Here is a 57,671-nt window from a genome sequence, read left to right on the forward strand (position 1 = left end):
GCGGTGTGTACAAGGCCCGGGAACGTATTCACCGTGACATTCTGATTCACGATTACTAGCGATTCCGACTTCATGGAGTCGAGTTGCAGACTCCAATCCGGACTACGACGCACTTTTTGGGATTCGCTCACCATCGCTGGTTGGCCGCCCTCTGTATGCGCCATTGTAGCACGTGTGTAGCCCTACTCGTAAGGGCCATGATGACTTGACGTCGTCCCCACCTTCCTCCGGTTTATCACCGGCAGTCTCCCTGGAGTTCCCACCATTACGTGCTGGCAAACAAGGATAAGGGTTGCGCTCGTTGCGGGACTTAACCCAACATTTCACAACACGAGCTGACGACAGCCATGCAGCACCTGTCTCAGAGTTCCCGAAGGCACCAATTCATCTCTGAAAAGTTCTCTGGATGTCAAGAGTAGGTAAGGTTCTTCGCGTTGCATCGAATTAAACCACATGCTCCACCGCTTGTGCGGGCCCCCGTCAATTCATTTGAGTTTTAATCTTGCGACCGTACTCCCCAGGCGGTCTACTTAACGCGTTAGCTCCGAAAGCCACGGCTCAAGGCCACAACCTCCAAGTAGACATCGTTTACGGCGTGGACTACCAGGGTATCTAATCCTGTTTGCTCCCCACGCTTTCGCATCTGAGTGTCAGTATCTGTCCAGGGGGCCGCCTTCGCCACTGGTATTCCTTCAGATCTCTACGCATTTCACCGCTACACCTGAAATTCTACCCCCCTCTACAGTACTCTAGCCTGCCAGTTTCAAATGCGGTTCCGAGGTTGAGCCCCGGGCTTTCACATCTGACTTAACAAACCACCTGCATGCGCTTTACGCCCAGTAATTCCGATTAACGCTCGCACCCTCCGTATTACCGCGGCTGCTGGCACGGAGTTAGCCGGTGCTTCTTCTGTCGCTAACGTCAAACACATAAGCTATTAACTTATATGCCTTCCTCACGACTGAAAGTACTTTACAACCCGAAGGCCTTCTTCATACACGCGGCATGGCTGCATCAGGCTTGCGCCCATTGTGCAATATTCCCCACTGCTGCCTCCCGTAGGAGTCTGGACCGTGTCTCAGTTCCAGTGTGGCTGATCATCCTCTCAGACCAGCTAGGGATCGTCGCCTTGGTGAGCCATTACCTCACCAACTAGCTAATCCCACCTGGGCATATCCTGAAGCGAGAGGCCCGAAGGTCCCCCTCTTTGGTCCGTAGACGTTATGCGGTATTAGCTATCGTTTCCAATAGTTATCCCCCACATCAGGGCAATTTCCCAGGCATTACTCACCCGTCCGCCGCTCGACGCCCAACAAATCACCCGAAGGGTCAATGTTGTCGTTTCCGCTCGACTTGCATGTGTTAGGCCTGCCGCCAGCGTTCAATCTGAGCCATGATCAAACTCTTCAATTAAAGTTTTTGTGTTCCGAAGAACGGCTCAATGAATACTGACTTCAAAACTCTTTCTTTATAAATAAAGAAGTAATTCTAAAGCTATTATCGTTCCAACAGAACGATAATGAATTGACTGTGCCAATGATTAAAAATCATTGTATTGGTCACTCAGTTCATTGATAAATCTTTTCGATTATCATCAACGAGTGCCCACACAGATTGATAGGTTTAAATTGTTAAAGAGCGTGCTTTTGATGCCTTAGCACCTAAGCAGGTCGCATATAATACGCGACTGACCGTTAAAGTCAACATAAAACTCTAAATAAATTAGAGCTTTATGGTGACTCACCTCTTACGAGATAAGTCGAAATTAAAGCCTGGCGATGTCCTACTCTCACATGGGGAAGCCCCACACTACCATCGGCGCTATTGTGTTTCACTTCTGAGTTCGGCATGGAATCAGGTGGGTCCACAATGCTATGGTCGCCAAGCAAATTTTGTAATACCCGCATAACGCAGATATTAATAATTCGGAAAACTGCTATTTAAAAGTCTATATACACATTCAATCTGTTCTTTCTTTGAGTCCATCAAAACCCCTTGGGTGTTGTATGGTTAAGCCTCACGGGCAATTAGTACAGGTTAGCTCAATGCCTCGCAGCACTTACACACCCTGCCTATCAACGTTCTAGTCTCGAACAACCCTTTAGGACACTTAAAGTGCCAGGGAAGACTCATCTCAGGGCTCGCTTCGCGCTTAGATGCTTTCAGCGCTTATCGATTCCGAACTTAGCTACCGGGCAATGCCATTGGCATGACAACCCGAACACCAGAGGTTCGTCCACTCCGGTCCTCTCGTACTAGGAGCAGCCCCCTTCAATCTTCCAACGCCCACGGCAGATAGGGACCGAACTGTCTCACGACGTTCTAAACCCAGCTCGCGTACCACTTTAAATGGCGAACAGCCATACCCTTGGGACCGACTTCAGCCCCAGGATGTGATGAGCCGACATCGAGGTGCCAAACACCGCCGTCGATATGAACTCTTGGGCGGTATCAGCCTGTTATCCCCGGAGTACCTTTTATCCGTTGAGCGATGGCCCTTCCATTCAGAACCACCGGATCACTATGACCTGCTTTCGCACCTGCTCGAATTGTCATTCTCGCAGTCAAGCGGGCTTATGCCATTGCACTAACCACACGATGTCCAACCGTGTTTAGCCCACCTTCGTGCTCCTCCGTTACTCTTTGGGAGGAGACCGCCCCAGTCAAACTACCCACCAGGCACTGTCCTCAACCCCGATTAGGGGTCTAAGTTAGAACATCAACACTACAAGGGTGGTATTTCAAGATTGCCTCCACCCCATCTAGCGACGAGGTTTCAAAGGCTCCCACCTATCCTACACATGTAGGGTCAATGTTCAGTGCCAAGCTGTAGTAAAGGTTCACGGGGTCTTTCCGTCTAGCCGCGGGTACACTGCATCTTCACAGCGATTTCAATTTCACTGAGTCTCGGGTGGAGACAGCGTGGCCATCATTACGCCATTCGTGCAGGTCGGAACTTACCCGACAAGGAATTTCGCTACCTTAGGACCGTTATAGTTACGGCCGCCGTTTACCGGGGCTTCGATCAAGAGCTTCGACCTAAGTCTAACCCCATCAATTAACCTTCCGGCACCGGGCAGGCGTCACACCGTATACGTCATCTTACGATTTTGCACAGTGCTGTGTTTTTAATAAACAGTTGCAGCCACCTGGTATCTGCGACTCCTAGTAGCTCCATCCGCAAGGGACTTCACCGCCAAGAGCGTACCTTCTCCCGAAGTTACGGTACCATTTTGCCTAGTTCCTTCACCCGAGTTCTCTCAAGCGCCTTGGTATTCTCTACCCGACCACCTGTGTCGGTTTGGAGTACGATTCCTTATAATCTGAAGCTTAGAGGCTTTTCCTGGAAGTATGGCATCAATGACTTCATCGCACGTAGCGACTCGACATCGTATCTCAGCGTTAACAGTGGTCCGGATTTACCTAAACCACCCGCCTACTTACTTGAACCTGGACAACCATCGCCAGGCCCACCTAGCCTTCTCCGTCCCCCCATCGCAATTATAAGAAGTACGGGAATATTAACCCGTTTCCCATCGACTACGCCTTTCGGCCTCGCCTTAGGGGTCGACTTACCCTGCCCCGATTAACGTTGGACAGGAACCCTTGGTCTTCCGGCGAGGGAGTTTTTCACTCCCTTTATCGTTACTCATGTCAGCATTCGCACTTCTGATACGTCCAGCAGCCCTTACAGACCACCTTCAACCGCTTACAGAACGCTCCCCTACCCCGCATACAAAGTATGCAGCCGCAGCTTCGGTGTATAGCTTAGCCCCGTTACATCTTCCGCGCAGGCCGACTCGACCAGTGAGCTATTACGCTTTCTTTAAATGATGGCTGCTTCTAAGCCAACATCCTGGCTGTCTAAGCCTTCCCACATCGTTTCCCACTTAGCTATACTTTGGGACCTTAGCTGGCGGTCTGGGTTGTTTCCCTCTCCACGACGGACGTTAGCACCCGCCGTGTGTCTCCCGGATAGTACTCAATGGTATTCGGAGTTTGCAAAGGGTTGGTAAGTCGGGATGACCCCCTAGCCTTAACAGTGCTCTACCCCCATTGGTATTCGTCCGAGGCGCTACCTAAATAGCTTTCGGGGAGAACCAGCTATCTCCAGGTTTGATTGGCCTTTCACCCCTAGCCACAAGTCATCCGCTAATTTTTCAACATTAGTCGGTTCGGTCCTCCAGTTGATGTTACTCAACCTTCAACCTGCCCATGGCTAGATCACCTGGTTTCGGGTCTAATCCTAGCAACTCGACGCCCAGTTAAGACTCGGTTTCCCTACGGCTCCCCTATTCGGTTAACCTTGCTACTAAAATTAAGTCGCTGACCCATTATACAAAAGGTACGCAGTCACGCTTCGAGGCGCTCCTACTGCTTGTACGTACACGGTTTCAGGTTCTATTTCACTCCCCTCACAGGGGTTCTTTTCGCCTTTCCCTCACGGTACTGGTTCACTATCGGTCAGTCAGTAGTATTTAGCCTTGGAGGATGGTCCCCCCATGTTCAAACAGGATATCACGTGTCCCGCCTTACTCGATTTCACTTTAAACAACATGTCGACTACGGGGCTATCACCCTTTATTGCGGCACTTTCCAGAGCCTTCGTCTGTGTCATTAAAAGCTTAAGGGCTAATCCAATTTCGCTCGCCGCTACTTTCGGAATCTCGGTTGATTTCTCTTCCTCCGGGTACTTAGATGTTTCAGTTCCCCGGGTTTGCCTCATTAACCTATGTATTCAGTTAATGATACCTGCTTATGCAGGTGGGTTTCCCCATTCAGAAATCCCAGACTCAAATGGTTATTACTACCTAATCTGGGCTTATCGCAAGTTATTACGTCTTTCATCGCCTCTGACTGCCAAGGCATCCACCGTGTACGCTTAGTCACTTAACCATACAACCCCAAAGGGTCTTGCTAACGCAATACGCTTGCTACAGCGTAGTATGACGTTTCCAAGGTGCGTTATCTCTTTATTATGAGCGAGATAACATTCGATTTTGCCGGACTCAAATTACACACCTACTTAAAGTAGATGTCCTTTTTTGTTCTACTTTTTTAAAAAAAGTGGAAATAAAAAGGCAAGAACACTTGAATGTGTGTTGGTACCTACATCTACAAGAGACATAGGATTTGAGAACTTTTAAATTTGAATATTGTTAATCAAACAATATTCGTCAGCTTTCCAAATTGTTAAAGAGCATAAAGCAAAAAGCTTTAATCAATAACCGAAGTCATTAATTAAAGCTCTAATACTTTAACTAAATTAAACCATCAATCTGTGTGGACACTCATCGTGAGTAATCATCGTATAAGGAGGTGATCCAGCCCCAGGTTCCCCTAGGGCTACCTTGTTACGACTTCACCCCAGTCATGAACCACAAAGTGGTGAGCGTCCTCCCCGAAAGGTTAAACTACCCACTTCTTTTGCAGCCCACTCCCATGGTGTGACGGGCGGTGTGTACAAGGCCCGGGAACGTATTCACCGTGACATTCTGATTCACGATTACTAGCGATTCCGACTTCATGGAGTCGAGTTGCAGACTCCAATCCGGACTACGACGCACTTTTTGGGATTCGCTCACCATCGCTGGTTGGCCGCCCTCTGTATGCGCCATTGTAGCACGTGTGTAGCCCTACTCGTAAGGGCCATGATGACTTGACGTCGTCCCCACCTTCCTCCGGTTTATCACCGGCAGTCTCCCTGGAGTTCCCACCATTACGTGCTGGCAAACAAGGATAAGGGTTGCGCTCGTTGCGGGACTTAACCCAACATTTCACAACACGAGCTGACGACAGCCATGCAGCACCTGTCTCAGAGTTCCCGAAGGCACCAATTCATCTCTGAAAAGTTCTCTGGATGTCAAGAGTAGGTAAGGTTCTTCGCGTTGCATCGAATTAAACCACATGCTCCACCGCTTGTGCGGGCCCCCGTCAATTCATTTGAGTTTTAATCTTGCGACCGTACTCCCCAGGCGGTCTACTTAACGCGTTAGCTCCGAAAGCCACGGCTCAAGGCCACAACCTCCAAGTAGACATCGTTTACGGCGTGGACTACCAGGGTATCTAATCCTGTTTGCTCCCCACGCTTTCGCATCTGAGTGTCAGTATCTGTCCAGGGGGCCGCCTTCGCCACTGGTATTCCTTCAGATCTCTACGCATTTCACCGCTACACCTGAAATTCTACCCCCCTCTACAGTACTCTAGCCTGCCAGTTTCAAATGCGGTTCCGAGGTTGAGCCCCGGGCTTTCACATCTGACTTAACAAACCACCTGCATGCGCTTTACGCCCAGTAATTCCGATTAACGCTCGCACCCTCCGTATTACCGCGGCTGCTGGCACGGAGTTAGCCGGTGCTTCTTCTGTCGCTAACGTCAAACACATAAGCTATTAACTTATATGCCTTCCTCACGACTGAAAGTACTTTACAACCCGAAGGCCTTCTTCATACACGCGGCATGGCTGCATCAGGCTTGCGCCCATTGTGCAATATTCCCCACTGCTGCCTCCCGTAGGAGTCTGGACCGTGTCTCAGTTCCAGTGTGGCTGATCATCCTCTCAGACCAGCTAGGGATCGTCGCCTTGGTGAGCCATTACCTCACCAACTAGCTAATCCCACCTGGGCATATCCTGAAGCGAGAGGCCTAAAAGGTCCCCCTCTTTGGTTCCCATTTCGAAAAACAGGGACATTATGCGGTATTAGCTATCGTTTCCAATAGTTATCCCCCACATCAGGGCAATTTCCCAGGCATTACTCACCCGTCCGCCGCTCGACGCCCAACAAATCACCCGAAGGGTCAATGTTGTCGTTTCCGCTCGACTTGCATGTGTTAGGCCTGCCGCCAGCGTTCAATCTGAGCCATGATCAAACTCTTCAATTAAAGTTTTTTTGGTCTTGCGACCGGCTCAATGAATACTGACTTCAAAACTGTTCCTTACTCGAAAGTAAGAAGTAATTTTAAAGCTATTATCGTTCCAACAGAACGATAATGAATTGACTGTGCTCTTATTGGTTTTCACTTTCCCTCTCTATTTAAAGAAAGTAGTAAAACAAACCAGCTCAAGGCTGATTTCCAATTTGATTTTGGTCACTCAGTTCATTGATAAATCTTTTCGATTATCATCAACGAGTGCCCACACAGATTGATAGGTTTAAATTGTTAAAGAGCGTGCTTTTGATGATTCCTTTTGTGAGGAGCCTCTCAAGCGGACGGCCATTCTAGCGATTTGAACCTCAGTGTCAAACACTTTTTGAATTTAATTTTCTAAGTGAAGTTAAATTCAAATGGTTCGGCTAGTTCGCCTACTGAAACACTGCAGAGTATTGTGTGCTATGCCGTGTCAGTGAGGCGCATTATAGAGACCTGCGTCACATTGGCAAGAGCTTTTTTAAACTTTTATTTCAAGTGTTGAGAAAACAACCAATAATCTACCATATAGCTATTTTCGCCTGAACACATGATAAAATTGGAAAAATTATTGTGCCACGCGTAATATCTATGTGTCTGTTTTGTTAATGAATTTCACACCCTTCAATTCACCAATATAGTGATAAACCAATTATGAACTCAAACAAGTCTCTGTTAATTGTCATCATCCTTGCAGTAGCTGGCTCAGCACTTGTATCTAGTATAGAAATCAATCCAGGTATCGCATTCTGCATCGGTGTAGTGGTTACTGCACTCATTCTATGGCAGAAACCAACGGCTAAAACCACCGCCAAACCTAAAACTACTTACTCACAACAAACACCCCCTACTAATAGTGACCATTCTACTTTGTATGTCGGTAATCTTTCTTATAAAGCAAGTGAATCCCATATTAAGGAATTATTCGAAGAATATGGCGTGGTTTACAGTGTGCGTTTAATGAAAGATAAACGCACGGGCAAACGTCGAGGGTTTGGATTTGTAGAAGTAGATAATAAAGACGTTGATTCTATGGTTGCTGAACTCAACGAATTTGAATATATGCAAAGAACCATTAAAGTTCGCATTGCCAACGAGCCTAAGCATCCTACAGTGGCTGAATCTTAATTTTTGAAAAGCCCAGCTCGGTAAATGATATTTGTAGTGCTGATTTCGCATAGGGCTCAGCACTACAGTAAGCATCATAATTTACAGGTGCAGTGGTATCTTTAGTATTTTGCTGAAGAAGGTATGCCACTCTTCTTGAGATTGCTTCACCAGAATCCACCAACTCAACCTCTCGGCCAAGCACTTGGCCAATCTCACGTCTTAATAATGGAAAATGGGTGCAACCTAGTACCGCCACATCCACACAGCCTTGCAATGGTTGTAACACTTTCTGCAAAGCCACTAGATCTACCTTAACTCCGCGTAGTTTTTGCTCTGCCATATCAACCAGTTCTGTCGTGCCGATCATTTTTATCTCTTTATCACTGGCAAAATGCTTTATCAGATCACGAGTATATTCTCTGGTGACCGTCGCGGGCGTAGCGATAATGCCCACTCCCTGGTGAGATATTTTGGATGCGGGCTTAATCGCAGGTACAACCCCTACAATTGGTACAGAAAATTTTGCGCGGAGTTTTGGTAAAACAACAGTACTAGCCGTATTACAAGCAATCACAACTAAAGCGATGTTTTGCGTTTCGATAAAGTAGCTCACATACTTTTCTACTCGTTCAAGTAATTTATCTTGTTCAAGTTCTCCATAGGGGTATGCTTCGTTATCAAACGCATAAGTACAACTGACCCATGGTAATCGGGCTTTAATGTCTTTAAAGACTGAAATGCCACCCACTCCAGAGTCAAACATCAAGATTCTAGTTTCAGGCATGGGTGCTCTTTGTCGGATAGATAGGTTAATAAGGGCTACTTTATCAAAATTAACGGTATTGTTAATCCATCAAATCTTAGATCTAAATAAAATAGTCGTGAAATTAAGTTGTTATTGTCTCGCTAGATAACAAAATATCTTATGCACGTAATCTATACTCTGAGAGCTGATACGTATAGAATCTGCGCTCCTTATTTCAAGTTAGGTAAAGTGAATGGTCGACCAAAATGTAAACACTGACTCTTATCAATTACAGTTGAATGAGAAAACCGCACGTCTGCAAGATATGTTCAGCGAATATACAATGCCACCATTAGAGGTATTTACTTCTGATGAGCAGCATTACCGAATGCGTGCGGAATTTCGTGTTTGGCATGAAGGGGAAGACCTTTACTACGTCATGTTTAATCAGGAAACTCGCGAAAAGTACCGTGTTGATACCTTTCCTGTCGCCAGTCGCCTAATCAATGACTTAATGCCATTGCTTGTTGAGGCGCTCAAAGAACATAACGTATTGCGCCATAAGCTTTTCCAAGTCGACTTTCTTTCTACATTAAGCGGCGAAATTTTAGTTTCTCTACTGTATCACAAGCAACTTGACGATGAATGGCAGCAAAAAGCCAAAGCGCTGAAACAGCAGCTAAACGATGAAGGGTTTAATTTGCACCTCATCGGTCGAGCAAGAAAAATGAAAGTAGTATTAGATAGAGACTATGTTATCGAGAAGCTTAACGTTTTCGGTAATACTTATACCTACCAACAAGTTGAAAATAGCTTTACTCAACCTAATGGTCATGTTGCTGAGAAAATGTTGGAATGGGCAGTTGATTGCACCAAAGAATCTACAGGTGACTTATTAGAGTTATATTGTGGTAATGGTAATTTCTCTCTTGCCCTTGCTCAGAACTTTAATCGCGTACTTGCAACTGAGCTAGCAAAGCCTTCTGTCGATTCTGCTCAATTCAATATTCAAGCGAATAACATCGACAATGTGCAAATTATTCGTATGTCTGCAGAAGACTTTACCGACGCAATGGAAGGTAAGCGCGAGTTCCGTCGTCTTAAACAAGCTAATGTAGATTTGAGCAGTTATGACTGCAATACCATATTTGTTGATCCACCACGCTCTGGGATGGATGAAGGTACCTGCAAAATGGTACAAGGGTATGAGCGAATTTTATATATCTCATGTAACCCTGAGACACTAAAAGACAACTTAGCGATTTTAGGTAAGACACATAACATCACTCGCTATGCTTTGTTTGACCAATTCCCTTATACCCACCACATGGAAATGGGAATACTCCTTGAGCGAAAAGCTTAATTTAGAAAAGAGCGGCTAGCCGCTCTTTTTTTATCGCCCTAGATAACCCAATTTTTTACCTACCCACAACAAAAGAACTAAAGTAAATATGATTGAGAAAAAATTGGTGCCTGCATCTGGATATTGTGCCTTGATAAAAGCCGTATGACCGAAGAAACCAATAAAGAAACTGCCTAAACCCAACAATGGAAAATCTTCATTTACCGGCTTACTCAAATAATTTTGATAAATGGCCTGCACTGCTAAAATTAGACAGATGACGGGAAAAATCGAAAATGAGTAGCTAGCAATCGCTAGTGATGAAAACAGTGCACTACCACTCATTCCACACACTACGGCTAATAAGAGTGATGCTTTTCCCGAAACGGCTTCTTTTTTGTCTGTCATAGGTTCCCCCTTAATTATTGCTCTTAAATTTATTCATCGCTTCTCCACCTAAAGAGATCATCCTCACCTGATCAACCAAACGTTGTCTGTGAGCGGCCCGTTGACTCGGCTCTATATCCAAAAACTCGGCTCCAGAGCTGAACACTAACGCGACAATCGCATCCGCTTGTAGTGATGCAAGGTCTCTAGGTAACTTTTGAGTACTAAGGTAATCAGCAAGCTCGGCGCTAAAGAACTGAATTTCTCTGGCTACGGCCAAGCGAAACTCCTCTGATGTTCCAGAGCGCTCCCGTAACAATAGCCTAAATATATCAGGGTTCGTCTCTATAAACTCGACGAAGGTCTCAATGGAGGTTTGTATAACACTGCGATTTTCTTGAATTCTTTCTCTCGCTCGACGCATTAATTGACGCAATAGCAATCCAGCTTCATCAACCATTACCAACCCTAGTTGATCCATGTCGTCAAAATGGCGATAAAAAGACGTAGGGGCAATACCAGCTTCCCTTGCTACTTCTCTAAGACTCATACTTGAAAAGCTTCGACCTGCAGATAATTGCCCCAATGCTGATGCGATAATTGCTCTTCGTGTTTTTTGTTTTTGTTCTGCCCTAACGCCCATAATTCTTTCATAACCTTGAAACCTGCCTCAATAAAGCATAACTCGTTCTCTATTTGCAAACCCTCCTTAGCCACAAAGTGATCTTTATTGTGAGACTGCCCACTTAGTCACGACTAATTAATTTACCCTCGGCAACAAAAGTATAAAATACCGTTAACAAAACAAGGAGGTTTCAGTGAGTTCTTCATCACATTTTGATGTCATCGTGATCGGCAGTGGCCCTGGAGGCGAAGGGGCAGCTATGGGGTTAACCAAAGCTGGCTTTAATGTTGCTATCATAGAAAAAGAAAAAAGTGTCGGAGGTGGATGCACGCACTGGGGTACGATTCCATCCAAAGCACTCAGACATGCTGTTAGCCGCTTTATTGAATTTAATAACAACCCGCTTTTCTGTAAAAATAACCGTAGTTTAGATGCCAGCTTTGATGACATTTTAAACCACGCAAAAATCGTTGTTGATAAACAGACCACCCTCAGACAAGGATTCTACGACCGAAACCATTGCACATTAATCTTTGGTGATGCTCAATTCTGTGATGGGAATACCGTGCATGTAACGGGCGAAGATGGTCGCATTGAGCAATATTCCGCAGATAGATTTGTCATTGCGACAGGCTCGCGTCCATACCATCCAGAGACTGTCGACTTTGCCCACCAGCGTATTTATGACAGTGATTCAATACTTTCCCTACGCCACCAGCCAAGGCATATCATTATTTATGGCGCGGGGGTTATTGGTTGTGAATATGCCTCTATTTTTCGCGGCTTAGGTGTAAAGACCGACCTGATAAACACTCGCGACCAATTACTTTCTTTTCTGGATAAAGAAATCTCTGATGCCCTGTCTTATCACTTTGGGAATAGCGGTATTGTCATTCGCAACGGTGAATCATTTGAAAAAGTAGAGGGTACCCAAGATGGCGTTATTGTACACCTAGAGTCTGGCAAGAAAATGCGCGCTGATTGCTTGCTTTATGCTAATGGTCGAACTGGCAATACCGATAAGCTCAACCTGTCGGTAACAGGGTTAGTCGCCGACTCTCGTGGTCAGCTGAAAATTAACAGTAACTACCAAACAGATGTAGAGCATATTTATGCGGTCGGGGATGTGATTGGTTACCCTAGCTTGGCAAGTGCTGCTTACGATCAGGGGCGATTTGTTGCCAAGGCCATTGCGGAGGGAGAAGCCACACAGCGACTGATTGAAGATATCCCCACAGGTATCTATACCATTCCAGAAATTAGCTCCGTTGGTAAAACAGAACAAGAACTCACGGCAGCAAAAGTACCTTATGAGGTTGGCAGAGCCTCCTTTAAACACCTTGCTCGAGCACAAATTTCAGGAAAGGATATTGGCAGTTTAAAGATCCTCTTTCATAGAGAGAGTAAACAAATATTAGGCATCCACTGCTTTGGCGAAAGGGCTGCGGAAATAATTCACATTGGACAGGCCATTATGGAGCAACCAGGCCCGGCCAATAGCATCGACTACTTCGTCAATACTACCTTTAACTATCCGACTATGGCGGAAGCGTATCGAGTTGCGGCTCTAAACGGCCTCAATCGCTTATTTTAACTTTCTAACTGTGGGCGGTATCTAAAAATCGCCCACTTTTCGATAACCTGATAAACACCCAGCCTAGAGTCCCCCCTCTCATTGCCATAAAACCCAACATGGCGATCCATAAACTGTGGTTTTGTAGGCTTGAAAAACTAAAGTAGAGGGCAAAAAATACTAGCGCAGCAAAAAACATACTGTTTCGCATCTCTTTACCACGTGTTGCGCCAATAAAGATACCGTCAAATAAATAACACCACATAGAAATAAGAGGCATAACGGCCAACCAAGGAAGATACTCGCCCGCGGTCACTCGGACACTTTCAATGTCACTAATTAGGCTTACTATCCAACGGCCTCCAGCACCAAACAACAGTGCAAAGCCACAACAAACAATTAAACCCCAGAAAAAGGAGCCTAATATGGAAAGAGAAAGTTCAGCTTTATCTTTTGCTCCAATGGCCTTACCCACCATAGCTTCGATTGCATAAGCAAAGCCATCCATCGCATAAGACACCATCAAAACTAAACTCATTAAGACTGCATTTGCCGCTACAACATCATCCCCAAAATTAGCGCCTTGGAATGTCATAAAAGCTAATACGGCCTGAAGGCACAATGAACGTAAGAAGATGTCTCTATTGAGGCGTACAAACCGTGACACTCCAGTTAATAACTTAGCGCCCCCTAACGACATCACTTGTTGCAAGCTAAGTCCTACTGAACTAGACCAAGCTTTATAGCAGAAATAGAGCCCCACAACAGTACCGCTATAATCGGCAATAACAGATGCATAAGCAGCCCCTGCTACGCCAAAGTGCCACACCACCACAAACAGTACATCTAATACAATGTTGGTAACGTTAGTCGCAATCACCATCCACATAGGCGCTTTTGCATTTTGGTTACCCAGCAACCAGCCAAGTAACACAAAGTTCACCATTGCTGCTGGAGCACTCCAAGCCCTTATGGCGAAATACTCTAAGGCATAAAACTGTACTTTAGCACTAGCCTCACTAAAGCTAAGAGCCAATGAAATGATGCTTCTATGTAAAATAAGGAAAATAATGGCAAAAGAGAGCGCCATTAAAATTCCTTGAATAAGAACTAGCGCCAACTTTCTCGGATCTGCGGCACCTTTTGCCTGAGCGGATAACCCTGTCGTAGACATTCTCAAGAAGCCAAACAACCAAAACACCATGCTGATCATTGTGCTGCCTAATGCAACCCCGCCTAAATACCAAGAGTGCTGTAAATGCCCCACCACTGCTGCATCGACTAAACCTAGTAGCGGTACCGTAATGTTGGATAGCACCATAGGTATCGCTAACACCAATATCCTTTTATGTAAACTTAGGTCCATTAGAGAGCGTAAAAGCTGGGATTGCATGATGATCCTTGAAATATTTAAAACAAAAAAAAGCAGCGCCTATGGGCGCTGCTTATAGTGAATCACAGTTTCTAGCAGATTGAAATTACATCCAAGTACTGTTACGAATAATACCGACCGCAATGCCTTCGATTGCCAGGTGCTGTTGTGTCAAATCTACCTTGATTGGAGACAACGCTTCATTTTCTGGGTGCAATAGTACAGTAGAGCCTTTGCGTTCCAGTCTTTTCACTGTTACGTCTTCGTCAACTCTCGCTACAACCACTTGCCCATCACGAACATCTTGGGTTTTGTGTACGGCTAGTAAGTCGCCATCCATAATACCGATATCTTTCATACTCTCTCCGTGTACACGAAGAAGAAAGTCCGCTTTAGGTTTGAACATTTGAGGATCAACCTGATAGTGAGACTCAATATGCTCTTGCGCTAAGATAGGCTCTCCGGCAGCAACATTACCGATAAGCGGCAAGCCACTATCATTGGCACTATCTTGAAGTAAAATACGAATACCCCTAGAAGCCCCAGGAATAATTTCAATGGCTTGTTTTTTAGCCAATGCTTTAAGATGCTCTTCGGCCGCATTAGCGGAACGAAAACCCAGCTCGCGGGCGATTTCCGCTCTTGTTGGTGGCATACCGGTATCTTCAATTTTCGATTTTATTAAATCAAATACCTGTTGCTGTCTTTGGGTTAAGGGTCTCATACGGCACCTGTTCTTTTATACAGTTAACTGTGAGTATATACAGCATGGTTAAATAATCAACCAATTAACCCTAATAACCTGAAATTTAAGTTAAAAGAACAGAGCTTCTACCCAGATGTACAAAACCAAAGCCAAAGCCACAAATACCGCAGCGGAACCGATATCTTTGGCGCGACCGGCTAATTCATGGATTTCAGAACCAATACGGTCCACTACAGCCTCTACCGCTGAATTGATTAACTCGGCAATAAGAACAATAAACAAAGACATGATCATCAGCATGCGTTGTGTTTGACTCACGTCCAAAATACATGCGATAGGAATAAGCATCACGGCTAATAATAACTCCTGACGAAATGCAGCTTCATGTTTGAAAGCTGCTTTAAGTCCCTGAATAGAGTATCCCGTTGCTTTAACGATGCGTTTGAATCCTGTATTACCTTTCATTAATCACCTATTCTGTTTATCTTGCTGTCTTTTGCATTTATATGACCTAACATTAGAACAATTATGTTAAAAGGTTCGACCAGTTCTGCTATTCTTGCGACGCTGATTTTACAACCTAGTCTTGAAGAGTCTTGGACGCCAAATATAAATTGGGACAATCAATAATATGTCTTCTGGTCATACACTGACACAATCTGTCTTGCGCTTTCCATTAAAAGCGCTGGTTAAGGGGAACGTAGTACCCCCTTCCCCTATAAGAGATCTCAACATAGATATAGAAAAACCTATCGTCTATGTGCTGCCATTCGAATCCAACGTCGATCTTCTTTCTGTACGTCGTCGTGCCATTCAACTTGGCTTACCCGATCCACTGCAGCCTCTAGAGTTGAATGGAAACAGCTTCCGACGCTATGTATTTACCTCTAATGGTAAATGCGATATCGACCAAGATACCTCCGACTCACTAGGATCTCAAAGCCTGTTTCTGCAACTATTAAAATTGCATAGAGAAGAATCCTCTCTCGATGTACAACTGATTCCTACCACAGTCATGTGGGGGCGCAAACCCGGTAAAGAGGGTCATGATAAGCCCTACTTAGAAAACCTACCTTCATGGAAGAAAGGGTTAGCGGTGTTATTTGCTGGACGTGACTGTATGATCCGTTTTAGCCCGCTGGTTTCCATGCGTTATATGGCAGACTCTCATGGTTCAGATGAAGCCATAGCTCAAAAGCTTGCTCGCGTTGCCCGCATACACTTCTCTCGACAAAAACTCGCCGCTTCCGGTCCTAGTTTACCAAGGAGAGATGTCTTATTTAAGCGCTTAATCAAATCCGAAGCGATTAACAAAGCCATTGCCAATGAAGCGGCAGAAAAAAACATAAGCCTCGAAAAAGCGGAGCAACATGCGCTTAAAATCATGGATGAGATTGCTGCTAAGTTTTCTTATTCGTTGATTAAGCAAGGTAACTTCGTGCTGAGTTGGTTGTGGAACCGTCTCTATCAAGGCATTAATGTCAATAACGCCTCAGCGGTGCGTAAACTAGCACAAGATGGGCATGAAATTGTCTATGTGCCTTGTCATCGTAGCCATATGGATTACCTACTGCTCTCCTATATTCTCTATCACGAAGGAATGGTACCGCCACATATTGCTGCTGGAGTTAACCTTAACTTCTTTCCTGCTGGCCCTATCTTTAGAAGAGGTGGTGCTTTCTTTATTCGTCGTAGCTTCAAAGGTAACAAGCTCTATTCCACCATTTTTAGAGAATACTTAGCAGAGCTATTCGTCAAGGGCTACTCCGTTGAATACTTCAGTGAAGGCGGGCGCTCTCGTACAGGCCGCCTACTTCAGGCTAAAACCGGTATGTTAGCCATGACGGTACAAGCGATGCTAAGAGGGCTAAATCGTCCCGTTACTTTAGTACCCGTTTATATTGGTTACGAACATGTCATGGAAGTCAGTACTTACGCTAAAGAGCTTCGTGGTAAGCGTAAAGAGAAAGAGAACGCCGGTCAGGTACTGCGTACCATTAGAAAGTTACGCAACTTTGGCCAAGGTTATGTGAATTTTGGTGAGCCCATACACCTCAATCAATACTTAAATGAAAGTGTTCCTGAATGGCGTGACAGTATCGGTTTAGCCGACGCTGGCAAACCCGCTTGGATGACGCCTACCGTTAATGCGATTGCACAAAAAATGATGACGCATATTAACGATGCGGCGGCGGCAAACGCCCTCACCTTAACTGCAACGGCACTGCTTGCATCAAGGCAAAGAGCGCTGACCAAAGAGAGTTTGGTGAAACAAATCGATTGTTACCTAAGTATACTGCGTAACGTGCCATACACTCATTTTTCAACCACGCCAGAAAGCACGGCAGAAGAGTTAGTCGCGCATGCGATCTCTTTAGATAAGTTTGTCGTGGATTCAGATAGCATGGGAGATATTGTCTCTTTAGATCGTCAGCAATCGGTGTTGATGACCTACTATCGTAACAACATCATACACATGCTTGCGTTACCGTCATTAATCGCCCAACTTATTATCCAAGTTCCTGATTGCACGCTCAGCAGATTAAAAAGCACTATTGCAGTTTTATACCCTTTCCTACAGAAAGAGTTGTTCCTTTCTTATGATGATGCGCAATTAGAGCAAAAAGTAGAGCAGATCATTGAAGAGTTTTTACAACAAAAACTGATCGAAATGGATAATGATTTGGTTAATCTTAATCAATCCAACATCCATACCCTGCAATTGCTATCGCGCACCATTTCAGAAACACTGCAACGCTACTGTATTGCGCTGAACCTTTTGGCCTCTCAGCCAGAACTCGCACCAACGGATTTAGAAGTGCGATGCCAAGATATTGCGCAGCGTTTAGGACGCTTGCATGGTATTAATGCCCCCGAGTTTTTTGATAAAGGTGTTTTTGCTGCATTGTTTAATACCTTAAAAGAACAGAGTTACATCAATACCGATGGCAAATGTGATACTGAACGAACTGAAATATTAGCCAACGATTTGCTTGAGATCCTCTCCCCTGAGGTAAAACTAACGATAAAACAAGGTATAGCTCAAGCAGTATAAAAACGATGATGCACATCATCGTCAGTCAATAACATTAGAAATAAAAAATCCCGGAATCTATTCGATATCCGGGATTTTTTTATAAATAAGTAATAAATAAACCTAAGGTAATCGCTATACCTACATAGTTATTATTGAGAAAAGCTTGAAAACATTGTGGTCTATCTCGAGTTTTTATCAGCCATTGCTGATACACAAACAAGCTAGCAGCCACTAATATCCCCCAGTAGAAAGCTCCACCAAGCCCTGCTATCACCCCTGTAATCAACAGCAATATAATGGTGATAGCTTGTAGTAGCCCCACCATTAACTTGTCAAAACGGCCAAATAAAATCGCCGTTGATTTGATACCAATTTTCAGATCATCATCTCGGTCAACCATCGCATATTGAGTGTCATAGGCAATAGTCCACAATAAATTAATAATGAACAGTAACCATGCCAATGGCGCGATATGACCGGACTCTGCTGCCCAAGCCATGGGGATAGCCCAGCTGAAAGCCATCCCCAACACTAACTGAGGTAAGTGAGTAAAACGCTTCATAAATGGATAGAGAGCGGCTAATGCCACCCCAACAAAAGACAACTGAATGGTCAGCGTATTCATGGTCATAACCAATGAAAATGAAATTAGGCTTAGTACCCCAAACAAAAGTAGCGCCTCCTTTGCTGAAACTAAGCCACTAGGGATAGGACGAAACTGAGTGCGCTCTACATGCCCATCAAAATCACGGTCAGCAAAATCATTAATCACGCAACCGGCAGAGCGCATCAAAAACACCCCCAAGCAAAACACGATTAACACGGGCCATTGAGGTCGCCCTTCCGAAGCCATAACTAATGCCCATAACGTAGGCCACAATAGCAATAGACTCCCTATCGGCCGATCCATTCTCATCAACAGATAGTAGGCTCTCATTTTAGAGACCATTAATTATATTCCTCCTTTGAATATACTGGCGACTGGGGTAAAAATAACTCCGCCACTAACATCGGTGTCTCATTCATCCACAACCGTGAGCGTCTTGCGAGTAATACCTGCCCATCCACTGTTATCGCACCAACTTGCAATGCATCGCGATAAGCGCCTTGTGAACTAAATACCGTGATTCCCAGAGGCAACTCTCCTTGATTCTCAAAATCATGAGCATGAGACTGCAACGAACTTTCAGGAATTAAGGTGCGACCATAAACCCAATCTAAGCGGTCTCCACGTAAAATAACCTCTCTAAGAAGGCAGGCTTCTCGGCTCAGTATCTGTGCCTCTGTATCAGAAAGTCGATCTGGTTGAACCTTGCTACTGGTGAACAGTTCAACACTCAATTCAGAGCAAGATAGGGAAAGGCGTTGAGAAAGGGACTCTTTCTCTAATAGCCAATGTTTGGCGTTTGTATCGGGGAAATGAAAATCACTTGGGCTTTGCCAATTCATGTCCTGCAAAGCCTGTTGAAATATCCTAATCGGGCTTGTCATACTAACTTCGTAACTCTTTGCCAACCAATGGCGTATTCATCAAATATTGGGCTAATTGTACCAATCACAGTAACAATAAGGTAACGGTGACCACTCATTACGAATGTTTAGCACGATTAATACTATCTAACCAACCCAACAAACAGCCTGCTATTAAGCCAACCAAGTGCGCGGCGTTAGCAATTGCCATAAAGGGCTGAACAAAACCAAGCACTAACCAGACCAGCATAAAGCCGAGCACAGGCCTAGGTATATCTAAGCCTAGCTGTGGGGAACGTATTGATACTATCCAAATGTAACCCACCAAGGCATACACTACCCCACTTAGCCCACCAAAGTTTTCGCCCTCGATCCAATATTGAGCACAGCCTGATAATAAAGCGGAAAATAAAAATATTTTAGTAAGACGAGCTCGACCTAATCTCTGCTCTATGTCTCCCCCCAACTGCCACCACCAAAGAAGGTTGAAGGTGATATGGAGGACAGAAAAGTGCAGTAAAGCATGCGAGAAGTAACGCCACACTTGCCATTGCTGATCGGCCATAGCCGGAAAGTGCAGTAAAGAAAAGACTTGAGCCTGCATCCCCAATACACGCAAAGCATAAATCACCATACAAATCAGCATCACTACCAATGTCATGGGTCCTGCTTTGGCTTTTATCATTTGCAGAAAACTCGGCGTGGAGTAACGAAATGTTTGTGTGCGGGTTTCCGCCATATCCCAAGACGCCGCTTGGTATTTTTTATGATTGGGATCTTTTAGAAACAGCTCTAGTTGCTGTTGAACGTAAGAAAGCTGTTCATCATCATGCAACCACAATACAAACTGCCCTTCTCCTTCTGGCATCTGAGAAAGGGTGACCTTTTGCGCTGCCATGTAATCAATAAATGCTTGGGCTATTCGTGGGTTGTTCAACTGTATCAGACGAATCATTCATGTACCTCTATTGGTAATTGCTGGCGTTGCCAAGCTTCGAAGCCCCCATCAACGCTATAGACCTGTTCAAAACCTTGATTTATCAAATATTGAGCGGCACCAACACTGCTTATTCCGTGATAACACATAACTAAAACAGGCTCGTCAAATTCTGCCAAATTCATAAACTCAACAATGCTTTCATTGGTCAAGTGAAACGCATCAACAGGATGCGCTAAAGTGAACGCTTGTATATCTCGAATATCCACTAATTTAGCCTGTTGTGCACTTTGCATCTGATGTGCTTCTTTGACGCTGATTCGTTGTACTTCTTCCATTTTTTTCTTGTCCTTAAAAATATCCTATCCAAAGCCTGTGAAAAAAATTATCCTCCGCCTTTGGATAACAGTGATCAAATAGCCATCAGTTGTGGGTAACCCTGTGGATTACGTTGATAAAGTGCTTTTGCCAATTATGATCCACTATATCTAGTATTGATCCTTAATAATGTGTTGATTTCAAATTATCTATCCCCACCGGTGATATGGATGATAACCCTTGCTTTTATTGAGTTAAAGACATGCTACTGAAATTTATCCCACAGAGTTATCCACAGAAAAACACTCGACTAAACAGCAGTAAATGGATCCTAATAAAAAAGGCCAAGATCTCTCGATCTTGGCCTTTGTCATTCTTTATAAACTTATAAGTCGCCGACAGCTAATTTAAGCTTCTTCATCGCATTCTTTTCTAATTGGCGAATGCGCTCGGCAGAAACACTGTAAGTGTTCGCTAAATCTTGCAAGGTAACCTTTTGGTCATCTAACCAACGTGCACGTACAATATGCTGGCTACGCTCATCCAATGTCGCCAGAGCATTTGCTAGACGTACGTTAGTATGGTTTTTCCAGTTATCCGCTTCCACGTTGTCAGCGATATCAGAATCTTGATCTTCAAGATAGAGCGCCGGAGCAACAGGGTTAAAGTTGGCACTGTCATCATCGTCAGCAGAAAATTCAAATGTCGCATCTTGCGCGGCTAAACGAGATTCCATCTCGCGAACTTCGGAAGGTGAAACACCCAGTTCGCTGGCTACGGTTTCTACTTCACCGTTATTAAACCAACCTAAACGCTTTTTGTTTTTCCGTAGGTTGAAGAATAATTTACGCTGAGCTTTCGTGGTCGCTATTTTAACAATACGCCAGTTACGTAGTACATATTCATGGATCTCGGCTTTAATCCAATGCACAGCAAATGAAACCAATCGAACACCTACCTCAGGGTTAAATCGTTTCACTGCTTTCATTAATCCGATATTACCTTCCTGAACCAAGTCAGCTAAAGGAAGACCGTAACCGGAGTAACCACGAGCAACATGAACAACAAAACGTAAATGGGACAAGATCAGCTCTTTCGCTGCATCGATCTCACCTTTGTAATGTAAACGCTCGGCCAGTTCTCTTTCTCTTTCTGCGGTTAACATAGGGTAACCGTTTGCAGATCTAATATAGCTATCTAAGCTATCTTGAGATACCAACGCCATTGAAAACGCTTTATTCGCCATTCAATTCCTCACTCATCGAACTTTACTACTTAACGCTATTAAATTAGAGAATCCTAAAAGAATAACGGATTGAACATTATGCACAGAAATCAAGCTAGGGCAAGCCTAACCCTTCGAGTTGCGACATACATCGACTCTCTTCTCTATACTCTGACCATTAAACTCTACACTGGTTCAATTTCAGATAAATGACGGCGTGCGGAAGCTTGAGCGGCAAATAGTCCTAAAAAGCCACCCGTAAACAAAAGGATAACTGATTCATCGACGCCTAAAGGGCTCAGAATAAAGCTGCTATCATAAAGCACAGCAACCGATTGAACGGTACTGCCTAAAAATAATGACAAAGCTAAAGTAATAAACCAAGCCAGTAGCGCACCTAATAAGCCAAACCACATTCCTGTATATAAATACGGGCGCAGAATAAAACTATTGGTCGCACCTAAAAACTTCATTACCTGGATTTCATCTTTACGCGCCAATACATTAAAGCGCATGGTATTGCCGATGATTAAGACCACAGCCACCAGCATCATACAGGCCAAGGCTATCGCTAAAGAACTGCTTAATTCTTGTACCGCATCAAAGCGTTTGAGCCAATCTCGATCCACACGCACATCAGTGAATACATCGATAGAATTCGCTAACGCCAACACTTGCTGTTGAGCAACATTCGATGTCTGAGCTGGGTGTATTACCAATAACGCCGGCAAAGCATAGTTATCCAATAAGCTAATAGCGTCATTGAAGCCTGAATGAGCACTCAAGTCTTGTAAGCCTTGTTGAGACGAGATGTATTCCACACTGGATACAGATGCATCACTTTCAAGCTGATCTTTGATGAGCATAATTCTCGCTTCTGGAGTACCTTCAGCTAAGTAAGCACTCACTGCTGCAGGTTGGTTTACTTGATCTGCCGCCGTTACTATATTCTTTGCCACCACATATAAGCTGGCGGGTAATGCTAAAACAATGGCAATCACCGCCAAAGTAAATAGATTACCAAGGGGGCGAGCCGCTATATCTTGTAATGAGCCTTTAGCTACTAAGTAGTGTGAACGGAAATACCCAACCTTCTGTACGGAACCCTTATTGGCCATAACCTGCCGCCTCACTTAAAAAACCTTGGTTCAATTCAAAACGACGATACTGTTTTCTGATTTCCATCATACCCACATCATGGGTCGCAATGAGAATAGACACACCAGCGCGATTGAACTCTTCAAACAATCTAAAAATACGATTAGACAGTTCGGGATCTAAATTCCCTGTAGGCTCATCCGCTAATAGTAATGTAGGTCGATTCACTACAGCGCGAGCAATACCGACTCGCTGTTGCTCACCACCTGACAGTTGAGTAGGAAGGCAGCGCGCCTTTTCTAATAAACCAGTCTTATCTAAAGCGGCGTTCACCCTACGTTTAATTTCATTTTCAGCGATAGATTCTATGCGCATAGGTAAAGCCACATTATCGTAGATGGTTCTATCCATTAATAAGCGGTGATCCTGAAAAACAATCCCGATATTACGCCTTAATAAAGGAATTTCTTTATCGCCAATACGGGTGATGTCATGGCCATTAAATGCAATTTTGCCATCTGTTGGACGCTCCATGGCACAGATAAGCTTTAATAGCGTACTTTTACCGGCTCCTGAATGACCACCTAAGAACGCAAGCTCGCCTTTTCTTAAATGAAAATCGACCTTTTGCAACGCCTGATGGCCACCACGATAAGCTTTACTAACTTGTTGAAAATGAATCACAAACTCATCCTTGCTCTAAGGGTTAATCTTCTTTGCTAAATAATGCGTCGATAAAATCCTGCGTTTCAAATGGGCGCAAGTCATCAATGCCTTCACCCACACCGATAAAACGAATAGGGATATTAAATTTATCAGCAATAGCAAAGATGACGCCCCCTTTGGCAGTACCATCTAGCTTCGTCAAAGTGATGCCTGTTACCGGAGCCACATCGCTAAATAATTTCGCTTGGCTCATCGCATTTTGACCTGTACCTGCATCCAACGTCAGCATGATTTCATGTGGGGCGCTGTCATCGATTTTCTTCATCACACGTACAATCTTACGCAACTCTTCCATAAGATTGCTCTTGTTTTGTAAACGGCCTGCAGTATCTGCAATCACCACATCGTATCCACGAGCTTTAGCCGCTTCGATAGCATCATAAATCACCGATGCGCTATCCGCACCAGTGTGCTGAGCAATAACAGGAACGTCATTACGCTGACCCCATACTTGCAATTGCTCAACAGCCGCCGCTCGGAAAGTATCTCCTGCCGCCAACATGACTTTTTTACCTTGAGATTGGAATTGTTTGGCCAATTTACCAATCGTTGTAGTTTTACCCACACCATTAACACCGACCATTAAAATGACATAAGGTGTTTTTTGTTCGTCAACTTGAAGTGGTTGCTCTACCTTAGCCAAGATGTCAGCCAGTTCTTGTTTTAGTAAGTCATATAAAGCCTCACCATCCTTCAGCTGCTGCTTAGATGCTTTTTCGGTTAGGTTATCAATGATTTTCATCGTTGTTTCCATACCCACATCAGCAATAAGAAGTTGCTCTTCTAACTCTTCAAATAAATCGTCATCAATTTGCTTACCCTTAAACAAACCAAAGAAGCCAGCACCAATATTGGCTTTAGTGCGAGCAAGGCTACGCTTTAAGCGCACAAAGAAACTCTCTGTTGGTTTCTCTTGTACTTCAGGTTGAATCGCCTCTACAGCAACGGGCTCTTGCTCAATATCAGCTGGCGCTTCTACTTCCGCTATAGGCTGCTCGGCTTGCTCAAGTACCTCTTGCTCTTGCGCTAGTTCTTCAGCATTGTCTACTGGTTGTTCTACAGCTTCAGCATTCAGTTCCTGCTGATCACTTGCTTCTGTTTCTTTCGACTCTGGTTGTGCTTGTGCTTGTTCTTCTTCGCCAAAACCAAGCCAAGACAATAAGCCACGTTTTTTCTTATCCGTCATCGGAGACTTTCCCAATTACTCAATGATTCGTGCGTATGTACAATGCCTGACAGCACTGTACGTTCAATTAGCTATGATTAATCTCGTATTTACGAGTACAATTTTAAAATAATCAATAGAGTATGATACCACTTATTCCATGGCCAGAAATAGCATGAGAAAACATCAAACCACCTCTTCTGCAAAAAATAGCAAGAGTACAGGTTCAATCCGCATCATTAGTGGTCTTTGGCGAGGCCGAAAACTGCCCGTTCATGATGCTGAGGGTTTACGTCCAACCACCGATAGAGTAAAAGAAACATTATTCAACTGGATTGCCAGTGATATCCCCAATGCGCGCTGTCTTGACCTTTTTGCCGGCTCTGGCGGATTAGGGTTTGAATCTGCATCAAGACAAGCTGCAGAAGTCACTTTAATTGAGCTCAATGCAACGGCCTTTCAACAGCTACAAAAAAATGCCTCAACAGTTAAAGCGACCAACATCAACGTATTGAATCAAAATTCACTAAATTTCTTGAAACAACCCGCTAAGCCATACGATATTGTGTTTATCGACCCTCCTTTCAGACAAGGTCTACTCGCAGAAAGTATAGAACTGCTAGAAAGTAATGGTTGGCTCAATAGCCAAGCGTTGATTTATATTGAGACCGAGAAAGAATTGCAAATGCCAACGTTACCAAACAACTGGCAACTGCATAGAGAGAAAGTGGCGGGTCAGGTTAGATTCCAACTATTTATAAGAGAATAATAATGAAATACCTTTTGATTTTAGCCAAGGCTGCTATTGCGTTCGTGTGGTTTGTATTGCTGTTCAATATTGTACACCCCTTTCCTGGCAAGGCCGCTATTGCGCTCTATATCATGACGGCTTTCTTACTGATGATGCATGGTCTGCAATCGGCGATTTTTTTAGGGGCTTTTGGCGATAAGGTCAAGCTCACCTCTTGGGAGAAGTGGTCCATATTAATCTTTGGCATCTTTGCTTTATTAGATATACGTCGAAAACATATGATGGACTAAAGCGAAACACCACAACGCACTTTCGAGTGCGTTTTTTTATGCTGTTGCCAAAATTTCACATTGTGAAAATGCAAAAAAGCCTCACTCTTTCGAGTGAGGCTTTATGTAGTGGTCGGTGAAGAGGGATTCGAACCCCCGACCCTCTGGTCCCAAACCAGATGCGCTACCAAGCTGCGCTATTCACCGACAAAGTTTCGCTTTAATTAAAATCAAAGCAGGGAACCGAAGTTACCTAAATGATGGGGTGGCTAACGAGATTCGAACTCGCGACCACCGGAATCACAATCCAGGGCTCTACCAACTGAGCTATAGCCACCATCAATTTTATCATCACCGCATTTATGCCATGATATTTTGTAGTGGTCGGTGAAGAGGGATTCGAACCCCCGACCCTCTGGTCCCAAACCAGATGCGCTACCAAGCTGCGCTATTCACCGACGAATGTTTCGTTTCGATTAAAATCAAAACAGGGAACCGAAGTTACCTAAATAATGGGGTGGCTAACGAGATTCGAACTCGCGACCACCGGAATCACAATCCAGGGCTCTACCAACTGAGCTATAGCCACCACTATTTTTTGCCAATATGCTGTTTATCAAAACAAGCTTCCGGATGGTACGCCCGAAAGGATTCGAACCTTCGACCTTTGGCTCCGGAGGCCAACGCTCTATCCAGCTGAGCTACGGGCGCATGCCCTATCGGCGGAGTGGAATAATACGGATATCACACTTAGCCGTCTAGTACTTTTTGCTATTTTTTTTGTGTTTGTGCTTTTTTTCAACGAAAAGCATCACTCTCTGCCTTTTTCTAGATGTGATTTAAGCCTCGCCCCCGAAAAGATAGGGTTTAATGCAACAAACATAAGATATATAATCACGCTACATTTACAACACTTTAACAGTTAGTTGTTCCACTGTGTGCGATCTATGTGCAAACGCCCATCGAATTAGCGCTTACTTAGGAATTAAAAGAGAGTTAATGGATATGCCTCGTAACCTTATTACCTTAATTACCGTCGCGCTTGTGTTTTCCAGTGCTAGCTTTGCTTCTTCCAGTCAACAGGACGACGATGCGATTGCTCAGCGTATTCAACCCGTAGGTAGTGTCTACCTTGCGGGATCTGAACCGGAACAAACCGTGGCCTCTGCTGGCCCTAGAGATGGTGCCACTGTCTATGGCACCTTCTGCCTGGCCTGTCATAGCTCTGGTGTTGGTGGAGCACCAAAGATCAATGATGCTAGCGATTGGGAAAGTCGTATTGCACAAGGCAAAGAAACCATGGTTAACCACGCCTTAAACGGCTTCAACGCCATGCCCGCTCGTGGTGCGTGTATGGATTGTAGCGATGATGAAATTATTGCCGCTATTGACCATATGATTGCCGAACTTTAAATTTTTACTAAAAATAAAAAGATGGCCTAGGCCATCTTTTTCAAGGTTAAGCATTACTTTTTAAACATGGCCCTTAGGTTGGCAATATGCGCCTGACCTTTTTCCATTCGTTCTTCTTTAGTTTGTTGTTTTTTCTTTGCTTCCCATTCCAAGTCATCAAACGGTAGTTCATCTAAGAATCGGCTTTGTGTCGGTTTTATTAGCTCGCCATACTGGCGTCGCTCCTTACATACAGTGAAGTTGAGTTCTTTTTGAGCACGAGTAATACCGACATACATTAGGCGACGCTCTTCCTCTACGTTGTCTTCATCTATACTCGTTTGGTGAGGCAGGATGCCTTCTTCTGCCCCCATGAGGTATACATATGGGAACTCTAGCCCTTTTGATGCATGTAGCGTCATAAGTTGTACTTGGTCGGCCTCTGCATCGTCTTCTCCTCGCTCCATCATGTCGCGTAGGGTTAAACGCTGCACCACCTCTTTTAAGGTTTTTTCTTCTTTATCGTAGTTGTCGCCTTCAAGATCAGCCACTATCCAAGTGTACAAATCCGAGACGTTCTTCATGCGCATTTCTGCTGCTTTGGGACTTGCTGATGTTTCGTAAAGCCAATCTTCATAATGAATATCACGCACTAAACTGCGGACCGCTTCTACCGTATTACCACGCTCTGCATTGTCTCCGACACGCACCAACCATTCGGTGAAGCGCCTTAAACTCTCTAACCCTTTTCCCGACAATGTTTGCTCTAGACCCAGCTCAAAAGATGACTCAAATAAACTTTTGCCCCGCATGTTGGCATAACTGCCGAGTTTTTCTAGAGTAACTGGCCCTATCTCTCTGCGCGGTGTATTCACTATACGCAAAAACGCATTATCATCATCCGGGTTCACTAACACTCTCAAGTAAGCCATTACATCTTTTATTTCCGCACGGGAGAAAAAAGAGGTACCACCAGAAATACGATAGGGAATACGGTTTTGCATTAACGATTTTTCGATTAAACGAGACTGGTGATTGCCTCGGTAGAGAATGGCATAGTCTTTATAATGCGTTCTGTTGACAAATTTATGAGCAATGATCTCGCCCGTTATACGCTCCGCTTCATGATCTTCATTTTTGGCCATCAGCACTTTGAGTTTTTCACCGTCAGCAATTTCAGAGAACAGTTTTTTCTCATACACATGGGGGTTATTAGCGATCAAAATATTCGCCGAGCGCAAAATTCGGCTGGTCGAGCGGTAGTTTTGCTCAAGTTTAATCAACTTTAGCCTAGGGTAATCCTCCCCTAATAACACCAAGTTTTGCGGTTTAGCTCCACGCCAAGAGTAAATCGACTGATCATCGTCCCCTACTACGGTTAAGCGACCACGTTCACCCACCAGCAGTTTCACTAATTCATATTGGCTGGTATTTGTATCTTGATATTCATCCACTAATAAATAGCGAATACGAGCCTGCCACCGCTCTCTCACTTCTTGGTTCTTTTTCAGTAGCAATACCGGCATTAAAATCAGATCATCAAAATCCAACGCATTGTATGCCACCATTTGTCTCTGATACATTTCAAAACAATCGGCAAACAAGGTCGGTAACTCACCTTGCGCTGAAGCTCTCGCTTGAGCGGGAGTTAACATGTCATTTTTCCAGTTTGAAATGGTGCTCACTAGTTGACGAAGTAAGTCTTTATCTCCATCCAAAAGATCTTCTGTCAATTCTTTCAACATGGACAATTGGTCTTGGTCATCAAAAAGAGAAAAACCCGCTTTTAACCCAAGAGCTTTATATTCACGACGAATGATATTTAGACCCAAAGTATGGAAGGTCGACACCATTAAGCCTTTAGACTCATTTTTACCTAACGTTTGTCCAACCCGTTCTTTCATTTCTCGGGCCGCTTTATTGGTAAAAGTCACCGCCGCAATGTTACGAGCTTTATAGCCACACCGTTGTACTAAGTACGCAATTTTATTGGTGATTACACGAGTCTTACCTGAGCCCGCCCCCGCCAACACAAGACAAGGTCCAGATACAAATTTTACCGCTTCATCCTGCTGTGGATTCAGTCTCATAACGCTACCGAGATAAAAAAAAGGGCTACAATCATACTGCTCACCTCATTAATTTCCAATGGAATTCTATTTTTAGCAGTGCTTACCCAAACTTACAAATACTTGCATTTACGTGGCGATGAAATAAAATGAATGAATGTTCATTCATTTTATTGGAATTGTGATTACATGGCACCTAATAACAAACGCCAAGATATCTTACAGGCAGCAGTCACTATATTAGGCAGGGATGGCTTCAAAGGTCTTTCCATTCAAAAGTTAGCCACAGAAGCGAATGTCGCTACTGGCACTGTTTATCTCTATTTTAAAGATAAAGATAAAGTCATTGTCGAAGTGAGACTTTGGCTGGCAAAGCAGTTTTCAGACATCATTCAAGCTGGAGTGTCTTCTGAGCAACCCCTTTATGAGCGATACCACACCATGTGTGAAAACATATGGAACATGGGCCAATGTCACTTAACTTTACTGCAAACTCAAATTCAATATGAATCCCTTCCTACTCCTTTGAGCGTCGAAGTACATAACATGGAAAAGAAAATGTTTGATCAACTCATCGGCCTTTTTAATGAAGGAAGAGAAAGTGGGGAAATAAAAAACTTATCTGACATTGTCTTATACTGTCTTAGTTTAGATAGTTGCTTTGCGCTTACGCGTAAACACTGCCAAAACATTGAACCTATTGACTATGCCACCTACCAATTAGCAATCCAAGCAAGCTGGGACGCTATTACCGTAAAATAACTGGAGAACCGTTCCATGAAGAAATGGACACTCATCATGCTCATCATTGCCTTAGTCCTATTTGGCAGTGTTATTGGCTTTAATATGTTCAAACAACAAAAGATTGCTGAGTATTTAGCAAATCGTCCCGAACCTGAATATCCCGTGACCATTATGACGGCAACAGCGGAAGAATGGACACCGAGCATTAGTGCTATTGGTTTTATTGAACCTCTACAGGGGGTAACTTTAACTGCGGAAGCAAGTGGTATCGTCACTAAAATCAACTTTGTATCTGGACAAAAAGTGTCTAAGGGCGATTCTCTAGTAGAGTTAGACTCTGACGTTGAAAAGGCTAACTTACAAAGTGCTCAAGCTCGCTACCCAGCCGCTGAGGCAAAATATAAACGCTATAGAGGTTTGTATAAAAAGGGGGCTATCTCTAAAGAAGGTTTTGATGAAGCAGAAGCGGCTTACCTTTCTTTAAAAGCCGACATTACCGGCTTAAAGGCAACCATTAACCGCCGTGATGTGGATGCTCCTTTCTCTGGTGTTGTAGGTATTCGCGGGGTTAACCTTGGTGAATATATGCAAGCCGGTAGCCGAATCGCCCGTCTCGAAGACATCAGTGTTATGCGTATGCGCTTTACCGTCTCGCAAAATGACATCTCACGCATCAGTATTGGTCAATCAGTGCATGTAGCGGTTGACTCTTACCCTGGTACTCATTTTAACGCCACTATATCAGCCATAGAGCCGGCGATTAATTATCAAAGCGGTCTATTACAGGTACAGGCCGATATTCCTAATGCACAAGGTAAGTTACGTTCAGGTATGTTTGCCCGCGCTCAGATTGTCCTACCAACGCTCACCAATCAAGTGGTCTTACCGCAAATCGCTATCACTTACACTTTATACGGTGACAGTGTGTACGTGTTAGACAAAGACACTCATCGCGTGACTCAACAAGTCATCACTGCTGGCGAAAGAAATAAAGACCGTGTTCGCATTCTAGATGGTATTAAACCTGGTGATACAGTTGTGACTTCAGGCCAAGTCCGCTTAAGCAATGATTCTAAAGTCAAGGTTGTTGAGAGTGATGCCACTACGCCACCAACTGAAACTCCAATGCTGTAAGGGATAGACCATGCGATTTACAGACATTTTTATAAAGCGCCCTGTGCTGGCCATTTCAATTAGCTTTTTAATTGCGCTACTTGGACTGCAAGCCATCTTTAAGATGCAAGTGCGTGAATACCCCGAAATGACCAATACCGTCGTCACAGTGACTACGGGTTACTATGGTGCCAGTGCCGACTTAATCCAAGGCTTTATTACTCAGCCTCTTGAACAAGCTATTGCACAGGCAGACAACATTGATTTTATGACTTCACAGTCAGTACTTGGTAGCTCAACCATTACTGTCACCATGAAGCTGAATACCAATCCCAACGCTGCCTTAGCGGATATTTTGGCGAAAACTAACGCCGTGCGATCTCAGTTACCTAAAGAGTCAGAAGATCCCACAGTAACCATGTCTACCGGTTCCACCACTGCCGTTATGTACATTGGTTTTACCAGTGATGAACTCGCCTCTAGCCAGATCACTGATTACCTTGAGCGCGTTATCAATCCGCAACTCTTTACCGTCAATGGCGTCTCTAAAATTGATCTCTATGGTGGTGCAAAATACGCGCTACGCGTGTGGCTAGACCCGGCTAAAATGGGCGGGCTACAACTGACTGCTACCGATGTTATGGGCGTACTCGATGCCAATAACTTCCAGTCAGCCACCGGGCAGGCCACAGGAACCTTTGTTTTATACAATGGTAGCGCAAACACTCAGGTTTCTAGTGTTCAAGAGCTCAAAAACCTAGTGGTGAAACAAGATAATGGACAGGTTGTTCGCCTGAGTGATATTGCCAAGGTCACCCGTGAGAAAAGTCACGATGTCTATCGCGCCAGTGCCAATGGCCAAGAGGCTGTGGTGGTTGCGGTAAATGGAGCACCTAGTGCTAACCCTATTAACATAGCTGAAGATGTCTTAAAACTCTTACCGCAACTCAAGAAAAACTTACCTAGCAATATCAAGATGAATGTCATGTATGACTCTACTGTTGCTATCAATGAGTCCATTCATGAGGTGGCGAAAACCATCATTGAAGCGGCGCTTATTGTATTAATTGTTATTACGTTATTCTTAGGTTCATACCGTGCCGTGCTTATTCCTATTGTTACTATTCCTCTGTCTCTCATTGGTGTAGCAATGTTTATGCAGGCCCTTGGCTTTTCTTGGAACTTAATGACCCTGCTGGCTATGGTATTAGCCATCGGACTGGTGGTGGATGACGCCATCGTTGTGTTAGAGAACGTAGACCGGCATATAAAACTAGGGGAAACACCTTTTAGAGCGGCTATTATCGGTACTCGAGAAATTGCCGTTCCCGTTATTGCCATGACACTGACGCTGGGTGCGGTTTATGCGCCTATCGCTCTTATGGGAGGGATTACCGGTTCCTTATTTAAAGAGTTTGCATTAACCCTTGCCGGCGCTGTATTTGTGTCGGGGATTATCGCATTAACCCTCAGCCCAATGATGTGCTCCACTATCTTAAAGCAAAATGAAACCCCTAATCGCTTTGAGCTGTTTGTGCATAAAAAATTGGATGCGTTAAGTGAAGCGTATGCTTCGGCATTGGGCTCTGTAATGCAACATAGAGGGGTAGTCATTGCCTTCGCCTTGATTGTATTTGGTAGCCTACCCTTACTGTTTAAATTTATTCCAAGTGAACTGGCACCATCAGAAGATAAAGGTGTGGTAATGATGATGGGTACAGGCCCATCCAGTGCCAATTTAGATTACTTGCAAAACTCGATGAATGAAGTCAACAAAATGCTTGATGCGCAACCAGAGGTAGCTTATGCCCAGATTTTTACTGGCGTACCTAGCTCTAACCAAGCATTTGGTATTGCGTCATTGAAGCCCTGGAGTCAACGTGAAGCAAGCCAAGCAGATATCACTAATAGAGTATCAGGTTTAGTTGCAGACATCCCTGGAATGGCCGTTACGGCATTCCAAATGCCAGAATTACCTGGGGCAGGTTCTGGGTTACCTCTGCAATTTGTTATTACGACACCAAGTAGCTTTGAGAGCCTATTTCAAATCGCAACCAATGCATTAGCAGAAGTCACAGCCAACCCACAATTTGTCTACTCTAATTTGGATCTGAACTACGATTCAGCCACGATGAAAATTACCATAGATAAAGACAAGGCAGGGGCTTACGGCGTTACCATGCAGGACATAGGTATTACTTTAAGTACTATGATGGCCGATGGTTACGTTAACCGAATTGATCTATATGGACGCTCCTATGAAGTCATTCCTCAGGTAGAACGTAAATATCGTCTTAACCCGGAATCAATGAATAACTACTATGTTCGCTCGTCCAATGGCGAATCGATTCCTCTAGGCAGTTTAATCAACATTGATGTTGTCCCTCAGCCTAGAACGTTGCCACACTTTAACCAGTTAAACTCGGCCACTATTGGCGCTGTACCCGCACCTGGTGTAACCATGGGCGATGCTATCGCTTGGTTTGAATCTACGGCAGTGGAGAAATTACCAAGTGGCTACAACCATGACTACATGGGAGAGGCACGTCAATTTGTAACAGAAGGAAGTGCACTCTATACCACTTTCCTACTGGCCATTGCGATTATCTTCCTAGTGTTAGCTATCCAGTTTGAATCATTACGTGATCCACTAGTTATTATGGTATCAGTACCTCTTGCTATCAGCGGAGCTTTAGTGGCATTAGCCTGGGGACTGGCAACCATGAATATCTACTCACAAGTTGGGCTTATTACGTTAGTAGGGTTAATTACCAAGCACGGTATATTAATTTGTGAGGTTGCTAAAGAAGAACAATTACACCATCAGCGCAATCGTGTCGATGCTGTAATGGCAGCGGCGAAAGTACGGTTAAGACCTATCTTAATGACTACCGCGGCTATGATTGCAGGCTTAATACCCTTAATGTACGCCACTGGTGCAGGTGCGGCTCAGCGCTTTAGTATTGGTATTGTAATTGTTGCCGGCCTAGCCATCGGTACTCTATTTACTTTATTTGTGCTTCCTGTGATCTACAGCTTTATCGCTTCACAGCATAAACCTCTACCTGAATTTGATGAGGTTAGCACCTCTTCATCTGACTAATTCAACACAACAAACCCAAAGGGCTCATTTATGAGCCCTTTTTTGTGTTAAAAGTAAATGCCGGTCTCTCTTTTGCTTGCGACAGCCGATAGTAAATTGCTTAGAATATAACAAAAGAAAATAGAGAGATGTTCCCATGTTTGACCCTAAGAAACTTGAGCAGATTGCAAAGCAGATTCATGAATCAATGCCTCAACCAGTAAAAGACCTTGGTACTGACGTTGATCAAAAAGTGCGTCAGGTTATTCAGTCTCAACTCAATAAGTTAGACCTTATTAGCCGCGAAGAATTTGAAGTGCAAACCCAAGTATTACTGCGTACTCGTCAAAAGCTAAATGAAATGGAAAAGAAAATGGCCGCTCTAGAAGAGAAGCTATCTTCTAAGAGCGAGTAATACCCATCACGGTAAGTAAATGATCAGTTAATTACGACGATAGGTATTAGTACTGCCACGCATCAAAAAACAAAAAAGGCTTGGTATATTAATACCAAGCCTTTTTATTTTAAACAGAGCACTTGGGATCCCAAGCGCCCTAAAATAGGACGATTAACCGCCTACTGCGATACGTTTCATGTCCGTCATATAACCACGAAGTTCTTCACCTACGAACTCAACTGGGTGGTTACGAATCGCTTCGTTCACTTCAATTAGGCGTTGGTTATCAACGTAGTTAGACTCTTCATTTAAGCCTTTACCAATGACATCAGTAGCAACGGCCGGCATGAACTTCTCACGTAAAAGTGGCGTTGCTACGTTAGCAAACAAGTAGTTACCGTATTCAGCTGTATCAGAGATAACCACGTTCATTTCGTATAGGCGCTTACGTGCCACGGTGTTGGCAATCAAAGGTAGCTCATGTAGAGATTCGTAATATGCAGACTCATCAATGATGCCTGATGCTGTCATTGCTTCAAATGCTAGCTCAACACCCGCACGAACCATAGCAATCATTAGAATGCCATTGTCAAAATATTCTTGCTCAGTGATCTCTACATCAGAGTCTGGGTAGTTTTCAAAAGCTGTTTGGCCCGTTTCTTCACGCCATTTGAATAGGTTCACGTCGTCGTTTGCCCAGTCAGCCATCATAGAGCTAGAGAACTCACCTTGGATGATGTCATCCATGTGTTTGTTATATAGCGGACGCATTAGATCTTTTAGCTCTTCAGAAAGGTCAAAGGCACGGATCTTCGCTGGGTTAGATAGGCGATCCATCATATGAGTGATGCCACCAAATTTAAGTGCTTCTGTGATTGTTTCCCAACCGTATTGCAGAAGTTTGCCGGCATAACTTGCATCGATACCGTCAGCAATCATTTTCTCGTAACATACGATAGAACCGGCTTGTAACATGCCACAAAGGATAGTTTGCTCACCCATAAGGTCAGATTTAACTTCTGCAACAAAAGAAGACTCTAGGCAACCTGCGCGATGACCACCAGTACCTGCTGCCCACGCTTTAGCGATATCCCAACCTTCACCTTTAGGGTCATTTTCTGGGTGAACGGCGATAAGTGTTGGAACGCCAAAGCCACGTTTGTATTCTTCACGTACTTCTGTACCTGGACACTTCGGAGCTACCATCACAACGGTAAGGTCTTTACGAATCTGCATGCCTTCTTCAACAACGTTGAAACCATGAGAATAACCAAGAGCTGCCCCTTGCTTCATTAATGGCATGACTGTTTCAACAACGTTGCTGTGTTGCTTATCAGGAGTCAGGTTAACGACAAGATCTGCTTCAGGAATTAAAGTCTCGTAACTGCCTACTTCAAAGCCATTTTCTTTCGCATTTTTGAAAGATTGACGCTGCTCATCAATTGCCGCTTGGCGTAATGCATAAGATACATTCAAGCCAGAATCGCGCATGTTTAAACCTTGGTTTAAACCTTGAGCACCACAACCTACGATAACCACTTTCTTACCTTTTAGGTAATCAGCTTCTGTAGCAAATTCAGAACGGTCCATAAAACGGCAACGACCTAATTGGTCCAATTGCTCACGTAGGTTTAGTGTATTGAAATAGTTAGCCATGAGGCCTCTCCTTAAAAATTCTATCCATAGTTCGGCTTTGTTCGCCGATTGAGTTCATACTAATTCAGGTTTTAGATTGCTTAAAGTGATATATTCACAAGTAATCATTGCAAATTGTGCAACAAGAAGATAACTCAAATGAACATAAAAAGCCTACAAGTTTTTCTACATCTTTCTGAAAGTAAGAGCTTTAGCAAGACAGCATCGGCAATGCATATGAGCCCATCCGCACTTAGTCGACAAATAAAGCGTCTTGAGCAAGAAGCACAGCAAGTTCTTTTTATTCGAGATAATCGAAGTGTCGAGCTCACAACCGCAGGTAGAGAGTTACTGCCCGTGGCGCACAATATCATTAACCAATGGCAGACCTTTAGCCTAAATTTCGCGAGAAAAGAAGATGTGTTAAAAGGAGAGATCAGGTTATTTTGCTCTGTTACCGCAAGCTATAGCCACCTCCCTCGATTACTCTCTGAGTTTCGCCTTCTTCACCCCTTAATAGAGTATAAATTAAGTACGGGCGATCCTGCCCAAGCCATAAATAAAGTGTTAAATGATGAGGCTGATATCGCCATTTCAGCGCACAGCGAACAACTACCATCAAGAATTGCTTTTGAAAATATCAGTGAAATATCACTGTCAGTAATAGCACCTAAAAGAGTGGCCAATATTGAAAGCATGCTCACAGAACCAATAAACTGGAATAAAATACCATTTATTATCCCCTCAGAGGGTACCGCAAGAGATCACTGCAATAACTGGTTTAAGCGCAGTAAAATTAAACCTAATATTTATGCTCAAGTTTCAGGTCATGAAGCTATTGTCAGCATGGTAGCTTTAGGCTGTGGTATTGGCATTGCTCCGGACGTAGTCATCAATAACAGCCCAGTAAAAGACCATATTCAAAAGCTTGATGTCGCGCCTGTAAAACCATTTAAACTAGGGGTTTGTTGCAAGCGATCTCAGCTCAATAATCCTTTAATAAAGGCTCTTTGGAACGTTGCAGAAGCAAACTATATCCCGACTAATTAGGATACTGTAGAAATGACAAAGCCCCGTCGAATGACGAGGCTTTTGAATGCAAACCTGGCGATGTCCTACTCTCACATGGGGAAGCCCCACACTACCATCGGCGCTATTGTGTTTCACTTCTGAGTTCGGCATGGAATCAGGTGGGTCCACAATGCTATGGTCGCCAAGCAAATTTTGTGTGCTATCAGATTAAGTATCTAATAACAAAATATGGTGCTAGTACCCAGAGTCGAACTGGGGACCTCACCCTTACCAAGGGTGCGCTCTACCAACTGAGCCATACCAGCAAATATTGGTCTATACAAAGATTAAAAAACCCGCGTAAAGCGGGTTTTAAAACGTTTTCACTTTTTAAAAAGTGAAAAGAAATTAGAGCCTGGCGATGTCCTACTCTCACATGGGGAAGCCCCACACTACCATCGGCGCTATTGTGTTTCACTTCTGAGTTCGGCATGGAATCAGGTGGGTCCACAACGCTATGGTCGCCAAGCAAATCTGTTATATCCGCTTGCTCTAATGCATAATTTCGGCGTTACCTTGCTCGTTTGTTCAGTCATTTACATCAGTAAATTCCTTCTCAAGCCTCACAAGCTGCCTTGAACTTAAGCATTAGCGCTACGCTAAGCAGATATTTAAAATTCGGAAAACTGTTATTTAAAAGTTCGTATACACATTCAATCTGTTCTTTCTTTGAGTCCATCAAAACCCCTTGGGTGTTGTATGGTTAAGCCTCACGGGCAATTAGTACAGGTTAGCTCAATGCCTCGCAGCACTTACACACCCTGCCTATCAACGTTCTAGTCTCGAACAACCCTTTAGGACACTTAAAGTGCCAGGGAAGACTCATCTCAGGGCTCGCTTCGCGCTTAGATGCTTTCAGCGCTTATCGATTCCGAACTTAGCTACCGGGCAATGCCATTGGCATGACAACCCGAACACCAGAGGTTCGTCCACTCCGGTCCTCTCGTACTAGGAGCAGCCCCCTTCAATCTTCCAACGCCCACGGCAGATAGGGACCGAACTGTCTCACGACGTTCTAAACCCAGCTCGCGTACCACTTTAAATGGCGAACAGCCATACCCTTGGGACCGACTTCAGCCCCAGGATGTGATGAGCCGACATCGAGGTGCCAAACACCGCCGTCGATATGAACTCTTGGGCGGTATCAGCCTGTTATCCCCGGAGTACCTTTTATCCGTTGAGCGATGGCCCTTCCATTCAGAACCACCGGATCACTATGACCTGCTTTCGCACCTGCTCGAATTGTCATTCTCGCAGTCAAGCGGGCTTATGCCATTGCACTAACCACACGATGTCCAACCGTGTTTAGCCCACCTTCGTGCTCCTCCGTTACTCTTTGGGAGGAGACCGCCCCAGTCAAACTACCCACCAGGCACTGTCCTCAACCCCGATTAGGGGTCTAAGTTAGAACATCAACACTACAAGGGTGGTATTTCAAGATTGCCTCCACCCCATCTAGCGACGAGGTTTCAAAGGCTCCCACCTATCCTACACATGTAGGGTCAATGTTCAGTGCCAAGCTGTAGTAAAGGTTCACGGGGTCTTTCCGTCTAGCCGCGGGTACACTGCATCTTCACAGCGATTTCAATTTCACTGAGTCTCGGGTGGAGACAGCGTGGCCATCATTACGCCATTCGTGCAGGTCGGAACTTACCCGACAAGGAATTTCGCTACCTTAGGACCGTTATAGTTACGGCCGCCGTTTACCGGGGCTTCGATCAAGAGCTTCGACCTAAGTCTAACCCCATCAATTAACCTTCCGGCACCGGGCAGGCGTCACACCGTATACGTCATCTTACGATTTTGCACAGTGCTGTGTTTTTAATAAACAGTTGCAGCCACCTGGTATCTGCGACTCCTAGTAGCTCCATCCGCAAGGGACTTCACCGCCAAGAGCGTACCTTCTCCCGAAGTTACGGTACCATTTTGCCTAGTTCCTTCACCCGAGTTCTCTCAAGCGCCTTGGTATTCTCTACCCGACCACCTGTGTCGGTTTGGAGTACGATTCCTTATAATCTGAAGCTTAGAGGCTTTTCCTGGAAGTATGGCATCAATGACTTCATCGCACGTAGCGACTCGACATCGTATCTCAGCGTTAACAGTGGTCCGGATTTACCTAAACCACCCGCCTACTTACTTGAACCTGGACAACCATCGCCAGGCCCACCTAGCCTTCTCCGTCCCCCCATCGCAATTATAAGAAGTACGGGAATATTAACCCGTTTCCCATCGACTACGCCTTTCGGCCTCGCCTTAGGGGTCGACTTACCCTGCCCCGATTAACGTTGGACAGGAACCCTTGGTCTTCCGGCGAGGGAGTTTTTCACTCCCTTTATCGTTACTCATGTCAGCATTCGCACTTCTGATACGTCCAGCAGCCCTTACAGACCACCTTCAACCGCTTACAGAACGCTCCCCTACCCCGCATACAAAGTATGCAGCCGCAGCTTCGGTGTATAGCTTAGCCCCGTTACATCTTCCGCGCAGGCCGACTCGACCAGTGAGCTATTACGCTTTCTTTAAATGATGGCTGCTTCTAAGCCAACATCCTGGCTGTCTAAGCCTTCCCACATCGTTTCCCACTTAGCTATACTTTGGGACCTTAGCTGGCGGTCTGGGTTGTTTCCCTCTCCACGACGGACGTTAGCACCCGCCGTGTGTCTCCCGGATAGTACTCAATGGTATTCGGAGTTTGCAAAGGGTTGGTAAGTCGGGATGACCCCCTAGCCTTAACAGTGCTCTACCCCCATTGGTATTCGTCCGAGGCGCTACCTAAATAGCTTTCGGGGAGAACCAGCTATCTCCAGGTTTGATTGGCCTTTCACCCCTAGCCACAAGTCATCCGCTAATTTTTCAACATTAGTCGGTTCGGTCCTCCAGTTGATGTTACTCAACCTTCAACCTGCCCATGGCTAGATCACCTGGTTTCGGGTCTAATCCTAGCAACTCGACGCCCAGTTAAGACTCGGTTTCCCTACGGCTCCCCTATACGGTTAACCTTGCTACTAAAATTAAGTCGCTGACCCATTATACAAAAGGTACGCAGTCACGCTTCGAGGCGCTCCTACTGCTTGTACGTACACGGTTTCAGGTTCTATTTCACTCCCCTCACAGGGGTTCTTTTCGCCTTTCCCTCACGGTACTGGTTCACTATCGGTCAGTCAGTAGTATTTAGCCTTGGAGGATGGTCCCCCCATGTTCAAACAGGATATCACGTGTCCCGCCTTACTCGATTTCACTTTAAATCACATGTCGACTACGGGGCTATCACCCTTTATTGCGGCACTTTCCAGAGCCTTCGTCTGTATCATTAAAAGCTTAAGGGCTAATCCAATTTCGCTCGCCGCTACTTTCGGAATCTCGGTTGATTTCTCTTCCTCCGGGTACTTAGATGTTTCAGTTCCCCGGGTTTGCCTCATTAACCTATGTATTCAGTTAATGATACCTGCTTATGCAGGTGGGTTTCCCCATTCAGAAATCCCAGACTCAAATGGTTATTACTACCTAATCTGGGCTTATCGCAAGTTATTACGTCTTTCATCGCCTCTGACTGCCAAGGCATCCACCGTGTACGCTTAGTCACTTAACCATACAACCCCAAAGGGTCTTGCTAACGCAATACGCTTGCTACAGCGTAGTATGACGTTTCCAAGGTGCGTTATCTCTTTATTATGAGCGAGATAACATTCGATTTTGCCGGACTCAAATTACACACCTACTTAAAGTAGATGTCCTTTTTTGTTCTACTTTTTTAAAAAAAGTGGAAATAAAAAGGCAAGAACACTTGAATGTGTGTTGGTACCTAACAATAAATTGTTAGGATTTGAGAACTTTTAAATTTGAATATTGTTAATCAAACAATATTCGTCAGCTTTCCAAATTGTTAAAGAGCATGTTTATTTCCTAAAAAGGAAAAAACCATTTTTAAATATTCTCTATTTTCTAAAGAAAAGAACAAAAACACTTAAAGATGGTGGAGCTATGCGGGATCGAACCGCAGACCTCCTCGCTGCCAGCGAGGCGCTCTCCCAGCTGAGCTATAGCCCCATCTGGAAGTTTCCTGCTCTAACTTTCTAAACCATATCAATCTGTGTGGACACTCATCGTGAGCAATCATCGTATAAGGAGGTGATCCAGCCCCAGGTTCCCCTAGGGCTACCTTGTTACGACTTCACCCCAGTCATGAACCACAAAGTGGTGAGCGTCCTCCCGAAGGTTAAACTACCCACTTCTTTTGCAGCCCACTCCCATGGTGTGACGGGCGGTGTGTACAAGGCCCGGGAACGTATTCACCGTGACATTCTGATTCACGATTACTAGCGATTCCGACTTCATGGAGTCGAGTTGCAGACTCCAATCCGGACTACGACGCACTTTTTGGGATTCGCTCACCATCGCTGGTTGGCCGCCCTCTGTATGCGCCATTGTAGCACGTGTGTAGCCCTACTCGTAAGGGCCATGATGACTTGACGTCGTCCCCACCTTCCTCCGGTTTATCACCGGCAGTCTCCCTGGAGTTCCCACCATTACGTGCTGGCAAACAAGGATAAGGGTTGCGCTCGTTGCGGGACTTAACCCAACATTTCACAACACGAGCTGACGACAGCCATGCAGCACCTGTCTCAGAGTTCCCGAAGGCACCAATTCATCTCTGAAAAGTTCTCTGGATGTCAAGAGTAGGTAAGGTTCTTCGCGTTGCATCGAATTAAACCACATGCTCCACCGCTTGTGCGGGCCCCCGTCAATTCATTTGAGTTTTAATCTTGCGACCGTACTCCCCAGGCGGTCTACTTAACGCGTTAGCTCCGAAAGCCACGGCTCAAGGCCACAACCTCCAAGTAGACATCGTTTACGGCGTGGACTACCAGGGTATCTAATCCTGTTTGCTCCCCACGCTTTCGCATCTGAGTGTCAGTATCTGTCCAGGGGGCCGCCTTCGCCACTGGTATTCCTTCAGATCTCTACGCATTTCACCGCTACACCTGAAATTCTACCCCCCTCTACAGTACTCTAGCCTGCCAGTTTCAAATGCGGTTCCGAGGTTGAGCCCCGGGCTTTCACATCTGACTTAACAAACCACCTGCATGCGCTTTACGCCCAGTAATTCCGATTAACGCTCGCACCCTCCGTATTACCGCGGCTGCTGGCACGGAGTTAGCCGGTGCTTCTTCTGTCGCTAACGTCAAACACATAAGCTATTAACTTATATGCCTTCCTCACGACTGAAAGTACTTTACAACCCGAAGGCCTTCTTCATACACGCGGCATGGCTGCATCAGGCTTGCGCCCATTGTGCAATATTCCCCACTGCTGCCTCCCGTAGGAGTCTGGACCGTGTCTCAGTTCCAGTGTGGCTGATCATCCTCTCAGACCAGCTAGGGATCGTCGCCTTGGTGAGCCATTACCTCACCAACTAGCTAATCCCACCTGGGCATATCCTGAAGCGAGAGGCCCGAAGGTCCCCCTCTTTGGTCCGTAGACGTCATGCGGTATTAGCTATCGTTTCCAATAGTTATCCCCCACATCAGGGCAATTTCCCAGGCATTACTCACCCGTCCGCCGCTCGACGTCCAACAAATCACCCGAAGGGTCAATGTTGTCGTTTCCGCTCGACTTGCATGTGTTAGGCCTGCCGCCAGCGTTCAATCTGAGCCATGATCAAACTCTTCAATTAAAGTTTTTGTGTTCCGAAGAACGGCTCAATGAATACTGACTTCAAAACTGTTCCTTACTCGAAAGTAAGAAGTAATTTTAAAGCTATTATCGTTCCAACAGAACGATAATGAATTGACTGTGCTCTTATTGGTTTTCACTTTTAAAAAAGTAAAACAAAACAGCTCAAGGCTGATTTCCAATTTGATTTTGGTCACTCAGTTCATTGATAAATCTTTTCGATTATCATCAACGAGTGCCCACACAGATTGATAGGTTTAAATTGTTAAAGAGCGTGCTTTTGATGCTTCCTTTGTGAGGTACATCTCAAAGCGGACGGCCATTCTAGCGTTTTGAACCTCAGTGTCAAACACTTTTTGAATTTAATTTTCTAAGTGAAGTTAAATTCAAATGGTTCGGCTAGTTAGCCTACTGATTTGCTACGAAGCGTTGCCGCTGTTGCCGTGTCAGTGGGGCGCATTATAGAGATACTAGTTACATTGGCAAGGCTTTTTTTAATATATTTGCCAGTTCTTTTCTTTACGCTCAATAAACAAACAGCCTGCTTAAAAAGCAGGCTGTTTGTTTGTGTTTAGGGTGTTTTTTAAACTATTTATAGAAAAGCAAATGCATCAGAATAAATTTGCTCTACTTTGGCTTTTTTATTAAAGATAAATTGCTCTCTAGCACTGCCAGCCATTTCAAATCGGCCAGCAATATAAATATCGTATTCTGATAAATCTTTAAAGTCTGCCATAACAGCTTGCAGTACATTCCCTTTTTTACCAGTCCATAACCTTTCATCGTTTTCTATTACTGGGACAAAATGAATATTGTCATGTTGTACATCAAGATCAATTAACTCTTCAAACGCATACAGCTGAGATTTTGTTCTTGCTCCCCAGTATAGGTGAATCGAGTTATTGATATTTTGACTGATGCAGTGATCCAGGATAGAACGAACATAACTAAAGCCTGTACCACCAGCAATTAATAGTAAAGAACGCTCGCTTTGCTGAAGGTGCGCGTCACCATGCGGGGCATCAATAGCAATTTCACCATCACTATTCAGCGCTTCTTGCATACGATTCACTACTTCTAGTGCATAGGCGTTTTCTTCTGCTGCCCCAATATGCAGCTCCAACTCTCCAGCATGACGACATGGGCTACTCGCAATAGAAAATGGGCGTTTATCTTTCTCTCCCATTATAACCATCAAATACTGGCCCGCTTTAAACTCTACTGGTGTTTCGGGATGAAGCAATACACGAAAAGTGTTGCTAGCGAGTGGCTCAATCGACTTTACTTTACAACGAACGGTCATATCTTCCTCTGTTTCTTACTCTTCAAAAGTAAGTACTAAATCTGTAGTGGCATACGCCTGACAAGCAAATACCCAACCTTGAGCTTGCTCTTTCTCTGTCAGCATTGGTTGCAACTGATACTCTATCGTACCGGTCTTTAGGCGGCATAAGCACATACCACATGCTCCCACCTGGCAACGATTTGGAAATGCTATATTTTGCGCAAGAGCGGCATCCAATATTGTCTGCTGCTGTTGCGTTTCAAATGTGATTCCGCTAAGTAAAAGCTTTACCTTATAGGTCATAATATCTCGAGCTTATCCCAAAATTGGTCAACACGAGCAACAAGTTGTTTATCTTTGTGTATTGGCCTGCCCCACTCTCGACTCGCCTCACTGCCGATCTTATTAGTTGCATCAATACCTAATTGTGATTGTGCGCCATCAAAAAACTGCGAATCACGAGCAGGATCCATACGAGTGGTAATGGCCCAAATAACATCATTCCAATCTCGGATATTGACGTCTTCGTCGCAAACGATAACAAACTTAATTGCGCGGTATTTAGAGAACGCTGCTAACGTTGCCTTGATGATATTACTGCCCTGGTGTTCCTGCTGCTTGGCTATTGATACAATTGCCATACCGCCATGTTGTGCTTCCGCAGGAAGATAACAATCCACAATGCAAGCGTGTTGCTGTTTCAATGATTGGCTAGTCTGCTGTATTTGATGCTCACTCAATGGTGACATTGCTATAGGTTGCTCATTGAATACCGCTAACTCCGCCGGCCACTTTATCGTGGCATCGAGTCCCATCTTTGAGCCTAACCCCACCACAGGGGATGCAAAATCCAAAGAGTCAATAGGGGTGTTCTCTATCATTACTATATCGCGCTTAGGTTGCATATGCTCGGTCATAGCACCAATAACTTGCTGCCAATCTCGGGCATTGATGGTTTCATCACAAACAACAACATATTTGGTATACATAAACTGACGCAGAAAAGACCACACTCCCATCATGACGCGCTTAGCATGTCCGGGATATTGCTTCTTCATTGTCACTACGGCCATTCGGTAGGAACACCCTTCAGGGGGGAGATAGAAATCTTCAATCTCTGGAAATTGCTTTTGTAAAATAGGCACAAAGACTTCGTTCAAAGCCACCCCTAACACGGCAGGTTCGTCAGGTGGACGCCCCGTATAGGTACTGTGATAAATAGGGTCTTTACGCATAGTGATGTGCGTAATGGTAAACACGTTATGACTTTCTACTTCGTTGTAATAGCCCGTATGATCCCCGTACGGACCTTCATCGGCAAATTCATTAGGGTCAATATAACCTTCAAGTACAATTTCAGCTCCTGCAGGTACATCTAAGTCATTACTTATAGATTTAATCACCTCAGTTTTACTACCGCGTAATAGACCGGCAAAAGCATATTCTGACAATGAATCTGGCACTGGTGTCACGGCCCCAAGGATGGTGGCAGGATCGGCACCAAAGGCTACGGAGACAGGAAAAGGCTTACCTGGATTTGCGGCAACCCAATCTCGCAAGTCTAATGCCCCCCCTCGATGAGCCAGCCAGCGCATGATGACTTTGTTTTTACTCAGCTTCTGCTGACGATAGATACCTAAGTTTTGTCTTTTTTGGTTGGGACCTTTAGTTATGGTCAGACCCCAGGTCAATAATGGTGCTACGTCACCCGCCCAACAGCTCATAACCGGAAGCTGATCAAGATCGACGTCATCCCCTTGCCAAATAATTTCTTGGCATTTTGCTCTGCGCAATCGTTTTGCGGGCATATTTAACACCTGCTTAAATACAGGTAGCTTATCTAGCGCATCTTTAAAGCCTTTGGGTGGCTCAGGCTCTTTTAGATAGGCCAATAACTTGCCTACTTCTCGCAAATCACTGACTTGTTGACGCCCCATACCTAGAGCGACTCTTTTCGACGTGCCAAATAGATTGGTTAATACGGGCATGCTATAACCAATAGGGTTTTCAAATAACAGAGCTGGGCCACCAGCACGTAACGTGCGGTCACTGATTTCCGTCATCTCATAATGGGGATCAACAGGGTGGGATATGCGCTTTAATTGCCCTTCTTTTTCTAAAAGCGCAATAAAATCTCGCAAGTCTTTGCAGCTCATAACAGTCCGTTTCGCCTAAAAATATTGATACAGTATATCAAAAAGCAACAAGGCTTCCGCGAACAAATTTAGCGTTTAAGCAGTTCTGGGTGCTCGGTCACCCACTCGTTAAACCAACGACCATATCCATACGCTTCGATACTAGTAGTAATCACTTTGGCATCATTTTGATTGGCCATTCTTGAGACGAGAAAATCATCAGCATGCTGTGAAGCGGGCGCATATTTTGCGAGTAGCTGCAAGCTGCGCTTATTCAAAGATGGGTTTTCACTGGCGAGTATGAGCTGTTGGATGGAAAAATCACTTCCGTCTTGCCCTAGCCTTTCAAGTTCCCGACTTTGAGCGTTGCCCGCCTTCATCTTCCACAGTAAGCTGTATAGGTGTGGGTTGCGTGAAACCGTCGCCATAGCCACCATAACGTCAGAGCTAGGTAACCACGACACTACATTTTCATCTGTAATTTGGTCTATAAGAAAATTGAGTGCTTGTGGCGAAAATTTATCCACATTGTCGATGAGTAGCTTTTCTCTTTGCGATGAAAGCTCTGGATCTTCAGTTAGCCATGTTCGTAACGCTAACTTTTCATTTTCCACACCGATATAGAGTTCGATTTCTTGATCGTTAAGCTTCCAACTGTCAATGAGACGCTGCGCACGTTGTTGATAGGAAAACGCTGGAGAGCTGAATCGAAAGCCCTCCCCTTGGTCAACAATTCGTAGAGAAGGAACGACTTTACGTTGTGTATCCACAAAAACGGCAAGATCAGATGTATATTCAGGATGGCGATCTGAAATGGTTTTTATTACTAGGTATCTAACCACCTCTTGTTCCGGTTGTTTAACGCGAAGTAAACGAAAATTCGCTTCATCGGATTGGCCAGAAAAGGCAAGAGATACAATTTGTTTAGCGATGTCTTGAGATTGAGAGTCTGCAAGCATTTGCTGTTTTTTCTGAACACTTAGATCAATTGCTTGTACTGCAAATGAGCAACTCAGCATGGCGGCTAGCAAGGTAGCCAGTAGCTTTTTATGCATACTCTTACTTCCTGTAATTGTTATACCAACCGTAGTAAATAACGAATCATCTACTTACTGTGATTAATATCATGCCTTCCTGGCTTAGTATATTGTAATGAACAAAACGCCACCTGATTAGGTGGCGAATGATACGCTCTGATTAATCAATAAGGAATCCTACAGAGCCCTTTTATTGACGTCTCATTGCATCAAAGAACTCATTGTTGGTTTTGGTCATAGCCAACTTATCAATTAAGAATTCCATTGCATCCGTTTCACCCATAGGATGAACAATTTTACGTAAGATCCACATTTTCTGTAGTTCGTCTGCTTTAGTAAGTAGTTCCTCACGACGCGTACCAGAACGATTAAAATCAATCGCAGGGAAGACACGTTTTTCAGCAATCTTACGATTAAGGTGCAGTTCCATGTTACCTGTACCTTTAAACTCTTCATAGATAACTTCGTCCATTTTGGAACCAGTATCAACAAGCGCTGTAGCAATGATAGTTAAGCTTCCGCCTTCTTCAACGTTACGAGCCGCACCGAAGAAACGTTTTGGACGATGTAATGCATTAGCATCCACACCACCAGTCAACACTTTACCAGATGATGGAATTACCGTGTTATAAGCACGAGCAAGACGAGTAATTGAATCAAGTAAGATAACCACATCTTTCTTGTGCTCCACTAAACGCTTGGCTTTCTCAATCACCATTTCAGCCACCTGTACGTGGCGAGATGCTGGCTCATCAAATGTAGAAGCGATAACTTCACCTTGTACAAGGCGTTGCATCTCGGTTACTTCTTCTGGACGCTCATCAATAAGCAAAACCATCAACTCACACTCTGGGTGGTTGCGTGCAATGCTTTGTGCAATGTTTTGTAGCAACATTGTCTTACCCGCTTTTGGCGGAGCAACAATTAGGCCACGTTGACCTTTACCAATTGGCGATGCTAAATCTAGGATACGGGCCGTAATATCTTCTGTTGCGCCATTACCCACTTCCATAGTCATGCGTTCATTCGCATGCAGTGGCGTCAAGTTTTCAAATAATATCTTGTTACGAGCGTTATCAGGCTTGTCATGGTTAACCGTGTTCACCTTCAATAAGGCGAAGTATCGCTCACCATCTTTCGGTGGACGAATTTTCCCGGCAATGCTATCGCCTGTACGCAAGTTAAAACGACGGATCTGACTTGGTGAGACATAAATGTCATCTGGGCCAGCCAAATATGAGCTATCTGAGCTGCGCAGAAAACCAAATCCATCTTGTAGAATTTCTAGAACGCCATCACCAAAGATATCTTCACCACTTTTTGCATGCGCTTTTAGCGTAGAAAAAATGATGTCCTGTTTTCTCAACCTAGCAAGGTTCTCAAGACCAAGGCTTTCACCAAGCTTCACTAAGTCTGAGACCGGTCTGTTTTTTAATTCAGTCAGGTTCATAGTGGTCGATTTTGAATTCGATTTTGTGGTGGTCTTTGTATTAGTAGATTTAGTAGTCAAAATAGGATCTGTATGTGTTAGTTAAGAGAGATTTGGTCTCAGGATCGACCAAGAAATGAATAATTGTTTAATTTACGTGCAATAAACTAGCACTAAAAACAAGCCTAGTCTACCTTATGGAAAAAACAAAACCGTGTATGAAAAAATACACGGTTATTTTGCTTTCTTATTTTAAAGGTTTGCGTCTAAGAACTCTTTAAGTTGAGTCTTGGACAATGCGCCAACCTTTGTTGCCACCATATTACCATCTTTAAACAGCAATAATGTTGGGATACCACGAATGCCATATTTTGGTGGCGTGTCTGGGTTGTGATCGATATTTAGCTTACCGATAGTAAGCTTATCAGCATACTCTTGAGAAATTTCATTCAAAATCGGCGCAATCATTTTACAAGGACCACACCATTCAGCCCAAAAATCTACTAGCACAGGGCCTGCAGCTTTAATTACATCGCTTTCAAAACCGTCGTCAGAAAGCTGCAAAATCTTATCGCTCATCTTTAGCTCCAAATCAATATTCTGTTGCCGATTCGATGATTATCAGCAATTAGATTGCCTATTGGAATGGATTTCCTTTCTTAATGCAAGCGTAAGCTGATATTCTATAGTCATGAAAAAGACACACATCACAGAGCATAAATTCGCCGACTTCGATTTGCACCCTAATATTATTGCTGGGTTGCAAGCAAAAGGATTTGAGTATTGTACTCCGATTCAAGCGTTAGCGCTGCCAGTACTGCTCACTGGCCAAGACATTGCGGGGCAAGCTCAGACGGGTACTGGTAAAACTTTAGCCTTTCTAACCGCTACTTTTGATTACCTACTAAAAAACCCTGCCGATGAGTCTCGAGCAGTGAACCAACCACGGGCCATTATTATGGCCCCTACACGTGAGTTAGCGATTCAGATCCACCGTGATGCTGAATCTTTGATTGCACATACAGGCATCAAAGCAGCCCTTGCTTATGGCGGTGAGAGCTATGACAAGCAGCTAAATGAGATGCAACAGGGTGTTGATATCCTCATTGGCACTTGTGGCCGCATTATCGACTTTTTCAAACAAAAAGCCTTTAATCTTAATCATATTCAGGCTGTTGTCCTGGATGAAGCTGACCGAATGTTTGACCTTGGTTTTATTAAAGACATTCGCTTTTTATTCCGCCGTATGCCGGAACCAAAAGACCGTTTGAACATGCTGTTCTCTGCCACGCTATCTTATCGCGTGCAAGAGCTAGCCTTTGAACACATGAACAATCCAGAGCATGTGGAAGTGGAGCCTGAACGCCGCACGAATGTTCGTATTAAGGAAGAGCTGTTCCAACCTTCTAACGAAGATAAAATGGCTCTACTCTTAACGCTTATCGAGCAAGACTGGCCAGAAAAAGCCATCATCTTTGCCAACACTAAATACAAATGTGAGCAAGTTTGGGGTTATTTAGCCGCTGATGAGCACCGTGTTGGTCTGTTAACTGGTGATGTACCACAGAAAAAACGTGAGCGTATCCTAGAGCAATTTACTTCAGGTGAGTTGGATTTCTTGGTCGCCACTGACGTTGCCGCTCGTGGTCTGCACATTCCACTGGTTACTCATGTATTTAACTACGATCTACCGGATGACAGTGAAGATTATGTTCACCGTATCGGTCGTACTGGACGTGCCGGTGAATATGGTAATTCGATCAGCTTTGCTTGTGAAGAATACGCCATCAACTTGCCTGCCATAGAAGAATATATCGGCCACTCGATTCCTTCTTCAGATTATGACACTGACGCATTAATTCAAGAACTGCCGAAACCAATTCGTCTACAGCGTTCTACAACTCATCGTCGTCAAGGTGGTAAGCCTCAGGGTCGCAATAATAATCAGCGACGCAACCGCTCACCAAGACCATACAACAAGCCATCAGGGAATAACTAATCTGGTTATGACAGACTCATCTCCTCTTTATGCCGCCATTGACCTTGGCTCGAACAGTTTTCATATGCTCGTGGTTAAACACGTCCATGGCAGTGTTCGTACTATGGCAAAGATTAAACGCAAAGTTCGTTTAGCCGCTGGATTAGACAGCAATAACGCGTTAAGTCAGGAAGCGATGCAAAGAGGATGGGACTGTTTGTCTCTGTTTGCCGAACGCTTACAAGACATTCCAGAGCAAAATATTCGAATTGTGGGTACCGCAACACTGCGAGTAGCGACCAATATTGATCTGTTTTTAGCAAAAGCAAATCAAATTCTCGGCAAAAATATCCAAGTCATTTCAGGTATAGAAGAAGCGGCAACCATCTATAAAGGTGTTGCACACACATCTGGTGGCAAAGGAAAGCGCCTAGTGGTTGATATTGGCGGTGCCAGTACTGAGTTGATAATAGGTAAAGGCTTTGATGCTAAGGTCTTACATAGCCTGCAAATGGGCTGTGTCACTTGGCTAGAACAACACTTTAGTGATCGACAATTATCCGCACACAACTTTAACAACGCCATTCAAGCCGCCAAACAAACCTTATCCCCCGTACTTGAACAATATACTGAACAAGGATGGGATATGTGTGTTGGGGCAAGTGGCACTGTTCAAGCATTACAAGAGATCATGTTAGCGCAAGGTATGGATGAGGTTATTACTCACGCCAAATTGAAGCGTCTACAAAAGCAAGCCATGCGCGCCAGTGCATTAGAAGAGTTAGAAATTGAAGGGTTAACCCTAGAAAGAGCCCTGGTCTTTCCTAGTGGCTTATCTATTTTACTGGCCATATTTGAATTATTAAATATTGATGAAATGACTTTAGCTGGGGGTGCCCTTCGCGAAGGTATGGTCTATGAAATGATCAAACAGTTGCATCAAGAAGACATTCGACTGCGCACGCAAGCCAGTATTCAACAACGTTTTCAACTTGATCAAGATTACGCACAGCAAGTGTCACAAACCGCCATTAAGCTTGTAAATCAATGTGGTGACCACTTTTTGCCAGAACCGGTGGCAATGGATTTATTACAAGCGGCAGCTCAACTGCATGAAATCGGTCTCACTATAGATTTCAAAAAAGCAGGGCAACACAACGCTTATCTGCTAAAAAATCTCGACTTACCTGGCTATACACGAGCTCAAAAAAACTTACTGGCCGAGGTCACCCTGCGCTATAAAGACGCTTTTTCTGCTTTGCCCGAACAACAAGCAGTCAGTCGCCAAAGTGCAGAAAATATTCTTAGGATCCTAAGGTTGTCAGTACTCCTTACTCACCGACGTAATATCCGTCTACAGCCTCATGTCAGCCTTAATGCTCAAGGCAAAGAGTTATGCTTAAGTATTGATGCCCATTGGTGCCAAGCAAACCCCTTAACGGTGGCAGAACTAGAAATAGAGGCTCATCGGCAAAGTGATCAAAACTGGCCTTTGCACATCAAGCAGATATAATTTATTAATCAGCCCAGCACAACTTGCTGGGCTTTTTTACACACAATGGATTATAGGGCATATCATCTTATAAAAGCCTTATATCCAACTAGCAAGGAGAGCTTCATTAATGAGCATAATTTTAGAGTGCATTCGCTGCGTTGGTCGAGGGGAAAGAGGCCGTAAACCACTCTCTTTTGATCAAGCCTACCAAGTCATGGATCAATACCTCGACGATAAGATCGACGATGATCAAATGGCAATGCTCATGATGCTGATCCGTGTGAATAATGAAACAGCAGCCGAAATTGCAGGATTTACTAAAGCCTTCCACCAGCGCCTAGCAAAAATCACCGTTGATATCGACTGGCCTTGTTATGCAGGAAAGAAAAGCAAACTTGATTCCAACGGTCAGCAACAAGGACTTCCTTGGAATCTATTAGCGGCCTCTATACTGGCCAAGGCTGGATACAAAGTGCTGCTCCACGGTCACTTAGACTCCGGTTCTGATAGAGTTCATACCCAGCACTACTTGCAACAACTGCACATTGAAACTGCAACGAATATTCCCGATGCAGAACGACTTATTACAGCATCAGGGATTGCTTACCTACCATTAGCAAGCTTTGCCCCTACCGCTGAAAAAATGCTGAATTGGAAAAAGCGCTACGGCTTACGCACTCCCATGAATACGGTTGTGAGAGGGTTAAATCCCGGCGGTGCAAAATATGGTATTAGAGGAAGTTTTCACCCTGGGTTTCAGGAGCTTCATGCGGCAATAGAAACCAACATAGGGCGATCTAATTGCTCAGTAGCTTCTTTTAAAGGGGTATCTGGAGAGTCTGAATATAACCCGAGAGTAAGCCAAACCATATGGACCAGCGATAGTAAGTGCTTACAAGCTCATTACTGGAAAGAGATGTACAACGAACAAATTACCACACCTAACCTTTGCCCCCTAGGTACAACAACGGCAGACAAACAACAAATGGCCAACCATGTTGTCGCCTCCCTAGCGGTAGTGTTGTTTACTAAATTGAAAGATAAACAACAAGCCACTACAGAAGCCTATCGGCTTTGGGAAGCATTCTGCTCCCAGCATTAAACTTTGGCCACAGCAAAAAAAAGAGCGCCAATCTGGCGCTCTTATTACGAAAAATCCATTAAGCCTGCGTAGCAATACTCTGTTGGGACCTTTCGGTAAGCTTTCTAATTAAGTAATTGAGCAACACACCATACATAGGCACAAACAGACCTAAGCTAATCACTAATTTAAACAAGTAATCGACTACGGCTATTTCTTGCCAATGCTGCGCCATAAATGCATCTGGGCTGTTGTAAAAGGCAATAGCGAAGAATGCCAATGTATCTAATGCATTACCAAATAAGGTTGAACATGTTGGAGCAATCCACCACTGCTTCATTTGACGAAGACGGTTAAATACATGCACATCTAAAATTTGTCCAAGTAAATACGCCATAAACGAGGCAATCGCTATTCTCGCGACAAACAAATTAAACTCAGCTAAAGGGGCTAAACCTTGAAACTGACCTTCATAAAAGATAACCGATAATAAATAGGACACCACCAAAGATGGCAGCATGACTAAAAAGATAATTTGACGCGCCAATGCAGCACCAAAAATACGCACGGTAAGGTCTGTAGCTAAAAAGACAAATGGAAAAGTAAACGCGCCCCAAGTGGTATGGAAACCAAACACGGTAAACGGTAACTGAACGAGGTAATTGCTCGAAGCAATAATAATCAGGTGGAATGACGCTAAGAAAAATAGCGCTTTACGCAGTTGCGATGGATCAAAACGGTTCATACTGTACCTTTTTAGTAGATGGGGGCGAGGGAACCCATTCGAAGCACGTTGCTTCATCTCAAAATATAAAACCCACCAAATTGGCGGGCTCAGAATTATACATAACCCATTAAATTGCGCAATAGATGAACAGTACTAAAGTTTCATGTGAAACCTTAATCATCGACGTTAAATGGTGACTTATTGCGATGACAGTTACATTCCTTTGCTGATCAAATTGGCTAAAAATTGCAGTTCCGCTTGAGACTGCTCTACAGACAATGCTTCTAACCACATAGATTCACTATAATGCTCAGCACGAAGCATTAACTGACAACCTTCAAAATCAATTAACCATGAGTGAAGATCGGCATCTTGCTGTTTCTCTAGCACTTTACCACTAATAAGCTCAACAAACTCAAGACCAATAATAGGAAAGGTATCATGATCAAAAAATGGAGAGATCAGCGATAATCGCGCGTTGGGTTTATCAAAATAACGAACAGAAAATCTAGACACCGGTAATGTGCTCCTGAATTAAATCGAGAAATGCATCTGCATATTTATCAAGTTTACGCTGCCCCACGCCATTAACAGCAAGCATTTCACCATAGGAAGTAGGTAATATATCGGCCATATCAATTAAGGTGGCATCGTTAAACACCACGTAAGGAGGTAAACCCTCTTCATCCGCTACTCGTTTACGCAAGTTACGTAATTTAGCAAATAGCTTTTTATCGTAATGTTTCGCTACATGCTTGTCTGACTTAGAAGACACCGTCAAATCAAGCCTTGGTACTGCCAACTCAAGATCCATTTGACCACGTAATAATGGCCGAGCTTCTTCAGTCAGTTGCAAAGTCGAGTTGCGGGCTATATTTTGCGTTAATAGCCCTTTATGGACTAACTGACGCATAATACTCACCCAATAATCATGGCTATGTTCGCGCCCAATACCATAGGTAGTTAATTTGTCATGGCCATTTTCACGAATACGGATGTTTTGCATCCCTCGCAATACCTCGGTGACATACCCCATACCAAAAGATTGGTTGACGCGATAAACACAAGATAAGGCTTTTTGTGCGGCTTCTGTTCCATCAAATGTTTTTGGTGGATCTATGCAGATATCGCAGTTACCACAGGCCTTTTCTCTATACTCGCCAAAGTAATGTAATAACACTTGGCGACGACACGTTTGAGCTTCTGCAAAAGCACTCATGGCATTGAGCTTATGCATCTCTACTTTTTTCTGCTGCTCATCCTCTTTTTCATCCAACATGCGTCGTAGCCAGTTAATATCAGAGGGATCATAAAGAGTCATAGCTTCTGCAGGTAAACCATCTCGCCCTGCGCGGCCTGTTTCTTGATAGTACGATTCAATGTTTCTTGGAATATCAAAATGCACCACAAAACGAACATTGGGCTTATTGATCCCCATACCAAATGCCACTGTCGCTACCACAATCTGGATATCGTCTTTTTGAAAAGCTTCTTGCACATAGGCTCGTTCGTCCGCTTCCATACCGGCATGGTATCCCATAGCGCGAATGCTGTTATTACACAGTTTTTCCGTCAACATTTCGACTTTTTTGCGACTACCGCAATATATGATGCCGCACTGACCTTTTTGAGTCGCGAGATAACGAATCACTTGCGCTACAGGTTTCGCCTTCTCCACTAAGGTATAGCGTATATTAGGTCTATCGAAGCTTCCCAAATAGGATAAAGGGTTGTTGAGTTGTAGCCGCGTATTGATATCAAGACGTGTCGTATCATCGGCAGTGGCCGTCAGCGCCATAAAAGGCACTTGACTAAACCTTTGTTTTAGCTGACCTAATGCTGCATATTCTGGTCTAAAATCATGTCCCCATTGCGAGATACAATGAGCCTCATCAATGGCAATAAGATTAATGGTTAGGTGTTGCAGTCGCTCCATAAAATCGCGCATTAACACACGCTCTGGAGAAACATAGATCAGTTTGATTTTGCCCTGATGCATACGATTGTATACAGATAGCAGTGCCTCTCTAGTCATACTAGAGTTTATACACTCCGCAGCTACGCCATTGGCTTTCAATTGATCGACCTGATCTTTCATTAAAGAAATAAGAGGTGAGATCACCAACCCCATCCCCGGAGCCACCAGCATTGGCACCTGGTAACACAAAGATTTACCACCACCGGTAGGCATAATAACTAAAGAGTCTCGCCCCGATAACGCGGCATCCACCACCTCTTGCTGTCCCTCACGAAACGCCTTATACCCAAATACGTCTTCCAACACACTTTGTGCGGTGGTTTGTGTATCGGATCTCTCGGTAATAGACAAATGGGCGGACATATAGGTGTATTACCTGCAACTAGTGAACTTCAGAGCGCTACATTGTAATGGGGATGATTTAGGATGGAAACCGCATTTTACTGGCTCTTGCTCACTACGCTCTCTATACTCTGCCCTTTTACTGCCAGTATCCAGGGAATCAATGGACTATCAAGCTCAGCAACGCACTCGACAAGGTATCATATTCGCCATCATGGCCTACACCATGTGGGGTATAGCCCCTATATATTTCAAGGCGTTAAGCTCCGTTCCTGCTATAGAAATTTTGATACACCGCATTGTATGGTCATTTTTTCTATTGGCGGGTCTGATTCACTTTGGTCAGGGATGGCACTCTTTTCGAGAGATATTAAAAAATAAAACTAAGCTGATTTATTTGCTTTTGTCTTCACTTCTTGTGGGTTTGAATTGGCTTATCTTCATTTGGGCCGTAAACAGTAACCATATGCTTGAAGCCAGTTTAGGTTATTACATCAACCCCATTATCAACGTCATTCTAGGGGTAGTATTCCTTAATGAGCACTTACGTAAAGTGCAAAAGCTAGCCGTGACGCTGGCTTTATGTGGTGTCATTATTGAATTAATCGCTTTTGGTTCTATTCCGTATATCTCTTTTGCATTAGCGTGTAGTTTTGCTGCCTATGGATTGATCCGTAAAAAAATCAATTTAGATGCGCAAACAGGATTATTTATTGAAACACTCGTCTTATTACCCCTAGCCTTTATCTATTGGATCTTTTTTACCCATAGTCAAACAGCCAATTTGTTTAATAACGACTGGCACCTTAATCTTTTACTGGTACTCGCAGGCTTAATCACCACCGCTCCGCTACTCTGTTTTACTGGGGCCGCCACACGCATCAAGCTATCCACTTTAGGGTTTTTCCAATACATAGGCCCTAGCCTAATGTTTATCTTAGCGATTACCGTCTATGACGAGCAGTTCAGCGTCAATAAAGCGATCACCTTCTTCTTTATTTGGTTGGCATTAATGGTATTTAGCTTTGACGGTATCAAGCACGCAAGGAAGCATAATAGATGAGTGAATTCCATGTGCTAGTCACCCTAGCCGGTATCCATTTTATTGCCCTGATGAGTCCAGGGCCTGATTTTGCGTTAGTGGTACAAAACTCCACACGCTATGGCAGACAAACTGGCATCGCCATCGCTTTTGGTCTATCCATTGGCATACTCATCCACTCTATTTTAAGCCTGACCGGCA

42 protein-coding genes, 7 tRNA genes and 8 rRNA genes (2 of these 57 only partly in view) are annotated in these 57,671 nt (G+C 44.3%); 17 read left to right on the forward strand and 40 right to left on the reverse strand.

From position 1 onward, the window contains the following. The 4 genes from OCU56_RS12360 to OCU56_RS12375 all read right to left on the reverse strand — a co-directional run. Positions 1–1,413: ribosomal RNA gene (locus OCU56_RS12360) — 16S ribosomal RNA — on the reverse strand (it extends 142 nt beyond the left edge of the window). Positions 1,414–1,770: 357 nt separating this feature from the next. Next, positions 1,771–1,886 (reverse strand): 5S ribosomal RNA (rrf, locus tag OCU56_RS12365). 120 nt (positions 1,887–2,006) lie between these two features. Continuing rightward, positions 2,007–4,896, reverse strand: a 23S ribosomal RNA gene (locus OCU56_RS12370). Positions 4,897–5,312: 416 nt separating this feature from the next. Further along, positions 5,313–6,882 (reverse strand): 16S ribosomal RNA (locus OCU56_RS12375). Together the 16S, 23S and 5S rRNA genes form the textbook arrangement of a ribosomal RNA operon. 681 nt (positions 6,883–7,563) lie before the next feature. On the opposite strand from OCU56_RS12375, the gene OCU56_RS12380 reads away from it, so the two are divergent. Further along, a complete protein-coding gene (locus OCU56_RS12380) occupies positions 7,564–8,037 on the forward strand; it encodes an RNA recognition motif domain-containing protein (protein ID WP_261873473.1) in 474 nt (157 codons plus the stop codon). Here OCU56_RS12380 and murI read toward each other — a convergent pair. Then, complete coding sequence (murI, locus tag OCU56_RS12385; protein ID WP_261873474.1) at positions 8,018–8,803, reverse strand: glutamate racemase; 786 nt, start codon at positions 8,801–8,803, stop codon at positions 8,018–8,020. The genes OCU56_RS12380 and murI overlap by 20 nt on opposite strands. 214 nt (positions 8,804–9,017) lie before the next feature. Here murI and trmA point away from each other — a divergent pair, with 214 nt between their 5' ends. Beyond that, complete coding sequence (trmA, locus tag OCU56_RS12390; protein ID WP_261873475.1) at positions 9,018–10,127, forward strand: tRNA (uridine(54)-C5)-methyltransferase TrmA; 1,110 nt, start codon at positions 9,018–9,020, stop codon at positions 10,125–10,127. A 30-nt stretch (positions 10,128–10,157) separates the two neighbouring features. On the opposite strand, the gene OCU56_RS12395 is transcribed toward trmA, so the two are convergent. Beyond that, on the reverse strand, positions 10,158–10,514 hold the full coding sequence (locus OCU56_RS12395) for a YijD family membrane protein (RefSeq protein ID WP_261873476.1): 357 nt from the start codon (positions 10,512–10,514) through the stop codon (positions 10,158–10,160). Between the two features lie 10 nt (positions 10,515–10,524). Then, a complete protein-coding gene (gene fabR, locus OCU56_RS12400; protein ID WP_261873477.1) occupies positions 10,525–11,136 on the reverse strand; it encodes an HTH-type transcriptional repressor FabR in 612 nt (203 codons plus the stop codon). A gap of 175 nt (positions 11,137–11,311) precedes the next feature. Between fabR and sthA the strand changes: the two genes are divergently transcribed. Beyond that, on the forward strand, positions 11,312–12,712 hold the full coding sequence (gene sthA, locus OCU56_RS12405) for a Si-specific NAD(P)(+) transhydrogenase (RefSeq protein WP_261873478.1): 1,401 nt from the start codon (positions 11,312–11,314) through the stop codon (positions 12,710–12,712). A gap of 4 nt (positions 12,713–12,716) precedes the next feature. On the opposite strand, the gene dinF is transcribed toward sthA, so the two are convergent. From dinF to OCU56_RS12420, 3 genes are all read right to left on the reverse strand, one after another. Beyond that, positions 12,717–14,084: an MATE family efflux transporter DinF gene (gene dinF, locus OCU56_RS12410; protein WP_261873479.1), complete on the reverse strand. Its 1,368-nt coding sequence runs from the start codon at positions 14,082–14,084 to the stop codon at positions 12,717–12,719. Positions 14,085–14,169: 85 nt separating this feature from the next. Further along, positions 14,170–14,787: a transcriptional repressor LexA gene (gene lexA, locus OCU56_RS12415; RefSeq protein ID WP_261873480.1), complete on the reverse strand. Its 618-nt coding sequence runs from the start codon at positions 14,785–14,787 to the stop codon at positions 14,170–14,172. A 90-nt stretch (positions 14,788–14,877) separates the two neighbouring features. Next, positions 14,878–15,234, reverse strand: coding sequence for a diacylglycerol kinase (locus OCU56_RS12420; RefSeq protein ID WP_261873481.1), 357 nt, complete (start codon positions 15,232–15,234; stop codon positions 14,878–14,880). Between the two features lie 166 nt (positions 15,235–15,400). On the opposite strand from OCU56_RS12420, the gene plsB reads away from it, so the two are divergent. Then, positions 15,401–17,824, forward strand: a complete 2,424-nt coding sequence (gene plsB, locus OCU56_RS12425) for a glycerol-3-phosphate 1-O-acyltransferase PlsB (protein WP_261873482.1) — start codon at positions 15,401–15,403, stop codon at positions 17,822–17,824. A 79-nt stretch (positions 17,825–17,903) separates the two neighbouring features. On the opposite strand, the gene ubiA is transcribed toward plsB, so the two are convergent. The 8 genes from ubiA to ftsY form a co-directional block, all read right to left on the reverse strand. Beyond that, positions 17,904–18,755 (reverse strand): 4-hydroxybenzoate octaprenyltransferase, encoded by an 852-nt coding sequence (gene ubiA / locus OCU56_RS12430; protein WP_261873483.1) that lies wholly within the window; start codon positions 18,753–18,755, stop codon positions 17,904–17,906. Further along, the gene (locus OCU56_RS12435) at positions 18,755–19,297 is read right to left on the reverse strand and encodes a chorismate lyase (RefSeq protein ID WP_261873484.1); all 543 of its coding nucleotides are present in this window, start codon (positions 19,295–19,297) and stop codon (positions 18,755–18,757) included. The genes ubiA and OCU56_RS12435 overlap by 1 nt, the downstream gene beginning before the upstream one ends. Before the next feature lie 97 nt (positions 19,298–19,394). Then, entirely contained in the window at positions 19,395–20,231 is an 837-nt protein-coding gene (gene glpG / locus OCU56_RS12440; RefSeq protein WP_261873485.1) for a rhomboid family intramembrane serine protease GlpG, read from the reverse strand. Then, a complete protein-coding gene (glpE, locus tag OCU56_RS12445; protein WP_261873486.1) occupies positions 20,228–20,551 on the reverse strand; it encodes a thiosulfate sulfurtransferase GlpE in 324 nt (107 codons plus the stop codon). The genes glpG and glpE overlap by 4 nt, the downstream gene beginning before the upstream one ends. A gap of 365 nt (positions 20,552–20,916) precedes the next feature. After that, complete coding sequence (gene rpoH, locus OCU56_RS12450) at positions 20,917–21,777, reverse strand: RNA polymerase sigma factor RpoH (RefSeq protein ID WP_261873487.1); 861 nt, start codon at positions 21,775–21,777, stop codon at positions 20,917–20,919. Positions 21,778–21,941: 164 nt separating this feature from the next. Further along, the gene (ftsX, locus tag OCU56_RS12455) at positions 21,942–22,874 is read right to left on the reverse strand and encodes a permease-like cell division protein FtsX (protein ID WP_261873488.1); all 933 of its coding nucleotides are present in this window, start codon (positions 22,872–22,874) and stop codon (positions 21,942–21,944) included. Beyond that, positions 22,864–23,538, reverse strand: a complete 675-nt coding sequence (ftsE, locus tag OCU56_RS12460) for a cell division ATP-binding protein FtsE (protein ID WP_261873489.1) — start codon at positions 23,536–23,538, stop codon at positions 22,864–22,866. Before ftsE ends, ftsX begins: the two co-directional genes overlap by 11 nt. A 22-nt stretch (positions 23,539–23,560) precedes the next feature. Further along, positions 23,561–24,766: a signal recognition particle-docking protein FtsY gene (gene ftsY / locus OCU56_RS12465; protein ID WP_261873490.1), complete on the reverse strand. Its 1,206-nt coding sequence runs from the start codon at positions 24,764–24,766 to the stop codon at positions 23,561–23,563. 139 nt (positions 24,767–24,905) lie between these two features. Here ftsY and rsmD point away from each other — a divergent pair, with 139 nt between their 5' ends. Then, positions 24,906–25,514, forward strand: a complete 609-nt coding sequence (gene rsmD, locus OCU56_RS12470; protein WP_261873491.1) for a 16S rRNA (guanine(966)-N(2))-methyltransferase RsmD — start codon at positions 24,906–24,908, stop codon at positions 25,512–25,514. A gap of 2 nt (positions 25,515–25,516) precedes the next feature. Beyond that, positions 25,517–25,786 (forward strand): DUF1145 domain-containing protein, encoded by a 270-nt coding sequence (locus OCU56_RS12475; RefSeq protein WP_261873492.1) that lies wholly within the window; start codon positions 25,517–25,519, stop codon positions 25,784–25,786. A gap of 109 nt (positions 25,787–25,895) precedes the next feature. On the opposite strand, the gene OCU56_RS12480 is transcribed toward OCU56_RS12475, so the two are convergent. The 5 genes from OCU56_RS12480 to OCU56_RS12500 all read right to left on the reverse strand — a co-directional run bounded on the left by OCU56_RS12480 (position 25,896) and on the right by OCU56_RS12500 (position 26,476). After that, positions 25,896–25,972, reverse strand: a tRNA-Pro gene (locus tag OCU56_RS12480). Between the two features lie 54 nt (positions 25,973–26,026). Further along, a tRNA-His gene (locus OCU56_RS12485) sits at positions 26,027–26,102 on the reverse strand. A gap of 44 nt (positions 26,103–26,146) precedes the next feature. Next, positions 26,147–26,223, reverse strand: a tRNA-Pro gene (locus OCU56_RS12490). A 55-nt stretch (positions 26,224–26,278) separates the two neighbouring features. Continuing rightward, a tRNA-His gene (locus tag OCU56_RS12495) sits at positions 26,279–26,354 on the reverse strand. A gap of 45 nt (positions 26,355–26,399) precedes the next feature. Continuing rightward, a tRNA-Arg gene (locus tag OCU56_RS12500) sits at positions 26,400–26,476 on the reverse strand. A gap of 288 nt (positions 26,477–26,764) precedes the next feature. Here OCU56_RS12500 and OCU56_RS12505 point away from each other — a divergent pair. Then, on the forward strand, positions 26,765–27,178 hold the full coding sequence (locus OCU56_RS12505) for a c-type cytochrome (RefSeq protein ID WP_261873493.1): 414 nt from the start codon (positions 26,765–26,767) through the stop codon (positions 27,176–27,178). 53 nt (positions 27,179–27,231) lie between these two features. Here OCU56_RS12505 and rep read toward each other — a convergent pair whose 3' ends face one another. Next, positions 27,232–29,247, reverse strand: a complete 2,016-nt coding sequence (gene rep / locus OCU56_RS12510) for a DNA helicase Rep (protein WP_261873494.1) — start codon at positions 29,245–29,247, stop codon at positions 27,232–27,234. Between the two features lie 168 nt (positions 29,248–29,415). On the opposite strand from rep, the gene OCU56_RS12515 reads away from it, so the two are divergent. The 4 genes from OCU56_RS12515 (at position 29,416) to ubiK (ending at position 34,580) form a co-directional block, all read left to right on the forward strand. After that, a complete protein-coding gene (locus OCU56_RS12515) occupies positions 29,416–29,988 on the forward strand; it encodes a TetR/AcrR family transcriptional regulator (protein WP_261873495.1) in 573 nt (190 codons plus the stop codon). A 15-nt stretch (positions 29,989–30,003) separates the two neighbouring features. Next, positions 30,004–31,104 (forward strand): efflux RND transporter periplasmic adaptor subunit, encoded by a 1,101-nt coding sequence (locus OCU56_RS12520; protein ID WP_261873496.1) that lies wholly within the window; start codon positions 30,004–30,006, stop codon positions 31,102–31,104. Between the two features lie 10 nt (positions 31,105–31,114). Further along, positions 31,115–34,186, forward strand: coding sequence for a multidrug efflux RND transporter permease subunit (locus OCU56_RS12525; protein ID WP_261873497.1), 3,072 nt, complete (start codon positions 31,115–31,117; stop codon positions 34,184–34,186). Positions 34,187–34,322: 136 nt separating this feature from the next. Then, positions 34,323–34,580 carry a ubiquinone biosynthesis accessory factor UbiK gene (ubiK, locus tag OCU56_RS12530; RefSeq protein ID WP_261873498.1) on the forward strand — a complete coding sequence of 86 codons (258 nt, stop codon included), beginning with the start codon at positions 34,323–34,325 and terminating at the stop codon, positions 34,578–34,580. Positions 34,581–34,733: 153 nt separating this feature from the next. Here the strand turns inward: ubiK and ilvC are convergent, their stop codons facing one another. Further along, on the reverse strand, positions 34,734–36,218 hold the full coding sequence (gene ilvC, locus OCU56_RS12535) for a ketol-acid reductoisomerase (protein ID WP_261873499.1): 1,485 nt from the start codon (positions 36,216–36,218) through the stop codon (positions 34,734–34,736). A 138-nt stretch (positions 36,219–36,356) separates the two neighbouring features. On the opposite strand from ilvC, the gene ilvY reads away from it, so the two are divergent. Then, a complete protein-coding gene (ilvY, locus tag OCU56_RS12540; protein WP_261873500.1) occupies positions 36,357–37,247 on the forward strand; it encodes an HTH-type transcriptional activator IlvY in 891 nt (296 codons plus the stop codon). Between the two features lie 52 nt (positions 37,248–37,299). On the opposite strand, the gene rrf (OCU56_RS12545) is transcribed toward ilvY, so the two are convergent. The 12 genes from rrf (OCU56_RS12545) to trxA form a co-directional block, all read right to left on the reverse strand. Continuing rightward, positions 37,300–37,415 (reverse strand): 5S ribosomal RNA (gene rrf, locus OCU56_RS12545). A 43-nt stretch (positions 37,416–37,458) separates the two neighbouring features. Next, positions 37,459–37,534: transfer RNA gene (locus tag OCU56_RS12550), tRNA-Thr, on the reverse strand. A gap of 87 nt (positions 37,535–37,621) precedes the next feature. Next, positions 37,622–37,737 (reverse strand): 5S ribosomal RNA (rrf, locus tag OCU56_RS12555). 230 nt (positions 37,738–37,967) lie between these two features. Beyond that, positions 37,968–40,857 (reverse strand): 23S ribosomal RNA (locus OCU56_RS12560). A 382-nt stretch (positions 40,858–41,239) separates the two neighbouring features. Then, positions 41,240–41,315: transfer RNA gene (locus OCU56_RS12565), tRNA-Ala, on the reverse strand. A 74-nt stretch (positions 41,316–41,389) separates the two neighbouring features. Further along, positions 41,390–42,942, reverse strand: a 16S ribosomal RNA gene (locus tag OCU56_RS12570). Between the two features lie 591 nt (positions 42,943–43,533). After that, a complete protein-coding gene (fre, locus tag OCU56_RS12575) occupies positions 43,534–44,244 on the reverse strand; it encodes an NAD(P)H-flavin reductase (protein ID WP_261873501.1) in 711 nt (236 codons plus the stop codon). A gap of 15 nt (positions 44,245–44,259) precedes the next feature. Continuing rightward, complete coding sequence (locus OCU56_RS12580; RefSeq protein WP_261873502.1) at positions 44,260–44,529, reverse strand: 2Fe-2S iron-sulfur cluster-binding protein; 270 nt, start codon at positions 44,527–44,529, stop codon at positions 44,260–44,262. Further along, positions 44,526–46,382: a 4-hydroxy-3-polyprenylbenzoate decarboxylase gene (gene ubiD / locus OCU56_RS12585; protein WP_261873503.1), complete on the reverse strand. Its 1,857-nt coding sequence runs from the start codon at positions 46,380–46,382 to the stop codon at positions 44,526–44,528. The genes OCU56_RS12580 and ubiD overlap by 4 nt, the downstream gene beginning before the upstream one ends. A 68-nt stretch (positions 46,383–46,450) precedes the next feature. Then, complete coding sequence (locus tag OCU56_RS12590) at positions 46,451–47,416, reverse strand: hypothetical protein (RefSeq protein WP_261873504.1); 966 nt, start codon at positions 47,414–47,416, stop codon at positions 46,451–46,453. A gap of 172 nt (positions 47,417–47,588) precedes the next feature. Beyond that, complete coding sequence (rho, locus tag OCU56_RS12595) at positions 47,589–48,848, reverse strand: transcription termination factor Rho (protein WP_068698612.1); 1,260 nt, start codon at positions 48,846–48,848, stop codon at positions 47,589–47,591. A gap of 231 nt (positions 48,849–49,079) precedes the next feature. Beyond that, entirely contained in the window at positions 49,080–49,406 is a 327-nt protein-coding gene (gene trxA, locus OCU56_RS12600) for a thioredoxin TrxA (protein WP_261873505.1), read from the reverse strand. A 112-nt stretch (positions 49,407–49,518) separates the two neighbouring features. Here trxA and rhlB point away from each other — a divergent pair, with 112 nt between their 5' ends. The 3 genes from rhlB (at position 49,519) to OCU56_RS12615 (ending at position 53,402) form a co-directional block, all read left to right on the forward strand. Continuing rightward, positions 49,519–50,826: an ATP-dependent RNA helicase RhlB gene (gene rhlB / locus OCU56_RS12605; protein ID WP_261873506.1), complete on the forward strand. Its 1,308-nt coding sequence runs from the start codon at positions 49,519–49,521 to the stop codon at positions 50,824–50,826. Between the two features lie 7 nt (positions 50,827–50,833). Next, entirely contained in the window at positions 50,834–52,318 is a 1,485-nt protein-coding gene (gppA, locus tag OCU56_RS12610; protein WP_261873507.1) for a guanosine-5'-triphosphate,3'-diphosphate diphosphatase, read from the forward strand. A 109-nt stretch (positions 52,319–52,427) separates the two neighbouring features. Continuing rightward, positions 52,428–53,402 carry a glycosyl transferase family protein gene (locus OCU56_RS12615; RefSeq protein ID WP_261873508.1) on the forward strand — a complete coding sequence of 325 codons (975 nt, stop codon included), beginning with the start codon at positions 52,428–52,430 and terminating at the stop codon, positions 53,400–53,402. Between the two features lie 58 nt (positions 53,403–53,460). Here OCU56_RS12615 and OCU56_RS12620 read toward each other — a convergent pair whose 3' ends face one another. From OCU56_RS12620 to recQ, 3 genes are all read right to left on the reverse strand, one after another. Further along, positions 53,461–54,126, reverse strand: a complete 666-nt coding sequence (locus OCU56_RS12620; protein ID WP_261873509.1) for a 7-cyano-7-deazaguanine/7-aminomethyl-7-deazaguanine transporter — start codon at positions 54,124–54,126, stop codon at positions 53,461–53,463. 195 nt (positions 54,127–54,321) lie between these two features. Continuing rightward, positions 54,322–54,624, reverse strand: coding sequence for a DUF3630 family protein (locus OCU56_RS12625; RefSeq protein ID WP_261873510.1), 303 nt, complete (start codon positions 54,622–54,624; stop codon positions 54,322–54,324). Continuing rightward, positions 54,617–56,449 carry an ATP-dependent DNA helicase RecQ gene (gene recQ, locus OCU56_RS12630; protein ID WP_261873511.1) on the reverse strand — a complete coding sequence of 611 codons (1,833 nt, stop codon included), beginning with the start codon at positions 56,447–56,449 and terminating at the stop codon, positions 54,617–54,619. Before recQ ends, OCU56_RS12625 begins: the two co-directional genes overlap by 8 nt. A gap of 142 nt (positions 56,450–56,591) precedes the next feature. Here recQ and rarD point away from each other — a divergent pair, with 142 nt between their 5' ends. Both rarD and OCU56_RS12640 read left to right on the forward strand, forming a co-directional pair. Next, complete coding sequence (gene rarD / locus OCU56_RS12635; RefSeq protein WP_261873512.1) at positions 56,592–57,491, forward strand: EamA family transporter RarD; 900 nt, start codon at positions 56,592–56,594, stop codon at positions 57,489–57,491. Beyond that, positions 57,488–57,671 carry the 5' end (the start) of a LysE family translocator gene (locus tag OCU56_RS12640; protein WP_261873513.1) on the forward strand. Its footprint extends 464 nt past the window's final position, so the window shows 184 of its 648 coding nt (coding positions 1–184); its start codon is at positions 57,488–57,490; its stop codon lies off the right edge, out of view. Before rarD ends, OCU56_RS12640 begins: the two co-directional genes overlap by 4 nt.

This window comes from Vibrio rarus, assembly GCF_024347075.1.
In the GTDB taxonomy this organism is placed as follows: Bacteria; Pseudomonadota; Gammaproteobacteria; order Enterobacterales; family Vibrionaceae; genus Vibrio; species Vibrio rarus.

Coding starts and splice junctions, on each gene's coding strand:
- OCU56_RS12380 (WP_261873473.1), top strand. CDS start 7,564: ATGAACTCAAACAAGTCTCTGTTAATTGTCATCATCCTTGCAGTAGCT.
- murI (WP_261873474.1), bottom strand. CDS start 8,803: ATGCCTGAAACTAGAATCTTGATGTTTGACTCTGGAGTGGGTGGCATT.
- trmA (WP_261873475.1), top strand. CDS start 9,018: ATGGTCGACCAAAATGTAAACACTGACTCTTATCAATTACAGTTGAAT.
- OCU56_RS12395 (WP_261873476.1), bottom strand. CDS start 10,514: ATGACAGACAAAAAAGAAGCCGTTTCGGGAAAAGCATCACTCTTATTA.
- fabR (WP_261873477.1), bottom strand. CDS start 11,136: ATGGGCGTTAGGGCAGAACAAAAACAAAAAACACGAAGAGCAATTATC.
- dinF (WP_261873479.1), bottom strand. CDS start 14,084: ATGCAATCCCAGCTTTTACGCTCTCTAATGGACCTAAGTTTACATAAA.
- lexA (WP_261873480.1), bottom strand. CDS start 14,787: ATGAGACCCTTAACCCAAAGACAGCAACAGGTATTTGATTTAATAAAA.
- OCU56_RS12420 (WP_261873481.1), bottom strand. CDS start 15,234: ATGAAAGGTAATACAGGATTCAAACGCATCGTTAAAGCAACGGGATAC.
- plsB (WP_261873482.1), top strand. CDS start 15,401: ATGTCTTCTGGTCATACACTGACACAATCTGTCTTGCGCTTTCCATTA.
- ubiA (WP_261873483.1), bottom strand. CDS start 18,755: ATGGTCTCTAAAATGAGAGCCTACTATCTGTTGATGAGAATGGATCGG.
- OCU56_RS12435 (WP_261873484.1), bottom strand. CDS start 19,297: ATGACAAGCCCGATTAGGATATTTCAACAGGCTTTGCAGGACATGAAT.
- glpG (WP_261873485.1), bottom strand. CDS start 20,231: ATGATTCGTCTGATACAGTTGAACAACCCACGAATAGCCCAAGCATTT.
- glpE (WP_261873486.1), bottom strand. CDS start 20,551: ATGGAAGAAGTACAACGAATCAGCGTCAAAGAAGCACATCAGATGCAA.
- rpoH (WP_261873487.1), bottom strand. CDS start 21,777: ATGGCGAATAAAGCGTTTTCAATGGCGTTGGTATCTCAAGATAGCTTA.
- ftsX (WP_261873488.1), bottom strand. CDS start 22,874: ATGGCCAATAAGGGTTCCGTACAGAAGGTTGGGTATTTCCGTTCACAC.
- ftsY (WP_261873490.1), bottom strand. CDS start 24,766: ATGACGGATAAGAAAAAACGTGGCTTATTGTCTTGGCTTGGTTTTGGC.
- rsmD (WP_261873491.1), top strand. CDS start 24,906: ATGGCCAGAAATAGCATGAGAAAACATCAAACCACCTCTTCTGCAAAA.
- OCU56_RS12475 (WP_261873492.1), top strand. CDS start 25,517: ATGAAATACCTTTTGATTTTAGCCAAGGCTGCTATTGCGTTCGTGTGG.
- OCU56_RS12505 (WP_261873493.1), top strand. CDS start 26,765: ATGGATATGCCTCGTAACCTTATTACCTTAATTACCGTCGCGCTTGTG.
- rep (WP_261873494.1), bottom strand. CDS start 29,247: ATGAGACTGAATCCACAGCAGGATGAAGCGGTAAAATTTGTATCTGGA.
- OCU56_RS12515 (WP_261873495.1), top strand. CDS start 29,416: ATGGCACCTAATAACAAACGCCAAGATATCTTACAGGCAGCAGTCACT.
- OCU56_RS12520 (WP_261873496.1), top strand. CDS start 30,004: ATGAAGAAATGGACACTCATCATGCTCATCATTGCCTTAGTCCTATTT.
- OCU56_RS12525 (WP_261873497.1), top strand. CDS start 31,115: ATGCGATTTACAGACATTTTTATAAAGCGCCCTGTGCTGGCCATTTCA.
- ubiK (WP_261873498.1), top strand. CDS start 34,323: ATGTTTGACCCTAAGAAACTTGAGCAGATTGCAAAGCAGATTCATGAA.
- ilvC (WP_261873499.1), bottom strand. CDS start 36,218: ATGGCTAACTATTTCAATACACTAAACCTACGTGAGCAATTGGACCAA.
- ilvY (WP_261873500.1), top strand. CDS start 36,357: ATGAACATAAAAAGCCTACAAGTTTTTCTACATCTTTCTGAAAGTAAG.
- fre (WP_261873501.1), bottom strand. CDS start 44,244: ATGACCGTTCGTTGTAAAGTAAAGTCGATTGAGCCACTCGCTAGCAAC.
- OCU56_RS12580 (WP_261873502.1), bottom strand. CDS start 44,529: ATGACCTATAAGGTAAAGCTTTTACTTAGCGGAATCACATTTGAAACG.
- ubiD (WP_261873503.1), bottom strand. CDS start 46,382: ATGAGCTGCAAAGACTTGCGAGATTTTATTGCGCTTTTAGAAAAAGAA.
- OCU56_RS12590 (WP_261873504.1), bottom strand. CDS start 47,416: ATGCATAAAAAGCTACTGGCTACCTTGCTAGCCGCCATGCTGAGTTGC.
- rho (WP_068698612.1), bottom strand. CDS start 48,848: ATGAACCTGACTGAATTAAAAAACAGACCGGTCTCAGACTTAGTGAAG.
- trxA (WP_261873505.1), bottom strand. CDS start 49,406: ATGAGCGATAAGATTTTGCAGCTTTCTGACGACGGTTTTGAAAGCGAT.
- rhlB (WP_261873506.1), top strand. CDS start 49,519: ATGAAAAAGACACACATCACAGAGCATAAATTCGCCGACTTCGATTTG.
- gppA (WP_261873507.1), top strand. CDS start 50,834: ATGACAGACTCATCTCCTCTTTATGCCGCCATTGACCTTGGCTCGAAC.
- OCU56_RS12615 (WP_261873508.1), top strand. CDS start 52,428: ATGAGCATAATTTTAGAGTGCATTCGCTGCGTTGGTCGAGGGGAAAGA.
- OCU56_RS12620 (WP_261873509.1), bottom strand. CDS start 54,126: ATGAACCGTTTTGATCCATCGCAACTGCGTAAAGCGCTATTTTTCTTA.
- recQ (WP_261873511.1), bottom strand. CDS start 56,449: ATGTCCGCCCATTTGTCTATTACCGAGAGATCCGATACACAAACCACC.
- rarD (WP_261873512.1), top strand. CDS start 56,592: ATGGACTATCAAGCTCAGCAACGCACTCGACAAGGTATCATATTCGCC.